The organism is Streptomyces sp. NPDC020875 (assembly GCF_040641415.1).
Lineage (GTDB): Bacteria > Actinomycetota > Actinomycetes > Streptomycetales > Streptomycetaceae > Streptomyces.
Genome location: NZ_JBFADP010000052.1, coordinates 1 through 56,369, shown reverse-complemented (window position 1 = coordinate 56,369; position 56,369 = coordinate 1). Strand labels below are relative to the sequence as shown.

Genomic DNA, 56,369 nt, shown 5'->3' with positions numbered 1-56,369 from the left:
GAGCCGGGCGCCCCGGCCGCGTGGTCGGCCGACGGAGGGAGGGGTGTTGCGCCGTCCGCTCGTGCTGTCGGTGTGCCCGCCCGGGCCCGTACGGCGGGCCGTGGCCGGAAACCGCCGTCACGGCGTGCCCCGGGCGGTCGCCGCGTCGCTCAGGACAGGAAATCCACCGACAGTCCGATACCCAGGTCCCGGGCTCGCTCGTACGCGGGCAGGGCCAGCGCCAGATCCTGCCAGGGCAGGCCCACGGGGGCGTAGACCGTGATGTCGTCCGCCGCCTTCCGGCCGGGCCGCACCCCTCGGACGATCTCGCCGAGAGTGCCCGCGGCCGTACCGGCGGGCAGCCCTACCGCCCCCAGTGCCCCGGCGGCGGCGGCCAGTTCCCGGTCGTCGACGACGACCCGGGCCCGGCGCAGCAGATCGGCGGCCAGTTCGCACTTGCCGGGTTCGTCGGCGCCGAGGGACGTCAGATGCTGACCCGGACGGATATCGGCGGCGGCCAGCAGCGGTGTCCGGGACCAGGTCGCCGAGACGACGACATCGGCCTCCGCCGCGACCGCGCGAGCCGACTCCACCACGCGACCGCCGCGCCTGCCGCCGTGCCGGGCGGCGAAGTCGGCGGCCCGCCCCCGGTCCGTGTCGTGGACGACGAGTCCGCTCCGGCCGCGTACGGCGTCCAGACCGCGCAGGACCAACTCCGCCTGGGCGCCCGCGCCCACCACCCCCACCACACCGAACCCCCCGGCTGCCCCGTCGGGCGCCGCCAGCAGATGGGTGCCCAGGGCCGCCGCCAGCCCGGTCCGCCAGGCCGTGAGGGTCGCCGAATCGAGCACGGCGAGCAGTTCGCCGTCCCGCCCGGAGTGCAGACAGACCACGCCGCGCAGGGCCGGTGCCGCGCCGGGGAACTTGGCGTTCACCTTGACGGTGTACGCCGCCGCCCCGGGCAGCACCCCCGGCAGCAGCGCCGTCGCGGTGCCGGGAAACGGCAGCTCCGTACGGACCCGGAGCCCGGCCGCCGACGAGCCGGTGTCCGCCGTCCGGAACCCCTCCTCCAGCGCGGCCAGACACTCGGCGGGATCCAGTACGGACAGCAGATGACGGCGGGTCAACAGGCGGGTCATCCCGCCATCATCCCGGTCGGGCCCGTGGCCGTGGCGCGCTCGATCCGCCGATACGCGACCGACAGGGGCCCGGCGCCCGACCTCGCACCGTCCGGGAAAGCGGTCGGCCGACGGCTCACACAATCGCCACACGCCTGTAACAGGACCACCCGACCCCTCCGTCGCACCCGCCCCGGCCTGCGGTGATCCATATTCTCCGGGAGTCGGGCGACCCCGTGGCGGAGGCCGCGTCAACCGCTCGCGACCAAGCCCCTCTTGTGCAATGCCGATCCTGCCGTCAGGGTGTGATCCTGACGGACGGAGTTGACATGCTCCTGACGTTTCGGGTGTGTGAACATCCGTGGAGCCGCACCACGATCCACCACACGCACCACCCCCCACCAGCGCACCACCGATGAGGAGGATCCCTCTGATGGCTGTGACGCAGAACGACGGACGGCGTGACGCCGCCCGTCCCCGGCGCAAGCTCTCGCCCATCGGCGCCACCCTGGCCGCCGCCCTCACCCTCGGACTGATGACGGCGCTGCCCGCCACGGCCGCGCCCGAGGCCGCGGAAGGCCGGATAGTCGACGCCGGTGCCTCCGGCGCGATCCAGAACAGCTATATCGTCACACTCCGGGACGGCCAGGCGCGTTCGTCCACCGCCGAAGGGCGCGAGGTGGCCCGCAAGTACGGCGCCACCATCAAGCGCACCTACACCAAGGCCCTCAACGGCTACGCGGTCACCCTCTCCGAGGGCCAGGCGAAGAGACTCGCCGCCGACCCCAAGGTGGCGACCGTCGCCCAGGATCGTACGGTTAGCATCCAGGCCACCCAGGTCAATCCGCCCTCCTGGGGCCTCGACCGGATCGACCAGCCCAGGCTGCCGCTGAACCAGCGCTACAACTACCCGGACTCGGCGGGCGCGGGCGTCAGCGCGTACATCATCGACACCGGAGTCCGGATCTCCCACTCCGACTTCGGCGGCCGGGCGGTCAACGGCTACGACGCCGTCGACAACGACAACGTCGCCCAGGACGGCAACGGCCACGGCACCCATGTCGCGGGCACCGTCGCCGGAACCCAGTACGGCGTCGCCAAGAGGGCCCGCGTCGTCGGCGTACGCGTCCTCAACAACGCAGGCTCGGGCACCATCGCCGGGGTCGTCGCCGGGGTCGACTGGGTCGCCCGTAACGCCGTGAAGCCCGCCGTGGCCAACCTGAGCCTCGGCGGCGGCGCCAACAGCACCATCGACGCCGCCGTGCGCCGGCTCATCGCCTCCGGCGTGACCACCGCGGTCGCCGCGGGTAACAGCAACCAGAACGCGGCCAACTTCTCCCCGGCCCGTGTCACCGAGGCGCTCACCGTCGGCTCGACCACCATCACCGACGCCCGCTCCAGCTTCTCCAACTACGGGGCCGTACTGGACCTCTTCGCCCCCGGCCAGAACATCACCTCCGCGTGGCACACCAGCGACACGGCCACCAACACCATCTCCGGTACGTCGATGGCCGCACCGCACGTCGCCGGTGCCGCCGCCCTCCACCTGGGCGGCAACCCGACCGGTACGCCCGCCGCCGTCGGCTCCGCCCTGGTGGCGGCGGCCACGCCCGGTGTGGTGACCAACCCCGGCCCGGGATCGCCCAACCGGCTGCTGCGGGTGAACTGACCCCGGCGGCGGACCCGGCCGGTACGGCGCCCACGGAGCGCCCGGCCGACGGACCGTGAGGCCGACCGTACGCGCCCGCACCCTGGCCGGGCGGTGGCGGCGGGGCCGATCGGTCCGGCGGCCGCCCGGCCGGACGCGGGCCGAACGGCGGTGGCGGCGAGCCCACACCTCCCCGCCGCCGCCGACCCTCCGGCCCCCGGGGGTACGGGACCACGAGTCCCGTACCCCCGGGGGCCGTTCGCGTCGGGCAGCTGAGCGGTGTCCGGCGCGACCGGGTGCGGCAACGGCCGCGCCCGCGGCTTCGGCTTCGCGGGCGGCATCCGTTCCGGACGGGCCGGGATCCGGGGGCGGCTCGGGGTCGTTCCCAGGGTCGGGCCCGGGGGAACCCCGATGGCCCGGCCACCCGCGACGGCGAGGCTGACGGCATGACACGACCTCCTTCGCGACGGCTCGTCCTCGGCGCCGCCACCCTGCCCGCCGCTCTCGGTGTCCTCGGCGCGACCGCGGGCCCGGCGGCCGCGCGGACTCTCCGCCGCCCCGTCACCCGGGCTCCCGGCTCCGACCGCGACCGGGCCTTACGCGCCGCGATCTCCGATCTGACCACCCCGCACGCCACCTGCGCCCAGCTCACCGTGGACGACGGCGCGGGCGGTGACTCCTGGTACGGCTCCGCCGGATACGCCCACCCCGCCGCCGGGCGCCCCCCACACCCCGGGGACGCGGTCCGGGTCGGCAGTGTGACCAAGGTGTTCATCGCCGCCCTCGTACTCCAGCAGTGGGCCGCTGGGCGGATCGACCTGGACGGCCCCATCGGCCGCCATCTGCCGACCGGACTGCTGCCGCACTCCTTCGGCCGGATCACCGCGGGCCAACTGCTCGACCACACCAGCGGTATCCCGCACCATGTGGGGCTCCCCGACGAAAGCACCCCGGAAGCCGTCTGGCGGCACCGGATGGACCGCTGGACCCCGGAGGAACTGCTCGCCACCGTCACCCACCGCCCGCCGTCCGGCACCGGCCAGGTCCAGGAGTACCGGGGCGTCAACTATCTGCTGCTGAGCCTGCTGATCGAGGAACTGACCGGGCAGACGTACGCCGAAGCCGTCGCGACCCGGATCGCCCGCCCCCTCGGACTCCGCCGGACCTATGTACCAGGTGCCGACCCCCACCTGCGCGGACCGCGTATCCGGGGCTACCTGCGGATGACCGACGGCTCCCTGCGCGATATCACCGTCCAGCGGGTGGAGTCGTCCCGGGGCGACGGCGACATCGTCTCCAGCCATACCGACCTGCTCCGCTTCCACACCGCCCTGTTCTCCGGCGAACTGCTGCCGCCGCGCGCGGCCGACCAGCTCTTCCAGGTCCCGTCCGTCCCGATGACCGACGGCCGCCCCGCCCGCTACGGCCGAGGGTTCCAGCGGGTCCCGGTGAACGGGGTGGACATCTGGGGCAAGACCGGGGAGCAGTACGGCTACCGGACCCGGATCTTCACCACCCGGGATCTGCGGACCCGGATGGTCCTCACCTACCACCCGACCCGGCGGTCGGACTCCGCCCAGATGGCCGAGCGGGTCGCCGCCGTACTGCTGGGGCGGCCCGGTTCCACGCGCTGACCCTGTCCCGGGCACCGCCCGAGGCCCACCGGGCGCGCTCATGGAACGGGCCCCGCCGACCGCCCACGGGGGAGTGGTCGGCGGGGCCCGTCCTGCCGGAGCGTCAGTCGAAGACGACCGACCGCACCTTCAGCCGCTCCGAGGCCCCACCGGTGTGCGGGCGGAGCCGGAACCAGTCCCCGGTACAGCCGGAACCGGCGAAGACCGTCGCCCAGGCGTCCGTACGGTTCTTCGGCGAATCGCCGGGCCGGGGGTTCTCCGGCCCCACACCGGGCAGATCCAGGCACTCCCCGCTCGGCGGGTCGTTGAGGAAGCCGGTCGCCTCATAGCCCTCCACGGTCACGTAGTCGTAGCGGAACTGGCCGGTGGCGGCCGAGGCGGAGCCGGGGACGGCGGCGAGCAGCAGGGCCGCGCCGAGGACGGCGCAGGTGGAGCGAAGGCGCATCAAAGGACTTTCTGCCGGTGGGAAGGTTGCCGTGGCCATCTCTGCCCGACGGACGCACCCGCATCCGGCCATCACCCGCACGGCGCATGCGGAATCGATTCGCCCTCACCCGTACGGCGCCCCGCCCCGGTCACCCCGCCCCGTCACGCCCCGGTCACCCCGCCCACCGCCGAGAAGGACCCGTCGATCATCACCCAGCGCGCCACCACCACCCGCTGACCCCCGCGAGAGCACCGGCGCCCTCCGGGCCCGGCGGCGCAGCCCCGCAACGCCGGACGCGGTACGGCCCCCGGTCACACCTCCACCCCCGCCTCCACCAGCGCCTGTTCCGGCGTCAGCCCACCGCCCCGGGCGAACGCGCCCCCGAAAACGGCCTCCCCGAGCGCCTCCGCCGCCGCCGCGCCGATCCGCTCCACATCACCCCGCTCCGCCGCCGCCAAGGGCGCGCCCGCCGCCACCCGGGCCGCCTCCGCACAGCCCAGCAACAGCGCCGCCCCCTCCACCCGGCCCACCGGGACCAGGGCATCCGCCAGACCCTCCAGCGCCAGCGCCACCGCCCGGGGATCACGGGTCGTCACCGCCGCCGCGTACCCCTCCGACTGGAGCCGCAACGCCTCCGCCGCGTCCCCGCGCATCGCCGCCGCGAACCCCAGCTCGGCCAGGATCAGGGCGTTCCCACCCTCCAGGCCGACCTCCCGGTGCCAGTCCAGCACCTCCCGCATATGGCGCTCGGCGGCCTTTGGATCCCCCTCGCGCCGGGCTCCGAGCCCCAGCCCGATCAGCGCGTTGATCTCACCCGAGCGGAAGTCCAGCGCCGCCGACTCCCGCAGCGCCTCCTCATGGCGCTCCCGCGCGAGCCCGAAGTCCCCGGTGAGCAGGGCGACCCGGCCCAGCCCCGACAACAGCTCGGGCACCTGCGTCGAGAGACCGAACCGCCGCGCCGTCACCAGCGCCTCCTCCCGCAGCCGCCGCGCCGTGGCGTAATCCCCGTGGATCTCGGCCACCGCCGTCAGCGGGAAGACGGGCCACAGCCTGCCGCAGGCATCGCCCTCGGCGGCGAACAGCCGGTCGCTCCGTGTCGCGTCGTCCCGCGCGCCCGCCAGATCGCCCCGCAGCAGCCGCTGCGTCGCCCGGTCCGCCAGCGCCGCCGCCTCCCCCCACCGGTCGCCCAGCGACCGGAACCCGTCGAGGGCGGGCTCGGTCAGCGCCTCACCGGCGGAGATATCGCCCGTACCGTGCAGCGCGTGCCCCAGGAACCAGCGCGCCCGGGCCATCGCCGTACCCGGCGGATCGTCCCCCGCCTCCCCGGCCGCCTCGGTCTCCGCCAGCGCCTCCGAGAACAGCGCCGCCCGGTTGCCGCCGTCCCCGGCCAGAACGGTGACCGCCGCCCGCGCCACCAGCACCCGGGCCCGCATCGCCGGGGCGCCGCCGGGGAGTTCCCCAACCGCCGTCAGTGTCCGCCGCGCCTCGGCGAGCCGCCCCCGCAGGACCCAGTACCAGGTCAGGGCATCGACCAACCGCAGGGCCACGTCGATGTCCCCGGTGGCTCCCGCCGCGTCCACCGCCCACCGCAGATTGCCGTTCTCCGCGTCCAGCCGGGCCAGCAGCCCGAACTGCTCCGGCCCCCGCAGACCGGCCGCGGCCCGCTCCACCAGCCGGACGTCGTGGCCGAGATGACGGGCCCGTACGGCATCGGCCTCACCGGCCTCCCGCAGCCGCTCCAGACCATAGGCGGCCACCGACTCCAGCAGCCGGTACCGGTCACCGTCCCCGACCACCCGCACCAGCGACCGGTCCACCAGCCGGGCCAGCAGATCGAGGACATCGTCCCCGTCGACACCGTCACCCGCGCAGACCGCCTCCGCCGCCTCCAGCGTGTAGCCGTCCGGATGCGGGGCCAGCCGCCGCAGCACCGCCCGCTCCCGCTCGCCCAGCAATTCCCAGCTCCAGTCGATCACCGCCCGCAGGGTCCGCTGGCGCGCCGGGGCGTCCCGCCGCCCGGCGCGCAGCACCCGGAACCGGTCGTCGAGCAGATCCGGCAGCCGGTGCACCCCCAGCGCCCGGACCCGGGTCGCCGCCAGCTCCAGCGCCAGCGGCAGCCCGTCCAGCCGGCGCGCCACCGCCTCCACGGCCGCCCGGTTGCCGTCGTCCAGCCGGAAGCCGGGCGCACCGGCGGCGGCCCGGACGGCGAACAGCTCCACGGCGGCGGCGGGGGAGAGCGGTGGCACCGGCCAGAGCGTCTCCGGGGCAAGCGCCAACGGCTCCTGACTTGTGGTCAGGACCACCAGGCCGGGGGCCTGCCGCAGCAACAGTTCCACCAGCGCGGCGGCCCGCTCCACCAGATGCTCGCAGTTGTCCAGGACCAGCAGCATCCGCCGCCCGCGCAACGCGGCGGCCAGCCGCTCATCGGGCGAACCCGGCCGCCGTGACCCCCACACCCCGTCGTCCCGGAGCCCGATGGCCGCCGCCACCACCTCCGCCGGATCGCGGCCCGACCCCGCCAGTTCCACCAGCCGGACCCCGTCCGGGAAGTCACCCGCCACCCGGTCGGCGACCGCCAGGGCGAGCCGCGTCTTGCCGACCCCGCCGGGGCCGGTGAGCGTCACCAGCCGCCGCGCCGCCAGCAGCGTCGCGACCTCGGCCACCGCTGTGTCCCGGCCCACCAGCTCACCGTGCGCGGCGGGCGGCCCGGCCGCTACGACCGCCGCCGCATCAGCCGAAACAGTCGACCCCACCGACATCGCTGAGATCACGGGCGTCACCGATACCTCCGATGCCGCCCGCAAAGTAGTGCTCGACCGATTGACCGGCCGCGGAGGATCGAGCGACGGATCCTGCCGCAGCATCGCCGCGTGCAGAGCCGTCAGCTCCGGTCCCGGATCGAGCCCCAGCTCATCGGCGAGACCCCGGCGGAACGACTCGTACCCGGCCAGGGCCTCCCCCTGCCGTCCGCTCGCGTACAACGCCCGCAACTGGGCGGCCCGCAGCCGCTCCCGCAGCGGATGGGCCGCGACCGGCTCGGCCAGCTCGGCCGCCAGCGCCGCATGGTCCCCGAGCGCCAGCCGGGCCTCCGACCGGTCCTCGACCGCGGTCAGCCGCTCCTCCTCCCAGCGGGCCGCCGCCGCCCGGACGAAGGACCGGTCGGCGAAGTCCGCGAAGGCGGGCCCGCGCCAGATCGCCAGGGCCTCCGCCAGCAGCCCGGACCGGACCGCCGGGTCGGGCACCCGACGGGCCCGGGTCGCGAGGGTGCGGAAGTGAGCCGCGTCCAGCGCGCCCTCGCCCGGGACCAGTTGATAACCGGGCGCCCGGGACACCAGCAGCTCCCGGCCGTCGGGCGCGGACCCGGCCAGCACCCGGCGCAGCTGCGACACCTTCGCCTGAAGCGCCCGTACCGGCCGCCCCGGAGTGTCGTCGCCCCACAGATCGTCGATCAGCCGGTGCGCGGCGACCGGCCGCCCCGGATCGACCAGCAAGGAAGCCAACAGCGTACGGACCTTCAACTCCGGAACCCGTACCGGGCTGCCGTCCCCGGCCCAGACCGTCACCTCGCCGAGAATCCCGAACCCGAACCCACCCGGCCCGACCCCGCCCGTATCGCGCATGCCCGCTCCTTCCCCCGTACCCCGGCCCTCGCCCGGGTCACGACACCGCCGTTCCTCGCCGCACCCTGTCACACGCCCGCGATCACGCCGCGGTTATCCACAGGCCCCCGGCTCCGACCGGTCGCAGCCGGGTCCGAACCCGCCCCGAACCGGCCCGAACATCTTCCGAGCCGGACCCGAACACCGGGGGCGCAGTCTCGTCGTCACAAGCCGACCGCAACAGGCGGACGGCACACCGGAAGGACCCCACCATGGACCGCTTGCACGCGAAGACCGCCCTCGTCACCGGAGCCGGCCGGGGCATCGGCCGTGCGATCGCCCTGCGCCTCGCGTCGGAGGGAGCCCGCGTCGGCATCCACTACGCCGCGAACGACGCCGCCGCGAAGAACACCCTCGCGGCCGTGGATGCCGCGGGCGGCAGCGGCTTCCTGCTCCGTACCGAACTCGGCGTACCCGGCGACGCCGACGCCCTGTGGGCCGCCTTCGACCAGCACGCCGACGGGGCCGACATCCTCGTCAACAACGCGGGCGTGGTCGGCAACGGCACCATCGACCAGGTCACCGAAGAGGACTACGACCGGGTCTTCGCCGTCAACGCCAAGGCCCCCTTCTTCATAGTCCAGCGCGGCCTCAGCCGACTGCGCGACGGCGGCCGGATCATCAACATCTCCTCCGGCGTCACCAAGGTCGCCTTCCCCGGGATGACCTCGTACGCCGCCGCGAAGGGCGCCGTCGAAGTGCTCACGCTCACCCTGGCGCAGACCCTCGGCCCCCGCGGCATCACGGTCAACGCGGTCTCCCCGGGCACCATCGAGACCGATATCCACCCCTGGATGGCCGATGCGGACGCCAAGGCCGCCGCCGCGGCGTACTCCGTCTTCAACCGGGTGGGACAGCCCGAGGACGTCGCCGACGCGGTCGCCTTCCTGGCCTCTTCCGACGGCCGCTGGGTCACCGGCCAGAACATCGATGTGAGCGGAGGGTCCGGCCTTGGCATCTGACCTCGAATCCGCGACCGCCCGCACCCCGGGACGGCACACCCTGCTGGTCCTGGCCCACCCCAGGACCGACTCCCTGACCGCCCGTGTCGCCGGGCGGCTGCGGGACCGGCTCACCGAGAACGGCGGCAGCGTCGACGTCCTCGATCTGTACGCGGAGGGCTTCGACCCCCGGCTCACCCCCGCCGACGAACCCGACTGGGAGAACCGGGAGAAGGAGTACTCGCCCGAGGTCCGCGCCCAGATGGCCCGGATCGTGAGCGCCCGGGACATCGTCGTCGTCTTCCCCGTCTGGTGGTACTCGGTCCCCGCCGTCCTCAAGGGCTGGATCGACCGGGTCTGGAACTACGGCTTCGCATACGGCCGCAGCACACCGCGGCTCGCCGGGAAGCGCATGATCTGGCTCGGGCTCGCCGGGGCATCCGCCGACGACTACGCCCGCCGTGGCCTCGGCGACGCCCTCGACCTCCAGCTCCGGATCGGAGTCTCCGGCTTCTGCGGCATAGCCGACGCCCGGGTCCGGCTCCTCCATGACACGGAACTCTCCGGAATCGCCCCGCACCGACGCCCCGCGCGCGTCCAGGAACTCCTCACCGAAGCGGAGGCGGCCGTACTCCCCGGCCGCCCCGCCGCCGCCCCGCCCGTCCCCGACCACTATGGAACGAAGGTCTCCGTATGACCACCGCACCCCCGGCGGGCGGCGTCCGCCGCCCCTGGCTGGGACTCGCCGTCCTACTGCTGCCCGTCACCCTGATGACCGCCGACCTCGGAGTCCTCTGGCTCGCCACCCCCTTCCTCGCCGGCGATCTCGAACCCACCGGCAGCGAACTCCTCTGGATCACCGATATCTACGGCTTCCTCACCGCTGGAACCCTGGTCGTGATGGGAACCCTCGGTGACCGTATCGGCCGCCGAAGGCTGCTGCTGTACGGCTCGGCGGGCTTCGTCGCCGCGTCCCTGCTCGCCGCCTACGCCACCGACCCCCTGACACTGATCGCCGCCCGCGCCCTGCTCGGGGTCGCCGGAGCCGCCGTCCTCCCCTCCACCCTCGCCCTCATCAGCCTTATGTTCACCGACGCCCGGCAGCGCGCCACCGCCGTCGCCATGTGGGTGACCGCCCTCTCCGTCGGACTCGCCGCCGGGCCCGTCATCGGCGGCGTACTGCTCGACCGCTGGTGGTGGGGGTCCGTCTTTCTGATCGGTGTCCCGGTGATGCTGCCCGTGCTGCTGCTCGCCCGCGCGCTGCTGCCCGAGTACCGCGATCCGGCCGCCGGCCGACTCGACCTGGCGAGCGTCGCCCTCTTCCTGCTCGCCGTCCTGCCGCTGATCTACGCCGTCAAGACCGTGGCGGCCCACGGGCCGGACGCCGGAACGGCCCTCGCCCTGGCCGCCGGAGCGGCCTTCGCGACGGCGTTCGTCCGCCGCCAGCACCGCCTCGAACACCCCCTGCTCGACCTGCGGCTCTTCCGGAACCGGGCCTTCACCGGCGCCCTGCTCGCCCTGCTGCTGGGCATGACGGCCCTCAACGGTGTGGAGTACCTGGTTCCGCAGTACCTCCAGGGCGTCGCCGGGAAGTCCCCGCTGGAGGCCGGTCTGTGGCTGCTGCCGGGCGCCGCGGGCCTGGTCCTGGGCTCCCAGCTGACACCCCTTCTGGTACGACGGCTCCGCCCTGCCGCGGTCGTCGTCGCCGGACTCGCGGTCGCCCTCGGCGGCTACGCCACTCTCGCCGTCGCCGAGGGCGTGGTGCCGGTCTCCCTGGCCCTCGCCGTGATCATGTTCGGCATCGCGCCGATCAGCGTCCTGGGGACGACCCTCGCCGTGGGCTCGGCACCCCCGGAGAAGGCGGGCGCCGCCGCGGCCACCGGCCAGACGGCCTACGACCTCGGCCTCGCCCTGGGCATCGCCGTCACCGGCAGCGCGGCGGCCGCCGTCTACTGGTCCGGGATGCCCGACGGCGCCCCCGCCGAGGCCCGTGACACCCTCGGCGCCGCCCTCGCGCTCGCCGACCGGATACCGGGCGGCGGGGACACCCTGATCGCCTCGGCCCGGGAGTCCTTCACCCACGGCCTCCAGTGGGCGGCCCTGCTCAGCGCCGGGTTCGCCCTCGTCACGGCCGTACTCGTCGGAGTCCTGCTCCGGCACATACCGCCGGTCAGTGCCGCGCCCCGCCCCGTGGCACCGGTTGAACCCGCGGACCGAGCACGGCCCTCGGTGCCTTCCGGATCCCCGGACCGGCGGCGGAGGCCGGAGTCACCGGACCGAACGGATTCACCCCGCCCGTCCAGCGGCGCAGCACCACGCGTCCCTTCTGAAGTGTGACGCCGTCCGAAGCCACGGTCCCCGTCTCGGCGACGTAGTGGGTACCGTCGCCGACGGGGACGAGGCCGTACTGACCGCCCCCGAGATAGCCGGAGATCCCGGTCACCGGATCTACCAGCGCACCCTGTCGCAGCGTCAGATGCCGCCCCAGCTGCGGCACCGGCTGACCCCGGACCGGTGCGATCCGGACCGGCGCCGAGCCGTCGATCACATAGAACGTGTAGTTGGGGAAGTCCGGCTTCTTCCCTCGGTAGACAGCCATCAGCCAGTCGCCGGTCGCCGGATCCCAGGCCAGGTTCTGCACCCCGAAGGCGGTATTGCCGGTATGGACGAAGTACCGGCCGTCATAGGACGCGGGACCGCTGCGATGCGGATCCGCCGTCGACAGGGGCCGCTCGTAACGGCCCCAGTCGCGGATGTCGTACTGGAGGAGCACCTGATGGTCGTTGTCCTGCCGGGCCGTGTTGCCGTAGACGCCGTAGGTCACGGTCAGCCGACTGCCCCCGCCGCCGAACGCCGGGCCGAAGGAGAGACCGTCGATACCGCTGGTGCCGTACCGGTGGTCGGGGGTGTCACCGGTATCGCCGTCGAAGACGCCGTCCCCGTTCATGTCCGCGGTGTAGTCCTCGGCGATCTGCCTCAGATGAACCGTGGTCATCACGCCCGACGTCAGCGCGTCCAGACCTGTCCGGGTGATCCGGTCCGGATCGAAGACGGCGATATAGAAGGCGTCGGCCGCCTTGTACTCCAGCGAGCCGTACAACCAGCCGGTGACCGGATCGACGTCCAGATCACCCAGATGGCCCGGGATATCCGTCACCGAACCGAGTGGCCGTCCCGACAGATCCGTCATCACCAGCAGATCGGTGAAGGAGAAGTACATGACCCCACGGGTCCGGTCGAGAGCCGTCCCCTGGAGGTGTCCGGACCGCCAGACCCCGCCGTCGATCACGGCGGGGAGCGGCGGCGGCGTGTCGGCGGCCGGGACCGACTCGGCGGTTGGACGGGCGAGGGCCGTACCGTGCCCCGTCGACAGGGCGATGACGGTCGCGGCGGACAGGAGGGCCGTCAACGCCGGCCGTGAGGGGAGTCGCGGTCGCATGGGGTCCTTCCGGGAGCGGGTGGCGGACGCGCCGGACCGGATCCGGCCCGCCCACGGGGCCCCGGGAACACCGGACCACGGCATCCGGGACCACCGCCGGAAGCCGTACCCCTCCGACGACCGCGAACCGGTCTGCGGAGCCGAGATTCAGCAGAGCGAGTCCACCGGCGATCGACTGAATGGAGTGACCCCGCCGCCGGGGAGGCGACCGAGGCGGCCCCGCCCGGGACCGAGCCGCCGAGACGCCGATCCCCGGACCCGGACCCGGACCCGGACCCGGACCCGGACCCGGACCCGGACCTGGACCTGGATAAGGAGCATTCGGTCAGCTGCGGTGCGCGCTGAGGTCCGGCCCGCCCCAGCGCGCCCGGACGACCGCCAGCTCGTCGCGGTACCGCGCGTACCCCGCCTCGTACCGTGCCCCGGCACCGGGCCGGGGATCCACGGTCCGGTGCCCCGGCAGCGCCCCGGGCCCCGGATCCGTACCGAGCGACATCCGCGCCACGGCCGCCACCCCGGCCGCCCCGACCTGCTCGGCCTCGGGAATCCGGACCGGGACACCGAGGACATCGGCGATCAGCTGGGCCCAGAGCACCGAGCGGGTACCGCCGCCGCAGAGCGCCAGCGTCCCGGTGAGCCCCGCGGTCTCCAGACAGTGCCGGGCGGCATAGGCCACGGCCTCACAGACGGCTCGCACCACATCCGCCGGGCCGGTCGCCAGACTCAGACCGTCGAGCCGCCCGTGCGCGGCGGGCTCCACGAACGGGGCCCGCTCGCCCGCCTCCGAGAGGAACGGCAGGGCCGTCACGCCCCGCGCCCCCGGCGGGCTCGCCGCCAGCAGCCCGTCCACATCGTCCGTACCGGCGCCGACCAGTCCGAGCACCCACTCCAGGGCCGCCGTGCCGACCATCGCGGGCATGGCCCGCAGCCAGCGCCCCGGCACGGGCGTACAGAGCCACATCCCGGCGGGCTCCGCCGCCGGATCCAGCTCCACCCGGTCCGTCAGGACCTGACTGGCCAGGGTCGTCCCGAGAATCAGCAGCCCGTCGCCCGGCTCCCGTACCCCGCTCCCGATCGCACAGGCCGGAAGGTCGTACGGCCCCGCCACCACCGGCAGCCCCTCGGCGAGCCCCAGCAGCCCGGCCCCGGTGGCGTCGAGGCCGAGGACCGTACCCGGCGCCGCGGGCTCCGGCAGCAGCCGGGCCTGATCCGCGATCCCGCAGGCGGCCAGCGCCCCCGGCGCGTAGCTCCGGGTCCGCGGATCGAGGAACGGCAGCGTCGCGTCGGAAGCGTCCAGACAGACCCGCCCGGTCAGCCGCTGGGCCACCGCGTCCACGCAGTACCCGGCGACGGCCGCCCGGTCCAGCGCCGAAGGCTCGTACTCCTGGAGCCAGTTGAGCAGCGGTCCGTGGCAGCCCGGGAACATTCCCGAGCCGGTGAATCCGTACGCCCGCCGGATCGTGCCGTCCGCCAGCCAGCGGGTGACCAGGTCCGAAGCCCGTGCGTCCATCCAGGAGATCGCCGGACGGACCGCCCGGCCGTCCTCGTCCCGGAGCCACAGCCCGTCGCCCTGGCCGGTGAGCGCCAGGGCGTCCGGCGCCCGCCCGGCCGAGGCCACCACCTCGCGGACCACCGCACCCACACTCGCCACGACATCGTCCGGATCCTGCTCCACCCGGCCGCCGGGCAGCCGCTCCAGCCGGGAACGCCGCGCGGCCGAAGCGACCTCGGCGCCCGACTCGTCGAAAAGGACCGCCTTGGTGACCGAGGTACCGACGTCCACCCCGAGGACCGCCGTCATGACCGGACCCCCGCCGCCGTCCGGCCCGCCCCGATCTCCGTCCGGGCGCCGCCGCGCCCCCGGGCGGGGGTCACGGCCGGTCCGCCGCGAACACCTCGGGGTTGGCCGGATGGGCGAGCGGCTCGCCGCGGGTGAACCGGCCCACCTCGGCCGCGGTGATCGTCGCGGCCCGGTGCGCCGTCTGCCGGGTGGCGCCCGCCAGATGGGGGGTGGTGATCACATTGGGGGCGGCGCGCAGCGGCCAGTCGTCCGGCACCGGTTCGATGTCGTACACATCGAGGGCGAGCGCGCCCAGCCGGCCGGTCCGCAGCATGTCGGGCAGCGGCCCGTGGTCCAGCAGCCCGCCGCGCGCCGAGTTCACCAGCACCGCGCCGGGCGGCAGCAGGGCCAGCCGCCGGGCGTCGATCAGCTGCCGGGTCTCCTCGGTGAGCCGGGCGTGCAGGCTCACCACCGAACTGCGCCGCAGCAGGGTGTCCAATTCGACGGGCTCCACCCCTTCGGCCGCCGCCTTCGCCGGGTCCGTGTACGGATCGGCGACCAGCACCCGGGCACCGAACGCCAGCAGGACCCGGGCGACGATCCGCCCGATGGCGCCGTAGCCGACCAGTCCCACGGTGGCCCCGTCGAGTTCGATGCCGCCCTTGTCGTACGCGTAGAGGTCACCGCGCCAGACACCCCGCTGGAGGGCGGCGTCCGATGTGCTGATCCGGCGCATCGCGGCCAGCATCAGCCCGATCGCGAATTCGGCCGCGGCCGGGGCGTTACGGCCGGGGGCGAAGCTGACCGCCACCCCGTGCCGGGTGGCCGCGGCGAGATCCACATTGACCGGGCCGCCCCGGGAGACCGCGACCAGCCGCAGCCCGGACGAGGCGGCGAACACCCGCTCCGTGAACGGCGCCATCTGGGTGACACAGACCGAGACCCCGGCCAGCGCCCCGATCAGCTCCTCCTCCGTGCCGCTGGCCTCGCGCACCCCGCCGACCGGGCCGAACGGTTCATAGGGCCAGGGCAGGGTCAGCTCGACCAGTTCGGGGGCGTCCCCGCCGGACCCGGGCAGCTCCTGGGCGAGGGCGGTCCGGATCAGTTCGGGACGGACGAAGTGGTCACCGGCGGCGAGGATACGCATGAGGACCGTTCCTTCTGCGGGACCCCAGGGGGAGGGCCCCACGGGGGGGAGACCTGCGGAAGCGGACGGCGCGGCGGTCGGTGGCGCCGGAGGGGCGACGGTCGTCGGGGTGGCCGACCCGGCAAGGGCCGGGAACCGGGCGAGAAGTGTCTGTTAAATTTAACAGCGGTGATGTGAAGCAGCAATGACGACCCGTCCCCTTTACGGTCTTTCATCCCGACTCCTCCGGCGAGCCCCGCGACCCGAGCCGCCTCCGGCCCCCGCCGCCCCCGGCGCCGCGGCGGTCCGGCCACCGCGCCCGATCCCGTCCGTCTCCGGAAAGGACTGCCCCGATGACCTCGCGCACCGCGCGCCTTCTGCTCGTCCGGCACGGCGAGACCGAATGGCACGCCGAGAACCGCTATGCCGGGATCTCCGATATCGCCCTCACCGCCGAAGGCCGGGAGCAGGGGGCCGCCCTGGCGCGCTGGGCCGCCGAGGCCGGGGTGAGCGCCGTCGTGGCCTCCCCGCTGGGCCGCGCCCGGCATACCGCCGAGCCCGCCGCCAACGCCCTCGGCCTCCCGCTGGAAGTCGTCCCGGGGCTCCGGGAGATGGACTTCGGCTGGGGCGAGGGCCGGACCATCGCGGAGATGGCCGCCGAGGACCCGGAGGCGGTACGGCGCTTCCGCGAGGACGCCGACTCCGGTCTCTTCCCGGGCGCCGAGCCTCTCGCGGCGGTCGCGGCCCGGGCCACCACCGCCCTGCGCGAGCTGGCGGTACGTCACCCCGGCGGCACGGTCCTGGTCGTCGCCCACAGCACCCTGCTGAGGATCGCCCTCTGCGCGCTGCTGGGGCTGCCCCTGGGGCGCTACCGGCTGCTCTTCCCCCGGCTCGACAATACGGCCGTGACCGAGATCCGGTTCACGGCGGACGAGACGGGCCGGGCCGCGCTCTACAGCCTGAACATCCCCACCGCCGCCACCGCTTTCGGTGCCGACGGCGGTGGGGCGCGGGCCCGGACGGCCGCCCCGGAGTCCGCGGACCGTACGCGAGACTGACCTTCATGACCAAGAACTCCGGCGACCAGCGCAGACGGCTCATCGCCGATCATGTCGTCCAGCACGGCACCGCCACCGGCGCTGATCTCGCCCGGCTCACCGGAGTGAGCCTGATGACCGTCCACCGCGACCTGGACGACCTCGAACGCCGGGGCGTGCTGCGGCGGTTCCGGGGCGGTGCCTCGGCCCTGCCGTCCACGGTCTTCGAATCCAGCCTCGACTACCGGCTCGGGGTGAACACGGCCGAGAAGGAGGCCGTCGCACGGGCCGCCGCCGCCCTGGTGGAGCCGGGGATGTCGGTGATGCTGGACGATTCGACCACGGTCCTCGCCCTGGCCCGAATACTGGCCGGGCTGGCACCCCTCACCGTGGTCACCAACGCCCGCCGGGTGGTGGACGTCTTCGCCGAACGTGACGACGTCCGGCTGATCGCCCTGGGCGGCGAGTACTCCCGTACCCATGACTCGTACCTCGGAGTGCCCTGCGTCGAGGCCGTGGAGGCGCTCTCGGTCGATCTGGTCGTGGTCTCGACCTCCGCGCTCGACGCCCGGCTCGCTTACCACCAGGAACAGGACGTGGTGCTGGTCAAGCGGGCGATGCTGCGCTCCGGCGCCCGGACCGCGATGCTGATGGACCACACCAAACTCGCCCGTACGGCACTGCACCGGGTCGGACCGGTGGGCGATCTCGACGAACTCGTCGTCGACGACGGGGTCGCCCCCGACGTCCTGGCCCGGCTCCGGGAGAGCACCTCTGTCACCGTGGCGCCCGTCGCGCGCTGACCGCCCGAGCCGGTTCGCCGCCGCGCCTCCGCCCCCCGGTCCGGCACCTCTGTGGAAAGCGTGTTGAATTCACGGGACCCGTGTTAATTTCACCCGGGCGAGAGCCATCACCGGCGGGCCCCTGCCCGGCCCGCCGCCCGTGAGAGGACCGGTTCCGGATGAGCAGCCGTCCCGTGGTCGTCGGGATCGATATCGCCACCGCGTCCGTCCGCGCCCTCGCGGTGGACGCCCGGGGCGAGGCCCGGGCCGAGGCGCGTGAGCGTCTGCCCGATCCGGTCCGGGGCCCCGGCGGCACCAGCGAGCAGGACGCGGAGAGTTGGTGGCCCGCCGTCCGGTCGGCGCTGCGCCGGGTCACCGGCGCGCTGCCCGGCGGCGGCCGGGAGACCGTCGCCGTCGCCGTCTGCGCCACCTCCGGCACCATCGTCCCCACGGGCCCCGGCGGCCGGTTCATCGGCCCGGCCCTGATGTACGACGACCGGCGCGCCGCCGCACTGAACGCGGCGGCCCAGCGTGCCGGTGCGGCCCGCTGGGACGCCCTCGGCCTCACCGTCGGCCCCACCGCCGCCCTCGGCCGGGCCGTCTGGTGCCTGCGAGCCCACGGCCCCCGGCTGCGGGGGATCCTGCACACCCCCGACGTGGTGGGCCGCGCGCTCACCGGGGAGGCGGTACGGGCCGACTGGAGCCACGCCCTGAAGACGGGGTACGACCCCCGGGCGGGCGAGTGGGCCGCCGACGTCCTCGACGCGCTCGGATTCCCCGCCGGACTGCTGCCCGCCGTGGCGGCGCCCACCACGGAGGCCGGGACCGTGTCGCCCGAGGCGGCCGGGGCCACCGGGCTGCCCGCGGGCTGTTCCGTACGGCTCGGGATGACCGACGGCTGCGCCGGACAGCTCGCCACCGGTGCGGTGGCGCCCGGCCAGTTCGTCGGTGTGCTGGGTACCACCTATGTGCTCAAGGGGGTCTGCGCGGAGCTGGTCCGCGATCCGGCGGGCGCCCTGTACAGCCACCGCCATCCGGACGGCTGGTGGCTGCCCGGAGGTGCGTCCAGTACCGGCGGCGAGGCGCTGGCGGGGCTCTCCCCGGCGCGGCTCGGCGCGCTCGACCTGGCCGCAGCCGAGCGGGGGCCCGCCTCGTACGTCCGCTATCCGCTGCGCCGCGAGGGGGAGCGGTTCCCGTTCGTCGCGGCCGGTGCCCGGGGGTTCGAACTGGGCGCGCCCGAGGACGAGACGGACGCCCACCGGGCCGCGCTGGAGGGCGTCGCCTTTCTCGAACGGCTGGCCGTGGAGCGGTTGGCGGGCCTGGGCGTGCCCGTTTCGGGGCCGCTGTACGCGGCGGGCGGGGGCAGCCGCAGCCGGGTGTGGACCCGGATCCGGGCCACCGTGCTCGACCGGCCGGTCCGGGTGGCCGGACGGGCCGAGACGGCCTTCGGCGCGGCCCTGCTCGCGGCCTCCGGCACGCTCCACGAGGATCTGACGGGGAGCGCCGCCGCCATGGCGGGCCCGGGCGCCGACGGCGAGGTGGAGCCGGTACGGGACGAGCGCGCGGCGCTGGAGGACGCGTACGGCCGGTTCGTGGTGGAACTCCGGGCCCGGGGCTGGCTGGACGGCGGCTGAACCGCCGCGCGCGTATGCCCGCCACCCGCCGGACGCGTCCGACCGCACACGCCTGTACGCCACCGGCGTGACGGTGCCCTGTCCGGCCGGACGCGCCACCGCACACGGCGACGGCGGGCGGGCGGTGCGGCGGTCCGGGCCCATGTTCCCGGACCGCCGCGGTCCGTACGACCCCGGCCGGGGCCGGGGCCGTCGGGTTCCGCGCGACGGTCGCCCCGATCACCGTCGTGACGCGGTACCGCCGATCAGAACTTCACGTCGGAGCAGTTGTAGAAGGCGCCGTCGGTGTCCGCGATGGTCCAGACGCCGAGGATGATGTGACGGCCGGACTTCTGCGGCAGCACACCGGTGTGGGTCACCGTCGACGGCGGCCTGACCCCGCCGAACGGCACGGTCAGGAAGGGCTGCGGCTCCAGGTCGGCCCGGGTGAGGGGCTTGGCGGGGTCGTAGCCGTCCTTGGTGATGTAGTAACGGAAGTCGCTCGTCGCGTGCCGGACCTTGATGCGCCACAGGAAGGTGTGCTCCTGGCCCGCCGTCAGCTGGGTCGCCGGCCAGTTGCCGCCGCGCGGGTCGTCCAGCTCGGAGAACCGGCCGATGCCTCCGGCGCAGATCTTGCCGTCGGGCGCGCCGCCCTGCGGGAAGCCCTTGATGCCTTCGACGCTCTCCGGCTCCCATTCGATCTGGCCGCAGTTCTGCACGGCGCCGGTCTGGCAGAGCTTCTGCCGGCTGACCGGGGAGTCGGCATAGCCGTGGCTCTGGGCGCTGCCGGTTACGGCGAAGGTCAGCAGGCCCGCCATGCCCATGCCGAGCAGGGACGGGAGGATTCTTCTTCGCATGCTGTGCTCCATGAGTGGGGGGATGGAGTGGGCAGTGGGTGCCGCATGCGGCCCGGTGGCGCTCCGGCGCACTGCCGGGTGCCCCGGTCCCGCCGGGAGCAGTGCGTGCGGGGCTGACCATCGGCCCATTAGGTCTAGACCAAGTCGGAGGTTAGTGCTCCGAGTTGGGCCTGTCCACCGCTCGCGGAACCCGCCCGGATAGCGGACGGCGCTCCGGACGGCCGACGAGGCGCCGTTGACGGCACCCGGACCGGCTGCCAGCGTGCTTCGCGCATCCGATCACCCGGAGCAGACACAGAGCAAACACGGAGGCCCGCCGATCCGGCGGGCGACAGGAGGGGTCCGTCGATGAATACCCGTACCCGCAGACCGGCGATCGTCTCGGCGGTCGCGCTCGCCGTCTCCGGCGCGCTGCTCGTCGCCGGGGGCACCGGCACGGCACAGGCCGCACCCGCCCCGGCGCCCGCCTCCCAGGCGGCCCCGGTCGCGATCCAGAGCCAGCCCACCCCGGAGGAGCAGGAGAAGCTGCGGGAGATCGCCGGGTCGATCTGGACCCCCGAACTGGCCGCGGGCTGGAACATGAACGCCGACGTCGCCGATGTGCTGTCGCAGGCGACCGACCGCATCATCCAGTGCTCCGCCGCCTACGCCCTGGTGCCCAAGCCGCCCGGCTTCCGCCCGGGCCTGGGCTATCTGGTCTCGTACTGGAAGAACATCAGGGACTACTTCCTCGCCGTCCGGGGGGACCGCCAGTACAAGGCGTGCGTGGTCTCGACCGCCGCCTACTACCGCTCGATCATCGAAATGGCGTCGGCGGGCATCTGACCCCGCCCGGGTGTACGGCGCCGTCGGCGCGCCGTACACCCCGGCCCGCCGCGACTCCCGACCCTCGGCGGGGCCTAATCCCCGACCAGGTCGTCGGGGGCGGAGCGGGCCAGCTGGGCCAGGATGGTCAGGGCCCGTTCCAGCACCGGTTCCGGGGGAGACGCCAGCCCGATCCGGACCGCGTCGATCTCCCGGTGGCGGGCCACCGCGAAGGCCGCGGCCGGGACGACCCCGATGCCCCGGCGGGCCGCGGCGGCGACGAAGGTATCGGAGCGCCAGCCGCCCGGCAGCTCCCACCAGCAGTGGTACGAGGTCGGTTCGGTCCGGATGGTGAAGTCCGCCAGCAGCCGCCGGGCGGTGAGCTGACGGGCGGCGGCCTGCCGCTGCTTGGCCCGGACGAGGGTCCGTACGGTGCCGTCCCGCTGCCAGCGCGACGCCGCCTCCAGTACGAAGCCCATGGGCTGGCTGCCGCCGGAGCGCACCGCGACCGCGACCGAGGCGTGCAGGGCGGGCGGGACCACCACATATCCCAGATTGAGCCCCGGGGCGATCCGCTTGGAGAGGCTGTCCACCAGGACGGTCCGTTCGGGCGCCAGGGCGGCCAGTGGCGGTACGTCGTCCCGGAGGAACGCCCAGACGGTGTCCTCGACAGCGGTGATTCCCAGCCGTAGCAGCACCTCCGCGAGGGCCGCCCGGCGCGCCGGGGACATCGTCACGGAGAGCGGATTGTGCAGCGTCGGCTGGACGTAGACCGCGTCCAGCGGGCCGCCGAGCCGGGCCCGTTCCAGCGCCTCGGGCACCAGCCCGTCCTCGTCGACCGCGAGCGGAACGACCGTCGCCCCCAGCCGGGTCACCAGTGACTTGACCGCCGGGTAGGTGACTTCCTCGACCCCCACCCGGCCGCCGGGGGGAACCAGCGCGGCCAGGGTCGCGGCGACCGCCTGCCGGCCGTTCCCGGTGAACAGCACCCGGTCGGGGGCGGGCCGCCAGCCGCCGCGGGCCAGCAGATCGGCGGCGGCCTCCCGGGCCGCCGGGGTACCGGCCGGGCCGGTCGGCGCGAGGGCCGGATCCAGGGTTCCGGGCCGTAGCAGCGGGCCCATCGCCCGGGCCAGCAGCTCCGACTGCTCCGGTACCACCGGGTAGTTGAGCCCCATATCGACCGGGCTGCGCCCGCCGCCGGTGAGCGCGGGGGAGGGGGTGAGCGGATCGGGGGCGGCCCGGACGAAGGTGCCCCGGCCGACCTCGCCCGAGGTCAGCCCCCGGCGGGCGAGTTCCCGGTAGACCCGGCCGGCGGTGGAGGGCGCGATGCCCCGCAGCCGGGCGAACTCCCGCAGCGGCGGCAGCCGGTCACCCGGCCGCAGTCCGCCGGAACGGATCTCCTCGGTCACCGTGTCCGCGACGCTCTGATAGTCCGTCAACGCCCCTCCTCCCCGGAGGAACCCCCGGCCCGCATGTGCGCGCATCCAATCACGGGATTGCACCGAGTGCAATATCCAGGATTGCATCGAACCAATACGGGTTCTACACTCGGATGCTGTCCGATGTCCCGTACACCCAGTGGTGGTGACACCGGGACGGGCGACCGCCGCGGACGGCATCTCCGGCGACCGGCGCGGACGGTGACCATGAGGAAGGAACCCGTGGTTCGATGAGCGCGACACCGCTGACGCGGCCCGTCCCGGTCTCTCCGTCCCTCCCGCTTCCGCACTGCCGCCGCTGCGACTTCGGTGACCGGCCCTTCGACCGCGCCACCGCCCCCGACGTACTGCGCGACTACGCGCTCCGCTGGCGGCGCGTCCTCGCCGACCCCGGCACTCCCACCGGGCGGGTGGGGGTCCTCGCCTGGTCGCCCCTCGAACACGGCTGCCACGTCCGCGATATGTGCCTGCTCTTCCGGCGGCGGCTGGCGGCGACACTCGGTACGGCGCCCGGGCCGGAGCCGGAGGACCAGGACGATCCGGCCCGGCTGACCGGGCTCTACCGCGACGAGGATCCGCGCCGGGTCGCCGGGGAGCTGGCCGCCGCCGCCGAGGCCCTGGCGCGGGGGCTCGCCGTACTCGGCCCCGCCGACTGGGACCGCGAGGACCCGCGGCTGCCCGGCGAGCGGCTGACGGTCGAGTTCTTCACCCGCCATCTCCTCCACGACATCGCCCACGATCTCGGCGAGGTGCTGCGGGCCGCGGACTGAACCGCGCCCCGAGGGGCGGGCCCTGACGCGCTCACCTCCGGTCGCGGCCCGTTCATGAGTGTCAGATGAGCTTCCTCATGAGAGCCGTCTCATATTCTTGTGAACGAATTCTCATACCCTCTTTGGTGGAAACGGAAATGCCCTTTCCCGTTTCTTTGCGTGGTGTTCGTCTACGATTTCCGGAATCTTGGCCCTACTTCACGTTTCCGTTCCGGAGGTAGCTCATGGAGTCCCTGAGACAACTCGCCGCCCACTTAGCCCTGGATCTAACGGCGGTCGGCATACTCACCTTCGCGGTCTACTATCCGCGGCACCGGCGCCGCGATCTGCTCCCCGCCTATCTCGCCCTCAACGCCGCCCTGTTCACCGTGGTCGCTGCGCTCGCCCAGATCGGCAGCGGCGGCGGTGCGGCGCTGGGATTCGGCCTGTTCGGGGTACTGTCGATAATCCGGCTGCGGTCGGATTCCATCCAGCACGAAGAGGTCGCCTATTACTTCACCACCTTGGTGATCGGACTTGTCTGCGGCCTGCCGCAACTCGAACTCCGGGAAGCCGGGGCGCTTACCCTGCTGTTGCTGGTCGTGGTGTACGCGGCCGACCATCCGCGACTCTTCGCCCGGTCCCGCCGGGCCGTCGTGACCCTCGACGCGGTCTACGGAAATCCGGAGGATCTGCGGAATGATCTCTATCTGCGGCTCGGCGAACCCCTCAACTGGACCGTGCTGGAAGTCGACTACGTCCGCGATCTGACCGTGGTCGACGTCCGCTACCGGACACCGAAGGCGCCCGCGGGACGCGTCCGGTCCTCCGACTCCGCCGCCGAAGCGGACCGGAGCGGGGACCGGCCCGAACTGGAGTCGGTGTGAGCCCTGCCGCAGGCGCCCCGGCGCCCGCCGTCCCCGGTCAGCTGGTACTTCCCCAGCTGGACGCCGTCGCCGAGTCGGTCCTCCCGGCCGCACCCGTCTCCCTGGCCCAAGTCCAGGCCCGGGCGGAGCTGATGGCCCGGTTCGACCACGCCTATCTCGTCCCCGACACCGTCTTCACCGACCTGGTCGCCCATCTCACCGACCCGGCCAGACCCGGCGGCCCCTTCCGGATCCTCACCATCGACGGGCTCCGCTGGTTCCGCTACCACTCCGTCTACTACGACACCCCGGACTGGCGCTGCTTCCACGAGCACCGGCAGGGCCGCCGCCGACGGTTCAAGATTCGTGAACGGGTCTATCAGGACTCCGGACTGCGGCAGTTCGAGATCAAGCTCAAGAGCGGCCGGGGCGAGACCGTGAAGCACCGCCGCCCCCTCACCGGCGCCGACACCCCACTGGACGCCCCGTATCTGGCCTTCCTCGCCGACCGGCTGCGCAGCGCCTACCGGATGGCTGCCCCCGAGACCCTGTCGCCGTCGATCGTCACGGACTACCGGCGGGCCACCCTGGTCTCCGACGGCGAACGGATCACCTGCGACACCGGCCTGCGCTGCCACGACGTGCGCGCGGACCAGGCGGTGCGGTGCGATCCGGGACTCGTACTGGTGGAGACGAAGACCACCGGCGGACTGACCGACGCGGACCGCTTCCTGCACGCCCGCGGCGTACGGCCCGCGGTCTTCACCAAATACTGCGCCGCGATCGCGGCCCTGCACCCACGGCAGCCGGCCAATCGCTGGCGCCGCGCAGCCCGGCTGGCCTTCACCGAGGCCCCGGACCACTGACTTCCGACTCCGTCGACGCGCTGTCTCCCGTCGGCGGTCCGCCGCCGGGGCGTGGGCCCGCCCCGGCGGCACCCCCTGGCCCACCGTTCGTGGCCCGGGACCGAGGGTTGCCGCGACCCGGCACCCGTCCGGCCCCGGGCCGTCCGCCGGGCACCGGGACCGGACCATGCGAAACCCCGGAATCACGGGACCCCGGTTGACCCGGGGCGCTTCCGGGACGGCCTTTAAGGTCGGAGCATGACCGACTTCGAGATCCGCCCGGCTTCCGCCGGGGACCTGGGCGCCATTGTGGCCATGCTCGCCGATGACCCGCTGGGTGCCACCCGGGAGTCCCCGGGTGATCTGACGCCCTATCGGGCCGCGTTCGAGCGGCTGGCGGCCGACCCCAACCAGTTCCTGGTCGTGGCGGAGCGGGACGGGACGGTGGTGGGCACCCTCCAGCTCACCGTGGTGCCGGGGCTGTCGCGGCGCGGGGCCACGCGATCGATCATCGAGGGAGTGCGGGTACACGGCGCGGAACGCGGCAGCGGTCTCGGGACTCTGCTGATCGAGTGGGCCGTCGAGGAGTCCCGCCGGCAGGGATGCGGTCTGGTGCAGCTGACGTCGGACAGCACCCGCGCCGACGCCCACCGCTTCTACGAGAGGCTGGGTTTCGTCGCGTCCCATGTGGGCTTCAAGCGTCAGCTCTGACGACGACCGCACTGCACCGGACGGGCCGGGGCCCGGCGGCGGCCGAGGAGGCCGTCCCACCGGGCCCGGTCGTACGACGTCCGTACGGAGGTCCGGTGACGGACTACGGCTTGCGGCCCACCCCGCCGAGGGCGATGACCTCGCCGTCCGTCCGGGCGCCCGGGACCGGGCGCCACTGGGCCAGCGGGACGACACCCGGCTCCAGCAGTTCCAAGTCCTCGAAGAATCCGGCGATCTCCTCGGGGGAGCGCAGGAAGTAGGGCGCGGCACCGCTGTCGTTGTACGCGCGGGTGGCCTCCGAGTTGCCCCGGTGGGTGTTCACACTGTCGTTGAAGACCAGATAGCTCCCCGACGGCAGGGCGTCCATCACCCGGCCCACGATCGAACGGGCCTCCTCGTAGGTGGAGACATGGCCGATCACCTGCATCAGCGTCAAAGCCACCGGGCGGCTCAGATCGAGGATGTCCCGGGCCTTGCCGATGATGGCCGCCGGATCGTGGAGGTCCGCGTCGATGTAGTCGGTGGCGCCCTCGGGGGTGCTCACCAGCAGCGCCCTGGCGTGCGCCAGGACCAGCGGATCGTTGTCGACGTAGACGATCCGGGACGAGGGCGCGGCCCGCTGGGCGATCTGATGGGTGTTGTCGGCGGTCGGCAGACCGGTCCCGATGTCCAGGAACTGGCGGATCCCCACCTCGGTCGCGAGATGGGTGACCGTACGGGCCAGGAAGGCGCGGGAGTCCCGGGCCAGCTCGACGATCCCGGGGAAGGACTGCCGGAACTCCTCGCCGACCGCCTGGTCGACGGGGTAGTTGTCCTTGCCGCCCAGCCAGTAGTTCCAGACCCGGGCGGAGTGCGGCGATCCGGTGTCGAACTCCGGATGCCGCGACTGGCCCGTTTCGCTGCCCGGCTTGTCGGCTGTCATGGCGTGAACCTCCCGGCTGTCCTGCGGTATTCAAGTGATCTCTCCGGGCACAACCTAACGCCGGTACGCCGGTCGGCCGACAGTGGGTGGCTGATACAGGCTGATTGGCGGGGGGAGACGGGGCGGTTGGTGCTCCGGGGTCAGTGGAGGTGCTCCGAGGGCGCGTCGACGGAGCGGTGACGGGCCGCTGCCGCCGCCTCGAACGCCGTACACCCCTGTGCCCAGGCGGTATCGAGGTCGGCGCCCGGCGGGAACCGGCCGTCGAGTTCGAGCATCACCATGCCGTGGGCGAAGGCCCAGGTGGCGCGGGCGATATCGGGGTCCCCGCCGACGGCCCGGTGGAGCGGGGCGGCCGTACGCTCCTCCAGCCCCTCGGGCAGCGCGTGCCGGGGCAGCGGCCGGGCGGCCGTCAGCCGGTACATATGCGGATGGGCCAGGGCGTGTTCGCGGTACGCGCGGGCCAGCGGCAGCAGCCCCGGCTCGGTGGCCCCGACCGCGGCCAGCCGGTCGGCGGTCTCCGCCATCCCCAGGGCGACCAGCGCGTTCTCGACGGTGGCCTTGTCGGGGAAGTGTTTGTAGAGCGACGGGGCGCGGATCCCGACCCGCTCGGCGATCGCCCGCATGGACATCGCCGCCACCCCGTCCTTCTCCAGGATCTCCCGGGCCGCCGTGACGATCTGACCAGCCCGCCCGGCCGGGCGGAGATCAGCCATGACGCACCGGCCGGTGCGGCACGGTCCGGAGCTGCCGGGCGAGCCCGGCGGCGGACCGGGGCCGCCGGGCGGTGACCGCCGGGGGTCCGTCCGGAAGGGGAAGGGGGAGGTCGGGCGGGGCTGTCGTGCCGGGTGTGCGGAGGTTCATCAGCTGCTCCCCGTACCGTGGCTAACGGCGTTAGCCCGAGAGTCGCACCATACGGTTAACGGCGTTAGCCGTCCAGGGGTGCGGAGTATCCGGTACGAGAACGGGCCCCGGGTCGCCTGTTCGGCCGAGCCGCCGCGCGCCCGCCCCGGGGCCGGGCTCCAATGAACAGATGACCGCGAGCGGCACCCCACCGGACGACTGCCTCGCCCGCAATGAATGGATCTGCGGCGCCTATCTCTCCTCCCGCCGGGAGATCCTGCTCGACGCCGTCCTCCAGCACCTTCAGCTCACCGCGGTCGCCGTCGCCCTCGCCCTGCTCCTCGCCGTCCCCCTCGCGGTCGCCGCCCGCCGTTGGCGCTGGGCCGCCGGACCGGTCCTGGCCGTGACCACCGTCCTCTACACCATCCCGTCGCTGGCGATGTTCTCCCTGCTGCTCCCCGTCTACGGACTCTCCGCCTCCCTCGTGATCGCCGGACTCGTCCTCTACTCCCTCACCCTGCTGGTCCGCAATCTCCTCGCCGGACTGCGCGCCGTCCCCGAGGAGACCCGGCAGGCCGCCCGGGGCATGGGCTACGGACCGGTCCGGCTGCTGCTCACGGTCGAACTGCCGCTCGCCCTGCCCGCCGCCGCGGCCGGGCTGCGGATCGCCACCGTCTCCGCGATCTCCCTGGTCACCATCGGCGCCATCGTCGGCTACGGGGGCCTCGGCAACCTCATCTACGCCGGGATGAACACTTACTTCAAGGCCCAGGTCCTGACCGCCTCCGTGCTCTGTGTGGTGATCGCCGTCGCCGCCGACCTCCTGCTCCTCCTGCTCCAGCGGCTGGCCACCCCCTGGGACCGGGAGCGGAAGGGGGCCGCCGGATGAACACCCTCTCCCAGGCGTGGAGCTGGCTGACCGACCCCGCCCACTGGTCGGGCGAGGGCGGCATCGCCCAGCGGCTGACCGAACATCTCCTGCTCACCGTCGTCTGTCTCGTCCTCAGCTGTCTGATCGCCCTGCCCGTCGCCCTCGTCCTCGGTCACCTCGGCCGCGGCGGCGCGCTCGCCGTCAACATCTCCAACATCGGCCGGGCCGTGCCCACCTTCGCCGTCCTCGTCCTGCTGCTGCTCAGCCCGATCGGCGGCTACGGCGAATGGCCCACGATCATCGCCCTCGTCCTCTTCGCCGTACCCCCGCTGCTCACCAACGCGTACGTCGGCATGCGCGGCGTCGACCGGGACGTCGTCCGGGCCGCCCGGGGCATGGGCATGACGGGCCGCCAGCTGCTGCGCGGGGTCGAAGTGCCCCTCGCGCTGCCGCTGATCCTCACCGGCGTCCGGATCGCCGCCGTCCAGCTGGTGGCCACCGCGACCATCGCCGCGCTGGCGGGCGGCGGCGGACTCGGCCGGATCATCACCGCCGGATTCAATCTGGCGTCCACCCCCCAGGTCGTCGCGGGCGCAGTCCTGGTCGCCGTACTCGCCCTGCTGGTCGAAGGCGTCTGCGTACTCGCCGAACGCCTCGTCCCCGCGGGCGTCCGCGGGACGGCCGGCTGATGCGCCGCCGCGTCCGCGTCCGGGCCCGGGCGGCGCTGGCCGCCGTCGCGCTGCTCCTCGCCGCCGGATCGGCCTGCTCCACCGGCCCGTCGCTGGAACACCGGGGCGATGTCACCGCCCCGCCCGGCGACAGCCGCGATCTGACCATCGGCTCCGCGGGCTTCACCGAGAGCGATCTCCTCGCACAGATGTACGCCCTGCTGCTGCGGCGGGCCGGATACCGTACGGAGATCCTCTCCGTCACCAACCGGGAGATCTACGAACCGGCGCTGGAGACCGGCCGGATCGACGTGGTCCCCGAATACGCGGCCACCTTCGCCGACTGGCTGAACGCCAAGGCCAACGGGCCCGGGGCGGCACCCGTCGGCTCGCCCGACCTCGCGACGACGATGAGCGCGCTCCGCCGGCTCGCGAAACCCCGCGGCCTCACCGTGCTCGACCCCGGCCGGGCCGTCGACCAGAACGCCTTCGCCGTGACCCGGGAGTACGCCGCCGAACACGGGCTGAAGACCCTGAGCGACCTCGGCCGGGCGAAGCTCCCGGTCCGGCTGGCGGCGGGCGACGAATGCGTGGAGCGCCCCTACTGCGAACCCGGGCTGCGGAAGACGTACGGCATCGACGTCGTCGCGGTCGACCCCAAGGGCGTGGGCACCACCCAGGCGAAGCAGGCCGTCCAGAGCGGCCGGGACCAGATGGTCCTCACCACCACCACCGACGCCACCCTCGACCAGTTCGGCCTGGTCCTGCTCGCCGACGACCGGCACCTCCAGAACGCCGACTACATCGTGCCCGTGGTCAACCGGGCCCGTGCGGGCGGCCCCGGCGCCGTCCGCGCCCTCTCGGCGCTCAACACCGTACTGACCACGGAGGACCTGGCGTCGATGAACGAACAGGTCGACAGCTGGCGCCGGCTGCCCGAGGACGTGGCCCGGGCCTACCTGGAGCGGAAGGGGCTGCTGTGAACCGGAGCCGGACCGCTCAGCCCGTCCCCGGGCCCCCGGCTACCGGCGGACGGGTATGGAGCTGTTCGAGCCGCCGCTGGAGGACCCGCAGCGCGCCCCGCTGACGACCCGGCACCCGCCGCCGCAGGGCCACCAGCCGGGGCGCCGCGCCCCGGGCCCGGTCCGCGTCCCGGATCTGCTCCCACTGGTGGTGCGCCCGGTCGACCGCGCCCTCCACATCGGGGTCGTCGGCGGTCTGCCGGGCCGTCAGCCGGGCGTCCGCCGCCGACATCCACAGCTCACAGCTGAGCGCCGGGTCTCCGGCGAGCCGGGCCAGATCCGCCCGGACCTCCAGCCAGTGGATCGCCTGCCGCGAACCGGGGCCGTACAGCTGGAGTTCGCGGCGCTCCCACGCGGCGGCGACGGCCGCCGCCTCGGCGTGCCGTCCGGACTGCGCGGCGGCGAGGATCGCGGGATGCGGATCCTGGACCGTACCCGCCGCCGGGTCGGCCGCCGGAGCCCCGGCCCCGCCCGTCACCCGCGAATCCGGAGCGGCTCCCGCTACCGGTACCGGGGCCGTGCTCCCGGGGGCCGCCGGAGCCGGGTCGGCCGCCGCCCGGGCCCGGGGCGGTACGGCCCCGGCATGCGGCACGGGACCCGCGCCGGGCAGCGGGCCGAAGTCCGGCGGGGGCGTCAGCAACAGGGCCCCGGCCGACTCGGACTGCTGGGCCGCCTGTTCGTGCAGCGCCGCGAGACCGGGCCGGGCGCCACTGCGCCAGATCGCGGCGCATGCCCCGAGATACCCCGGTACGGCCGCCTCCCGGCGGCCCGGCGGCGGCGCCACCTTCCCGTAGAGCCGGATCGCGGAACCGAGCGCGAGCAGCCGGGGGCCCTCCTCGGAGAGCCGCTGCCAGACGTCGGGCGCGGTGACGAGATCGACGACGACGGTCGTCGTCCCCGGCCTGCGGATGGTCAGCTCGGAGGCCAGCCAGTGCCAGGGCAGGGCCGTATAGCGCAGGGTCGTCGGGGTGGTCCTGGCGAGCGCCAGATGCGGCAGCCGCTGCCGCCGGTCGAGCTGGAGTTGACCGGTGACGTACAGGAACAGCGGGCCCTCGGTGGTCGCGGCGGCCCGGACCCGGGTCAGTACGGTCTGCGGGTCCAGCGGGTCCGCCAGCTCCACCACCGTGGCCGCGTCGGTTCCCGTCAACGCGCTCGGCGGCACCGCGGCAAGCGCGGGCAGTACCGACCCGGCGTCGATCAGCCGCCCCTTCCCGACCGGCGCCGCCGCGATGAGCAGCGCGGTCCCCGCCGCGGTCGTGTCCCCACCCTTGATCAGCACAGCAGCACCGTAGCCCAATCCGATGACCGGATCGCCCGAACACCCTCCGAAACCACCGCGACGGGAGCGGCGGCACCCTCCCGTGCCCGCGCCCGCCCCGACCCCGGTGACGCGGGTCCTACGCCGTTCGGTACGCCCGGAGGAAGGTCCGTACGCCCTCGACCACCAGCGGCCGGACCCGGGGGTCCTCCGCGGCGTTGGCGGAGCCGTACCGGTGCAGCGCCGTTCCGAAGGTGAGGGCGATGAACTGGTCGGCCGCGAGCCGGGGGTCGGGGACGTCGAGCAGCCCGGCCGCGCCGAAGGCGGCGAACCGCTCGGCGAGTGCCTCGTCGGGGGTGTCGGCCATGGCGTTCTCGCCGCCCTGCGGCGGCCGTCCGGACTCGGCCCGCACCAGCCGTTGGAGCGTGGCGTACTCCGCCGAACCCAGCATGTCGGTGGCGATCCGCATGGAGAACGTGACCAGGACGTCCTCCAGTTCGGCGGCCTCGGTGCGGTCGGTCAGGGTGTCGTCGAGGATCCGCCGGATCGTGGCGATCAGCGACTGTCCGACGGTGTCGACCACCGCCCGGAGCAGGGTCCGCTTGTCGCCGAAGTAGTCGTAGACCGTCCGCTTGGACACCTCGGCCCTGGCGGCGACCGCGTCGACGCTGGTCCGGTCGAATCCATCGGCGAGAAAGAGGTCCCGGGCCGCGGCGAGGATGGCGGCCCGTTTGCGCGCGGATCCCTCACGCAGGGTCTTCGTGGTCGGCATGGCCGTATCCTAACCTTTCTACACTGCACGGTGTAGTTTACTTTTGGGGCGGGGAGGCGAGTCCGCCCCGCCGACCGGCGACAGCCGTCGGGTACTTGAGGAAAGGACGCCCATGACCACGATCCCGCGCGCCCCGGTCCGGGTCGGGAAGCCCGCGGTCGCGGCCCTCGGCCTGCTGGCCGCCGCCACCGGAACCCTGGAGTCGGTGGTGACACCGACGCTCCCGCTGCTCCAGCGGGAGTTATCGATGACCCCCGCCCAGGGCGCCCTGCTCGGCATCACCATGCTCGTCACCGGCGCCCTGGTGACCCCGATCGCGGGCAACCTCGGCGACCGCCACGGCGGCAGGCGGGTGATGCTCCGGCTGATGGCGGTCGTGGTGGCCGGTGGCCTGGTCTCGGCGGCGGCGCCCAATCTGCCGGTACTGCTCATCGGCCAGATCCTCCAGGGCGCGATGGTCGGGGCCATGCCGCTCTCCTTCATCCTGGTGCGTACCTACCTCCCGGCGGGGGAGTCCCAGGTGGCCATCGGGGTGGTCAGCGGGCTCTTCGTCGGCGGCGGCATGCTGGGCACCCTGATCGCCGGGCCCCTCGCGGAACAGCTCTCCCGGCACTGGATGTTCGCCGTGCCGACGATCGCTATCGCCGTGGCGACCCTGCTGGTCCGGCTGCTGCTGCCGGACGATCCACCGGCCCGCTCGGACGGCGCCGGGATCGACTGGCCCGGCCTGGTCCTGCTCAGCGGCGTACTGCTGACCTTCATGGCCGGGCTCGCGATCGCGCCGGAGGCCGCCGCACTGCCGCTGCCGCTCGTCGCCGTCGTGTTGCTGCTGGTGGTCCTCGTCGCCGCGTGGATCCGGGTCGAACGCCGCTCACCGGCGCCGATGGTCGACCTGGCACTGCTGGCGAAGCCCGCGATCCGGAGCGCCTACGCGATCACCTTCGCCGTCTGTGCGGGGACCGCGGTCGCCACCCATCTCGTACCGCAACTGCTCGCGGCGTCCGCCGAGGGCCCCGGCTTCGGGGCCGACTCCACCGACATCGGACGGTATCTGCTGCCAGGCGCCGTCGCGGCGGCGGTCAGCGGCCCGCTCGGCGGTGCCGCGGCCCGGCGGTTCGGCGGTACCGCGGTGGTCGCCGCCGGAGTCGCCGTGATGACGGCCGCTCTGACCGCGCTGGCCCTCTTCCACTCCGAGATCTGGCATCTCGTCGTCGCCAAGACGCTGATCGCCCTGGCCAGTGGTGTCTGTGTGACGGCGATGGTCGTCCGGACGGCCACCGCCGTCGACCGGGACGCCACCGGTACCGCCACCGGACTCGTCCTGGTGACCCGGGTGATCGGCTTCGCCGCGGGCGTCCAGCTCAGCGGTGCCCTGCTCACCGCCGGGACCCCGGCCGGAACGGACGACGCCGCCGGATCGGCCTACGTCACCGGCTTCCTCGTCGCCGGGGCCGTCACGGCGCTCTCCCTGTTCGCCCTCCGCAAGACGACCGAAGGAGCCGGGAAATGACCCCCGCCGAAGCCCCCCGAACCGCGACCGGGACGACGGCCGGGAGCCGTCCCGCGCCCCGGCGGAAGGTCCTGATCTCGGGGGCCGGGATCACGGGCCCCGCCCTCGCCTACTGGCTGACCCGGTACGGCCATACGGTCACCGTCGTGGAGAAGGCTGGCGCGCCCCGCGGCGGCGGCTACCCCGTCGACGTACGCGGCACCGCCTTGGAGGTCGTCCGGCGAATGGGGCTCCTGCCACGGCTGCGCGACGCGCGGATCGACTCGCGCCGGTTCACCTTCCTCGACGGGGACGGCGGGATCGTCGCCGCGGTCGATCCGTACGCCCTCGGCGGCGGGGCCGCGGGCCGCGATCTGGAGATCCGGCGCGGGGATCTGGCCGAAGCCCTGTACGCGGCCGTCCGCGACGAGGTGGAATTCCGGTTCGACGACACGATCGACACCCTCGACCAGTCCGGCCACGGCGTGGACATCACCTTCCGCCGGGGCGGCGAACACACCTTCGCCCTGGTCGTCGGCGCCGACGGCACGCATTCCAGGACCCGGGAGCTGGTGTTCGGCCCCGAGGAGCGGTTCCACCGGTATCTCGGTTACTGCTTCGCCGGATTCACCCTGCCCAACACCTTCGGTCTCTCCCGCGAGATCGTGATGTGGAACACCCCGGGCCGGGCCGCCGCCCTCTACGCCGTGGCCGACGACGGCGATGTACACGCCCTGCTCAACTTCGCCCGCCCCAGGCCGCCGTTCGACGCCTTCCGCGACCCGGCGGACTGGCTCGACCCGGTGGCCGAGGTCTTCGCCGGTGCCGGATGGGAAGTCCCGCGCCTGATCGGCGCCATGGGCGAAGCCGGTGACCTCTTCGCCGATGTGGTCGCCCAGATCCGGCTGCCGCGCTGGTCCACCGGCCGGGTCGCCCTGGTGGGCGATGCCGCCTACGCGCCCTCGTTCCTCACCGGACAGGGCACCAGCCTCGCCCTCGTCGGCGCCTATATGCTCGCGGGCTGCCTGGCCGTGGAGACGGACCCCGCCGAAGCCCTCGCCGCCTACGAACGCCGCACCCGCCCCTTCGTCACCGCCAACCAGGATCTGATCGGGGACGGCGACGCCCTGCTCTTCCCCACCACCGCCGGGGGCCTCCGGCGCCGCAACGAGATGCTGCGCGCACTCCGAACCGCGCCCGCCACCGCCGGACGGCCCGCCCATTCGGCCCTCACCCTGCCCGTCTTCACACCCGGGCGGTGACCCCGCGGGCCCGCGCGCCGGTGGCGACGGCCGTCACCGGCGCGGGGTCCCGGACTTCGGGCCCGGTACGGCGGCCGGTCCGCCGTCAGGACGCCGACACCGCTTTACGCATCACCTTCTGCCGGGTCACCCCGTCCGGCAGCGGCGGACCCGGCTCGGGGGAGGTGGTGAAACCGTTCCGCAGATAGAGCGCGATCGCCGCCGGATTCCCGGGCACGACCAGCAACCGCAGCGACCGCGCGCCGAGCCGCCCGGCCCGCTCCTCGCAGGCCGCGAGCAGCCGGTCGCCGACACCCAGGCCCCGGGCGGCGGGAGCCACCCAGACCGACCGGATCTCGTAGCAGCCGGTCTCGTCACCCGGCACGATCCGGGCCATCCCCAACGGTTCACCGGCCCGTTCGGCGATCAGATTGCACGAACCCGGCGCCGCCGACATCGTCCGCCAGCGGTCCTCCTCGCCCCGGTGCCAGTCGGCGGCCCGTGGAGTGAAGGCGTACGGGGCCTCGGCGAGCGCCGAACGCCGCAGCGCGCTCCACAGCGGCCAGTCCTCGTCCCCGGCGTTCCGTATGGTCACCATGCGGGCGAGTGTGCCGCGAATCCGGGCCCGGCGGCCCGGCCCGTCCGTCCCGTGGACCGCGTCCGGTGCGCCCGCGCGGGCACGGCCCTCACGCGTCGGAGACCGAATCGAACTCCACGTCCTCGCGGGCCACGCCCTGCGCGTCCGCGTCCACCGAGCGGCGCAGCGCCTCATGGAGCTTGGCCGGGGTCAGTACCCCGGCGAACCGGTCGCCGTCGAGGACGGCGATCCAGCCCGCGTCGTGCTGGAGCATCTCACCGAACGCCTTCTTCAGCGGCGCGCCCAGCGGAACCCAGGCTTCCATCCGGCGGGCCAGCTCGCCGACCGTGCCCTCCCGGCCCGCGATGGCCAGGGCGTCGGCGGCGACCCAGCCGTGGAGTTCGCCACCGGTACCGAGGACGACGGCCCAGCGGGCGCCCTCGGCCCGCAGCCGGGCGGCGGCGCCACCGGCGGTCTCGTCGACCCGGGCGACCGGCGGCTGTTCCAGGTCGGCGGCCTCGATCCGGGTGACCGAGAGCCGTTTGAGACCCCGGTCCGCGCCGACGAACCGGGCCACGTAGTCGGTCGCCGGGGTGCCGAGGACGGCGGCCGGGGTGTCGTACTGCTCGATCCGCCCCTGGCCGTATACGGCGATCCGGTCGCCCATCCGGACCGCCTCCTCGATGTCATGGGTGACCAGGAGAACCGTTTTGCGGACCGACGACTGAAGGGCCAGGAACTCGTTCTGGAGCCGCTCGCGGACGACCGGGTCGACCGCGCCGAAGGGTTCGTCCATCAGCAGGACCGGCGGATCGGCGGCCAGCGCCCTCGCCACCCCCACCCGCTGCCGCTGCCCGCCGGAGAGCTGGGCCGGATAGCGGGAGCCGTGCGTCTTCGGATCGAGGCCGACCAGTTCGAGCAGTTCGGCAGCCCGGGCGCGGGCCCTGGCCTTCCGCCAGCCGAGCAGGGCGGGAACGGTGGCCGTGTTGTCGAGGACCGTACGGTGCGGGAACAGCCCGGCGCCCTGGATGACATAGCCGATCCGGCGGCGCAGCTGCACCGGGTCGACGGCCGAGACGTCCTCGCCGCCGACGCTGATCCGGCCCGACGTCGGCTCGATCAGCCGGTTCACCATCATCATCGTGGTCGTCTTGCCGCACCCCGAAGGGCCGACCAGGGTCACCAGCTCGCCCTCGGCGACCTCGAACGACAGACCCTCGACGGCGGTCGTCCCGTCCGGGTAGACCTTGCCGACCTGCTCGAACCGGATCATGCCCCCACGCTAGGAGCGGGCCGCGCGCCGCGCACACGGTCGGCCACCGGACGGGGAGCCTTTGTCATGAGCCTTGCGGAATGAGGGGGTGGCTGCTTCCATCCGGTTAGGAAACTTTCCTAACCATCCCGGGACCCCCCACGAACACCGTCCAGGGGAGACACCATGACACCCTCACACCCCACCCACCCCCTGCGCCTCTTACACCTCTTACGGCGCCGGTTCGCCGGGCTCGGGGCGGCCGTCGCCGCGCTGCTCCTCGCCGTCACGGCCGCCGCCCCCGTCACCTCGGCCGCCGTACCGGCCCCGTCCCGTACCGCCGCACCCGCGCCGGAGGAGACCGCCGTCACCGAAACCGCCGCTCCGGCCGGCAGCCCCGTCGACGCCAACGGCCGGCTGAGGGTCTGCGGCACCAGGCTCTGCAATGAGCACGGCAGGCCCGTCCAGCTCCGCGGCATGTCCACCCACGGCCTCCAGTGGTACGCCGGGTGCGTCACCCCCGGCTCCCTCGACGCCCTGGCCCGCGACTGGAAGGCCGACGTCCTGCGGATCTCCATGTACATCCAGGAAGGCGGCTACGAGACCGACCCGCGCCGCTTCACCGACCTCGTCAGCTCCGCGATCGACGAGGCCACCGAACGCGGGATGTACGCCGTCGTCGACTGGCACATGCTCATCCCCGGCGACCCGCACCACAACCTCGCCCGCGCCAAGACCTTCTTCACCGAGATCGCCCGGCGCCACGCCGGGAACGAGAACCTGCTCTACGAGATCGCCAACGAGCCCAGCGGCGTCTCCTGGCCCCGGATCAAGAGCTACGCCGAGCAGCTGATCCCCGTCATCCGCCGACAGGACCCGCACACCCCGGTCCTCATCGGCACCCGCGCCTGGTCGTCCCTCGGCGTCTCCGAGAGCGCCGACGAGTCCGAGATCACCGCGAACCCGGTGGACGCGGAGAACATCATGTACACCTTCCACTTCTACGCGGCGTCCCACGGCGACCCGTACTACGCCGCGCTCTCCCGGGCCGCCGGCCGGATCCCCCTCTTCGTCACCGAGTTCGGCACCCAGAACTACGCCGGGGAGGGCGCCGACGACTTCGCGGCGGCCCGCCGCTACCTCGATCTGCTGGACCGGAAGAAGATCGGCTGGATCAACTGGAACTACTCCGACGACCACCGCTCCGGAGCCGTCTTCAAGCCCGGTACCTGTGCCTCCGGCGGCCCCTGGACCGGGACGTCCCGGCTGAAGGAGGCCGGGAAGTGGATCCGCGACCGGATCAGGACCCCGGACGACTTCCGCGCCGCCGGACCCGGCCACCGGCCGTAGACCACGGATGCCGTGAACCTGGTCGCCCGCGAGGGCGACCAGGTTCACGGCATCGGGGGTACGTCGATCACGCGGCGGTTCCGCGAACCGGCGACGGGAGCCCGGCGGCGGCCCCGGCGGGCGGGATCAGTGGGCGTTGTCGGCGGGCCGGATACCGCGGGGGACGTAGGCCCAGACGGTCGCCGCGGCGACCAGCGCCAGGGCGGCCCCGGCGGCGAACGCGGGCGTCATGGCGTCGGTGAAGGCCCGGGTCACCTGGTCGAGGAGGGACGCCCCCGCCGTGCCCCCGAGTTCCTGCGCGGCGTAGGCGCCCTCACCGACCGAACCGCGGGCGGCGCCGGTGACGTACCCGGGCAGATTGCTCGTGTACAGCGCGCCGGCGAGGGAGCCGAGGGACGCCACACCGAGGGCGGCGCCCAGCTCGTAGCAGGTCTCCTCGATCGCGGCGGCCCCGCTGACGTGCTCGGCGGGGGTGGCCGCCATCAAGGTGACCGAGGCCACCGTCATGGCAAGTCCGGCGCCGAAGCCGATCAGGGCGAGCGCGATCGCCATCGTCGGGTACCCGAGGTGCCCGTCGGAGCCCTGGGCGAACCAGGGCAGGGCGAGACCCGCGGCCATCAGGACCAGACCCGAACCCATCAGATGCCGGACGGGCAGAGCCCGCATCAGCGGCGGGGCGAGCAGGGACGTCACGATCAGGGCGAGCGGCGCCGGAAGCACCCGCAGGCCCGCCTGGAGCGGCGAGTAGCCCAGGGCGTACTGGAACCACTGGGTCAGCAGGAACAGGACGGCGCCGAGCGCGACCATGCCGAGCAGCAGGGCCGTGGCCGAGACACTGAAGGCGCGGCTGGTGAAGAGACGTATCTGCAACAGCGGATGGGCGAGCCGCAGCTGACGGCGGACGAAGAGCGTCAGTACGACGGCCGCGAGGGCCAGCATCAGCCAGGGCAGGGCGTCGTCCGCCCCGTGCTTGCCGAGCTGCTTGATACCGGCGGCCAGCGCGACCATACCCACGACCGACTGCGCGACGCCCGTCCAGTCCCAGCGCCCGGCGCGCGGCTCGTACGACTCCGGCAGCAGCCAGGAGCCGAAGGCGATGACGGCCAGCGCGATCGGGATGTTGAGCAGGAACGCCGACTGCCAGCCGTGGTCCTCCACCAGGAGTCCGCCCACCACCGGACCGAGCGCCATACCGCCACCCATCACGGCCGCCCACACGGCATAGGCGAAGGCCCGCTCCCGGGCGTCGGTGAAGACATGGCGAAGGATCGACAGGGTCGCGGGCATGATCGCCGCGCCGCCGACGCCGAGCAGCGCGCGGGCGGCGATCACCTGCCACGCCTCGGTGGCGAACACGGCGCCGAGCGAGGCCAGGGCGAACAGGGCGAAGCCGCCCAGCAGCAGCCGCTTGCGGCCCCACCGGTCACCCAGCGCGCCGGCGGTCACCAGCAGTCCGGAGAGAGCGAGTGCGTAGGCATCGATGATCCACAACTGCTCCACCGAGCCCGGCCGCAGATCGGCGACGAGGGAGGGGAAGGCGACGTTGAGGATGGTGGTGTCCATGGCGATCAGCAGCAGGCTGCCGGAGAGGATCGCGAGGACGATCCAGCGGCGGCTGTGGACACCGTCCGCGACCGGGGTCGCGGCGAGGCGGGACATGACGAGCTCCAAGCAACAGAAACGAGACGTTCACATTCAGAATGAGACATCACTGTATCATTCGAGGGGTGTGATTCGGCCATCGCGCCCACCCTGGTCCCACGACCCGCGGATGATCGGGCGCCGACCACGGCAGCGCGCTCCCGAGCCCGGAAGGATCTCCGCGGACGCCGGTCGCTCCCACCCCGCTCGCCCAGGGTCCGCCGTGTGGTCCTATGGGCGGGCATGTTCATGTACGGAGCAATCACCCGGCAGGAGAATCAGTGACCAGCTACCACCAGCCCGGCGTCGTCGTCACCGACCACCGCTTCACCGTCCCCCTCGACCGCGACGACCCCGACGGCGGACAGCTGGAACTCTTCGGCCGGGAGATCGTCGCCGTCGGCCGGGCCGGCGACGATCTGCCGTGGCTGGTCTATCTGGAGGGCGGACCCGGCTTCGGTGCCCGGCGGCTGGTCGGCCGGCAGGCATGGCTGGACCGGGCCCTGCGGGAGTACCGGGTCCTCCTGCTCGACCAGCGGGGCACCGGTGCCTCCAGCCCGCTGAACCGGCAGTCGCTGGCCGCCTTCGCCGACCCCGCCGCCCAGGCCGATCACCTCGCGAAGTTCCGCGCCGACAACATCGTCCGGGACTGCGAGGCCGTCCGGCCCCGGCTCACCGGCGGTGCGCCCTGGACCGTACTCGGCCAGAGCTTCGGCGGATTCTGCGCCACCCACTATCTGGGCACCGCGCCCGAAGGACTCCGGGAAGTCCTGATCACCGGCGGACTGCCGAGCCTGGGGCGGCACGTGGACGACGTCTACCGGGCCGCCTACCCCCGGATCGCGCGGAAGGCGGAGGCCCACTACGACCGCTATCCGCAGGACGTGGCGCGGGTCCGCCGGATCGCCGCCCATCTCGCCGAGCACCGCACCGTGCTGCCGGGCGGCTACCACCTCACCCCCGAGGCGTTCCAGTCCCTCGGGCTGATGCTCGGTACCGCCGACGGCAGCCACCGGCTGCACTATCTGCTGGCCGACGCCTTCATCCGGGCCGGGGACCGCCAAGAACTCTCCGACGCCTTCCTGGAGTCGGCCCTCGCCGCCCTCTCCTTCGCCGGGCATCCCCTCTACGCCCTGCTCCACGAGGCGTGCTACGGCGGCGCGGGCGACCGGCCCACCGGCTGGGCCGCCGAGCGGGTCCGGGCGGAATTCCCCCGCTTCGACGCCCTCGCCGCCCTCGAAGGCGACGACCCCGTCCTCTTCACCGGCGAGACCATCCACCCCTGGCACTTCGAGACCGACCCCGCTTTGCGGCCCCTGCGGGACGCCGCCGAGCTGCTCGCCCACCGGGCCGACTGGCCCGCCCTCTACGACCCGGCCCGGCTCGCCGCCAACGAGGTGCCCGTCGCCGCGGTCGTCTACCACGACGACATGTACGTGGACACCGCCCACTCCCTGGAGACCGCGCGGACCGTCCGGGGGCTCCGTACCTGGGTGACCGACGAGTACGAGCACGACGGGCTGCGCACGGGCCCCCGGGTACTCGACCGGCTCATCGGCCTGGTCCGCGGCGAGATCTGACTCCGCCGCAGGTCCGTCGCGGGCCCGCCGCGGGTTCGTCATGGGTCCACCGCCCGTCCGCCGGGTACCGGCCGTGGACCCGTCGTGATCCGGGTCCGCGACGTATCCTGCGATCATGACCGACGCCACGGACCGGACGGACCAGCTCGCCCCGATGCCCGACGACTGGCGGCGCGCCCTGGCCGTCGTCGCCCACCCCGACGACCTGGAGTACGGCTGCTCCGCCGCGATCGCCGGATGGACCGACGAGGGCAAGGAGATCGCCTATCTGCTCGCCAGCCGGGGCGAGGCGGGCATCGACACCATCGCGCCCGCGGAATGCGGCCCCCTGCGGGAGCGCGAGCAGCGGGCGAGCGCGGCGGTGGTCGGGGTGACCACGGTGGAGTTCCTCGACCACCGCGACGGCGTGATCGAGTACGGTACGGCGCTCCGCCGCGACATCGCCGCCGCCATCCGCCGCCACCGCCCCGAACTGGTCATCACCCTCAACCACCGTGACACCTGGGGTGGTACGACCTGGAACACCCCCGACCACCGGGCCGTCGGCCGGGCCGCTCTGGACGCCGCGGCCGACGCGGGCAACCGCTGGATCTTCCCCGAACTCGTCGAGGAACAGGGCCTCGAACCGTGGGACGGGGTCCGCTGGGTCGCCGTCGCCGGATCGACGAGCCCCACCCACGCGGCCGACGCCACCGCCGGACTCGAACGCTCCGTGGCGTCCCTGCTGGAGCACCGTACCTATATCGAGGTCCTCACCGACCAGGACCCCGAGGCGTACTGCCGGGGCTTTCTGACGGAGAACGCCGAGGCCACCGGCCGCCGGTTCGGCGGACGCCCCGCGGTCGCCTTCGAACTCTTCCCGCGCTGACCGGCCGCCCGGGGCCCGCGTCCGCGCCCCGGCGGCGGGAGGCCGCCCCCCTCCGTACGAGGGGGCGGCCTGGCGCGGCCGCTACCAGCGCGCGGCCTTCGCGTGGAACGTCAGCCCCGGCCATGCCTGGACCGGCTCCTTCGAGTAGACGATCCGGCCCGCGCACATCTTCCGCTCGGCCAGCCCCGCCACGATCTTCGGGATGGCGTCGAGCGTCGTCCGCAGCCCGTCGTGGAGCAGGATGATGCCACCGGGACGGACCGTGAGCGCGTTCGCCGCGATCGTGTCGGCGGAGATCCCGCTCCAGTCGACCGTATCGACCGTCCAGATCACCTCCGTCATCCCCAGCCGGGCCGCGTCCTGCCTGGTCCGGGCGTCCGTGCTCCCGAACGGGGGTCTGAACAGTCTCGGCGCCCGGTCGGTCTGCCGCCGTACGACCCGGCTGGTGTCCCGCAGTTCGGCGAAGGCCGCGGCGGGGTCGAGGGCGACGAGATTCGGATGGGTGTAGGTGTGATTGCCGATCCGGTGCCCGTCCTCGGCGATCAGCCGGGTCAGCTCCGGCCGTTCGGCGGCCCGCGATCCCAGGACGAAGAAGGTCGCGCGGACGTCACCGGCGTCCCGCAGCGCCTCCAGATAGGCGGGGGTGTCGGCCGTCGGCCCGTCGTCGAAGGTGATGGCGGCGTACCCGCCGGAGCAGCGGCCCCCACCCCCCGAGTCGCCGTGCGCCGCGCTCGGCGCCGTCACCAGCGACATCACGGTCGCCAGGGCGGCGCCGAGCCATATCCGGGTCATGCCTCGCCTCTTCATGCCGATTCCTCTCGGTACGGTCGATCGACGGATCGCCGTGGCCGGGGAGGACCGGAGCGGCCGTCACTCCGGCCGGCGCGTCGTGCGCCGTCCGGAGTGATGTCCCGACCCTGTGTACCGTTCCCGCCTGCCCGTCCACGCGAGGCCGGTTTGTCTCGCACATCAGTGCGTGGGTCGGCCGGGGACCATTGAACGCGAAGCCGGGGGCGCTACGGACGGGTAATCACCGTTTTCCCGGCGGAAGTTCAGGGCCCGGCGGTAAACCCCGGCAAGATCGGGAGGGAGGCCCTAAGATTCCTCCCATGGGTATCGCAGTCACCGACTAGTCCGGGCGTATCGCGCCACGGCCACAGCCGAGCCGTACCGGTGTCACCGGTGGGGCCGGTTCGCCGTACCGGTACAGAAGCGTCCCGACGACCTCTGGTCGTGACCTTCCTCCGCCTGGAGTACCCACCTCATGCACGTTCTTCCCGGAAACGGGGGAGCGCCCCGTGCCGTCGACCGACGGATGGCGACGCTCGCCCTGCTCTCCCTCCTCCAGTTCCTCATCGCCCTCGACGTCACCGTGGTGAATGTGGCGCTGCCGACCATCGGCGCCCGGTTCGACGCCCCCGCCGACTCCCTCACCTGGGTCGTCACCGGCTACACCCTCGTCGGCGGCGGACTGCTGCTGCTCGGCGGCCGGATCACCGATCTGCTGGGCCGCCGCCGGATGTTCCTCCTCGGCGCCGGTCTGTTCGCCGTCGCCTCCCTCCTCGCCGGGGCGGCACCCGATCTGCCGACCCTGATCGGGGCCCGGTTCGCCCAGGGCGCCGGTGAGGCGCTGGCGTCGCCCGCCGCGATGTCGCTGATCGCCCTGGCCTTCCCCGAGCCCGCCGAACGGGCCAGGGCCCTCGGTATCTGGGGCGCCATCTCGGTCGGCGGTCTCGTCGCCGGTGTACTGCTCTCCGGAGTGATCACCGAACTCCTCCACTGGCGCTGGATCTTCGGCATCAACGTCCCGGTCACGGTCGTCGTACTGCTGCTCGCGCCGAGGCTGATCCCGGCCGACGCGCCCCGGGGCCGGAGCGCGCCGCTCGATCTGCCGGGCGCCGCGCTGCTGACGGCCGGGCCGCTCTGTCTCGTCTTCGGCATCGTGGAATCGGCGCCCCCGGCGATCGCGGCGGGTATCGCGCTCCTCGCCGCCTTCGTCGTAGTGGAGGCCCGGACCCGGCATCCGCTGGTTCCGCTCGGCTTTCTCACCCATCGGGTCCGCGCCGTCGCCAACGGCGTCACGGTGCTGCTCAGCGCGGCGCTGTCGACCGCGTTCTTTCTGCTGACGCTCTATCTGCAGCAGGTGATCGGATTCGGTCCGCTGGCGGCTGGGCTGGCCTTTCTGCCGTTCTGCGGCGCCCTGTTCCTCGCGATCTCACAGGTGTCACGGCTGATCGGCGCGGTCGGCCCGAACCGGACGGCACTGCTGGGCCTGGGGCTCACGGCGGCCGGTCTCGGCTGGCTGGCCCGGCTGCCGGACCAGGGTTCGTACGCCGTCGACGTACTGCCGGGCATGGCCGGTGTCGCCGCCGGGATGGGGATCGGACTGATCGCCCTCCAGCACGCGGCCCTGCACGGGGTCACCGAGGACGACGCCGGGACCGCGTCCGGCGTCCAGCGCTCGGTCGACCAGCTCGGCGGCTCCCTCGGGCTCGCCGTCCTGGTGGGGGTCGCCACGGACATCGGCGGTGTCGGGGGATTCCGCCGGGCGTTTCTGTACGCCCTGACGGGTGTGGTCGCCGCGGCGGTGGTCCTGCTCGTCGCGGGCCCGCGCGACCGGAAGCCCGCCGCCGGTGCCGACCCGGCGTCCGTGAACCCCGGGGGTGCCGTCCCGGGGCCTGCGGCCGACCGGCCGGACGACGCGGCAGTGGCCCGGGAGGGGGAGGCGTAGCGCCGGAGCGGCGGCGGGCCGGATCGCGTACGTTCGCGTCCTCCGGCCCGCCGGTCAGCGCGCGGTCCAGTTCGCCACGGGCCAGTCGGACTTGTCGAAGCCCTCCGGGAGGACTCCGCACGGCGCGTGCAGCGTCACCGCGAGGATCCGGGTCGGCCGGTACCAGTTGACGTCGATCTTGTCCTTGCCGTTCGGGGCGGTATAGCGGAAGCCCTGCTCGGAGGCGATGTTCTCACTGACCAGCCGCCAGCCCTGCCGCTCCAGCCGGGCCCGGACCCGGTCCTGGCCCGCGCGGGCCGTCGCCGGATCCATGTCGTCGAACTTCCAGTGCAGCCAGAACCCGGCGACATCGGGCCGGGTCCCGGTGTGGAACATGCCCCGCAGCCCCCGGTAGGGGCAGGTGCTGGTGGCGACGGTGGCGCTGACCGCCGGGCGGCCCGGCAGCGCCAGATCGTCGTAGACCACCTGCGCCTGCGCCTTGAGGCCCTCGGCGACCCGGTCCGGGTCCGTACTGGGATAGGCCGTCCCGTTCCACCAGATCCCGCCGACGGCGAGCAGACCCGTGACGGCCAGGACGCCCGCGGTCCACAGGGCCGGGCCGCGGCGACGGCGGCGGTTCCCGGGGCCGGGCGGTCCGGCGGCGTAGGGCGGTGGCTGATTCTGCATGCCCGGAGCGTAGAACGCGCCCGTGCGGCGCGATATGGGTCCGGATACTCAGACCCCGGGATGAGTACGGCCCGTACGGGAGCCGGTCAGACCGGGGCGCCGCCGAAGGAGACCTCATTGCCGTCGGGGTCGCGGTAGACCGCCTTGCGTACCCCGTTGGCGTACGTCTCCCGCTGATCGGGCTCCAGGCCCCGGGCGGCGATCGCCGCCACCCGCTCGTCGAAGTCCCCGACGAAGACGGTGTGCAGGGCGCCACCGGCCCGGCCCGGCCGGAGCTCGATGAAGAGATACCGGTGCTCGGCCAGTTCCCAGACGGCTTCCGTGTCGTTCGGGAGGAACGCGGGCGGCGTACCGAGCAACCGCTCGTACCACTCCAGGGCCCGGGGATAGACACTGACGGGAATTCCCGCGAAGAGATCGACTGCCATCGCCGCATCCTAGGCGTGTCGTCTCAAGGGCGCCCTCCCGGCGGGCGGTGCTGTTCTCCGGACACGCCCCGCGGCGAGGGTCCGACTACCGGGTATCGGGCGCGTACCCGGACCGTCGGCCGCCGGGGCGCGAATCCGCCCGGGGTGTCAGCCGGCGGCCGCCGGGGGCAGCTCCAGGGGTGTCGGGTACGACGACTGCGCGCCCGGCGCGGTGACGGCTGCCGCGCCCGCCCGGGAGGCGTAGACCGCCGCGGTCTCCAGGGATTCGCCCAGGCCCAGCCGCCACGCCAGGGCCGCCGTGAAGGCGTCGCCCGCGCCCGTCGTGTCGACGGCCGTGACCCGGGGGCTCCGGATCCGTACGCAGATGGTGGGCCCCGCCACCACCGCGCCCAGGGCGCCGAGGGTGACGACCACCGAACGGGGGCCCAGCGACAGCAGCCCCAGTGCCCGGTCGCGGGGATCGCCGCCCGGGGCGCCGCCGAGCAGCGCACGGGCCTCGTGCTCGTTGACGACCAGCGGATCGCAGGCCGCGAGGACCTCCGAGGGGAGCGCCCCGGCGGCGGGCGGCGACGGATTGAGGACGAACCGGCCGCCCGGGCCGAGGACACGGACCGTCTCCACCACCGTCTCCAGCGGGATCTCCAGCTGGGCCGAGACGACCCGCGCCGCGCGGACCGCCCCGGCCGCCGCCCGGACGTCGGCGGGGGAGAGCAGGGCGTTCGCGCCCGGCGAGACCACGATGCCGTTGTCGCCCGACGGGTCGACGGTGATCAGGGCGACCCCCGTCGCCGCGCCGCCGACGAGAACGGCCGAGGTGTCGACGCCGGCGGCCCGCTGCGTGGCCAGCAGCAGCCGTCCGTGGTCGTCGTCGCCGACCCGGGCCAGCAGCGCCGTCCGCGCTCCCAGCCGGGCCGCGGCGACCGCCTGGTTGGCGCCCTTGCCGCCCGGGTGGACGGTGATCGGGGAGCCGAGGACCGTCTCACCCGGGCCCGGCCGCCGCTCGACACCGATCACCAGATCGGCGTTGGCCGACCCGACCACCAGCAGATCGCATCCGTCCATCCGTCCGCCCATTCCGCTTCTCGTCTCCGTCCGGCCGCCGCCCGTGCGTACCGGTGGCGCCGCGAGCCCGACGCACACGTCAAGCCTGCCCGCCCGTACGGCGCCGGATACGGGCGGGTCCGCCGCAACCGGCCGCCCCCGTACGGCGGCAGGCGCCCCGGCCCCGGCCCGCGAAGGGTGCGGTTTGACAAAATGGCTTGCCGGTTCTGCAATGGATTCATGAGTGGGGAGCAGCGGAGGAAGGCCCGGAGCGCGCCGGTGGACGAGGGCGCCGGGGACCCGGCGGAAGCCGGGCGGATCGGTGCCGTGCTGGACGGGGTCGGGCCCCGGCTGCGCCGGATCCGGCGGGAGCGGGGCGCCACGCTGGAGGCCCTGTCCGAGGTCACCGGGATCTCCGTCTCCACCCTCTCCCGGCTGGAGTCGGGGCAGCGCCGCCCCAGTCTCGAACTGCTGCTGCCGCTGGCCCGCGCCCACCGGATGCCGCTGGACGATCTGGTCGGCGCCCCCGCCGTGGAGGATCCCCGGGTCCGTACCAAGCCGATCGTGCGGGAGGGGCGGACGATGCTGCCGCTCACCCGCAGACCGGGCGGACTCCAGGCGTACAAGGTGGTGCTGGAACCGGCGTCCGCCGAGCCCGACCCACGCGCCCACGAGGGGTACGAGTGGCTGTACGTGCTCTCCGGGCGGCTGCGGCTGGTCCTCGGCGAGCACGATCTGGTGCTCGGCCCGGGTGAGGCGGCCGAGTTCGACACCCGTGTTCCGCACTGGTTCGGCGCGTCCGGCGACGCGCCGGTGGAGGTGCTGAGCCTCTTCGGCCCCCAGGGCGAGCGCATGCACGTCCGGGCCCGCCCCCGCGCGGCGCGCCGGGATACCGAATAGCACCGATCGACCGCCCGACACCGCCGACCGGCCCGCCGCCGTGCGGCAGCGCGTACCCGGCACCGCACCGGCGCCCGCGTACTCCCGGCGGCGGGACATGGCCCGGCGCGCGCCGGTCGCGGCCTTCCCCCTGGGCAAGCGACCGCTTAGCATGCGGCTCATTCGTTTGATTCGCCTGATGCGCCGAGGCGCCACCACCGCCGACGGCAGGGGAGGCCCGGATGCGGAGCCGACGAGCGGACCGGCCGGACGAGCAGGGCGGGGCGACCGGTCCCCGGGCGGCGGGAGGCACCCCGTGATGACCCCGGACACCTCCGGCGGGGCGACCGCGCCACCCGGCGCCGACGCGCTGCGCGCCAGGGCCCGCGACCTGCTCGCCGCCGTACCGCCTGCCACCACGCCGGCCGCGGACTTCCTGCGCGCCCGGTTCGACGCCGGACTCGCCTGGGTGCACTACCCCGAAGGGCTCGGCGGCCTGGGCGCCGCCCGCGCCCTCCAGTCCGTCGTGGACGCCGAACTCGATACCGCCGGGGCACCCTCCAACGACCCCCTCCGCATTCTGATCGGCCTCGGCATGGCCGCCCCCACGCTGCTCGCCCACGGCACCGAGAGCCAGCGGCGCCGGTTTCTGCGCCCGCTGTGGACCGGTGAGGAGGTGTGGTGCCAGCTGTTCAGCGAGCCGGGCGCGGGATCCGATCTTGCCGGACTCGCCACCCGCGCCGTCCCGGACGGCGACGGCTGGACCGTCGACGGCCGCAAGGTCTGGACCTCCGGCGCCCATCTCGCCCGCTGGGGGATCCTGCTGGCCCGGACCGATCCGGCCGTCCCCAAACACCGGGGCCTCACCTACTTCGTCTGCGATCTGACCGCCCCCGGGGTCGAGGTCCGCCCCCTGCGCCAGCTCACCGGCGAGGCCGAGTTCAACGAAGTCCTCCTCGACGGCGTACGGATCCCGGACGCCCATCGCGTCGGCGCCGTCGGGGACGGCCGGCCGGTCGCCCGTACGACCCTGATGAACGAGCGGGTCTCCATCGGCGGCGCCCGGCTGCCCCGCGAGGGCGGCATGATCGCGAAGGCCGCCGCCGTCTGGCGCGACCGCCCCGAACTGCGCACCCATGAACTGCACCAGCGGCTTCTCGGGCTCTGGGTGGCGGCCGAGATCGCCCGGCTCACCGCCGAACGGGTCCGCCAGAGCCTCGCCGCCGGACACCCCGGCCCCGAGGGGAGCGCCGTCAAACTCGCCTTCGCCCGGCTCAACCAGCGCATCAGTGGATTCGAGGTCGAACTGCTGGGCGGCGAGGGGCTGCTCTACGACGACTGGACGCTCCGCCGCCCCGACCGGGTCGACTTCACCGGCCGCGACTGCGGCTACCGCTATCTGCGCGCCCGCGGCAACTCCATCGAGGGCGGCACCGACGAGGTCCTGCTCAACATCGTCGCCGAACGCGTCCTCGGCCTGCCCGCCGAACCCCGCGACGACAAGGACGTCCCCTGGAAGGACCTCTCCCGGTGAACCCCGAGACCGCCGAGACCGCCCGGCCTCCGGCCCCCGGCACCGCCCCCGGCCCCGGCCCCGGCCCGGACCTTCTCTACTCCGACACCGAGACCGCCCTGCGGGCTTCCGTCCGCGCCCTGCTCGACGACCGGGCCGACCCCGCCGGGCTGCCCGCCCGCGCCGAGACCGGCGATCCGTACGACGCCGGGGTGTGGCGGGCGCTCGCCACCGATATCGGGGTCGCCGGGCTGCTCGTCCCCGAAGCCCTCGGCGGACAGGGCGCGAGCCATCGCGAGGCCGCCGTCGTCCTGGAGGAACTGGGCCGGGCCGTCACCCCCGCCCCCGTACTCACCTCCTCCGTCATCGCCACCGAGACCCTGCTCGCCCTCGACACCCGCCGGGCCGAGGTCGCCGGACTGCTGGCCGCCGTCGCCACCGGGCGGACCGTCGCCGCCGTCGCCGTACCACTGGTCGCCGACCCCTACACCCCGCCGCCCCCGCCCGCCGACGGCCGGATCACCGGTGTCGCCGACGCGCTCGCCGCCGACGTCCTGCTCGTGCCCCGGCCCGACGGGCTGTACGCGGTCGGTGCCGCCGACGCCCTGATCGAGCCGCTGACTGCCCTCGACCTCACCCGGCCGCTTGCCACCGTGAGCCGCGCCACCGGCGGGACCCGGCTCGCCGGGCCCGCCGAGACCGGCCGGGCCGTCCGGCGCGGACTGCTGGCCGGGGCCGGGCTGCTCGCCTCCGAACAACTCGGGGTCGCCGAATGGTGTCTGGAGCGGACCGTCCGCCACACCCGGGAGCGCCGCCAGTTCAACCGGCCCGTCGGCTCCTTCCAGGCGCTCAAGCACCGGATGGCCCGGCTCTGGCTGGATCTCGTCTCGGCCCGCGCCGCCGCCAGGAACGCCGCCGACGCCCTCGCCGGCGGCGCCCCCGACACCGCCGTCGCGATCGCCGTGGCCGGGGCGTACGTCTCCGACGTCGCCGTCCGGGCCGCCGAGGCGTGTGTCCAACTCCACGGCGGGATCGCCATGACCTGGGAATATCCCGCGCACCTCTACCTCAAGCGCGCGAAGTCCGGGCAGATCGCCCTGGGTTCCCCCGGGCGCCATCGGGCGGAACTTGCCGCACTCGTCTCGCTCCCCATGCCCTGACCTGCGTAAAAAGCCGAACGGAAGGCAAGGGTCCGCTGCCCACGCGAAGAGCCGTACGGTTTAATTGCATGGCATTCGCAAGAACCAAGGATCTTCATGAGGGGTGTGGGTAGCGTGTCCGCTGCATCGGGCCGCCGGGGCCGCTTCGGCCGTCGCATACGGAAGACGGCGGCGGTCACCCTGACCGCCGCGCTCACCGCGGGCGCCGCGGCCTGCTCCAACCCGGACAGCGGCGGTTCCGGCGGCGGTGAATCGGCCGTCGTCGGCATCTCCACCGAACCCGAGAGCCTCAGCCCCCTCCTCGGCTTCGGCAAGGACGGCAACTCCAAGATCTTCGACGGGCTGCTCGCCATGGGCCCCGACATGCGGCTGAAGCCCGCCCTGGCCACCGCCCTCCCGAAGGTCGGCGCCGACGGCCTGACGTACACCTACACCCTGCGCAAGGGCGTCACCTTCAGCGACGGCAAGCCCTTCACCGCCGAGGACGTCGTCTACACCTACCGGACGATCCTCGACCCGAAGACCAACAACGCCTCCAAGTCCGAACTGGACGCGATCAAGGACGTCAGGGCCGAAGGCGACGACACCGTCGTCTTCACCCTGAAGTACCCCTACGCGCCGTTCGCGCACCGCACCGTCCACCCGATCGTGCCCCGGCACGCCCTCCAGGGCCAGGACGTCAACACCGGGCCCTTCACCACCCGGCCCGTCGGCACCGGACCGTACGTCCTCAGTGCCTGGTCCAAGGGCGAGAAGCTCAGCTTCAAGGCCAACCCCTCCTACTGGGGCGGCGCGCCCGAGGTGAAGAAGTTCACCATGGCCGTCATCAAGGACGACGACGTCCGCGCCACCCGGCTGCGCGCCGGTGACCTCGACGGCGCCATCCTGCCGCCCAACCTGGCCGCGGGCTTCAAGAACGACAAGTCGAAGAAGACCCACACCGCCACCACCTACGACTACCGGACGGTGACCCTGCCCACCGGCAACCGGGTCACCGGCGACCTCGCCGTCCGCCGCTCCCTCGACGTCGCCGTCGACCGGCAGACCATGGTCGACAAGATCCTCGAAGGCGCGGGCAAGCCCGCCTACGGGCCCGTACCGACCGACAGCGAGTGGTTCGCGAAGGGCACCGAGCGCGCCCACGACCTCGACCGGGCCCGGCAGATCCTCGACGACGGCGGCTGGCGCGCGGGCGGCGACGGGATCCGGACGAAGGACGGCGTCCGCGCCGAATTCACCCTCTGGTACCCCGCCGGTGACAAGCTCCGCCAGGACCACGCCCTCGCCTACGCCTCCGACGCCAAGAAGGCCGGAATCTCCGTCAAGACCCAGTCCGGGCCGTGGGAGGTCATCGAGCCGCGGATGAAGCAGGACGCGGTCCTCGCGGGCGGCGGCGCCCCCGGCGACCCCGACTTCGACCAGTACCTCCTGCTCACCTCCACCGTCGCCGGTGACGGCTTCAACAACATGGGCTGGTACGACAACCCGGCCGTCGACCAGGCCCTCGTCAAGGGCCGCCAGAGCGGCGACAAGGCCGAGCGGAAGGCCGCCTACGAGACCGTCCAGCGCGAGCTGGTGAAGAACCCCGGCTACACCTTCCTCACCCACATCGACCACCTCTACGTCGTCAACGACTCCTGGGACGGCCCGAACACCCAGGTCGAGGGCCATGAGCACGGACTGGCCTCCGGCCCCTGGTGGAACGTCGAGGACTGGACCCCGAAGAAGTGACCGGAGCCCTGACCGGGGCCCCCGGGCCGAAGGCGGCGCCCCACCCGGGGCGCCGCCGGACGCCGTGGGGTCCGATGCTCCGGATGGCGGGCCGCCGGGCCCTCTTCGCGGTCCCCGTCCTTCTCCTCGTCACCTTCGGCGTCTTCGCGGCCGCCGCGGCCTCCCCGTTCGACCCGGTCAAGGCGTACACCGGCACCGCGGGCCTCACTGCCACCCAGGAGAACCTCGACCGGATCAGGGCCAACCTCGGCGTGGACGAACCCCTGGTCAGCCGCTGGTGGAACTGGCTCACCGGAGCCCTCGGCGGCGACCTCGGCGAATCCGCCGTACTGCGCCAGCCGGTCGCCGACGCCATCGGGGAACGCGTCGGCTGGTCCGTACTGCTCGCCGTCACCGCCTTCGCCCTCGCCGTCGTCCTCGGCACCGTCCTCGGCGTACTCGCCGCCCGGGTCCGCGGCGGCTGGCTCGACCGCACGGTCAGCTCCGTCGCCTACACCCTCGAAGCGGCCCCCGCGTTCTGGCTCGGACTCCTCGCCATCTGGGTCTTCGCCCTCCAGCTCGGCGTCCTGCCCGCCGGCGGACTCACCGACACCGGCAGCGACACCGTCACCTTCGACCAGGTCGCCACCCACCTCGTCCTGCCCGCCACCGTCCTCGGCCTCTCCCAGATGCCGTGGTTCTTCCTCTACGTCCGCGAGGGCGTCGGCGACGCCCTCGACGAGGACCCGGTGCGCGGCGCCCGCGCCCGCGGCATCGGCGAACGGACCGTACTCCTCCAGCACGCCCTGCGCTCCGGCATGCTGCCGATGCTCACCCTGATCGGCTCCCGGGTACCCGAACTGATCACCGGCGCCCTGCTGGTCGAGACCGTCTTCAGCTGGCCCGGGATCGCCGCCGCCACCGTCGAGGCCGCCACCGCCGTCGACTTCCCGCTCCTGGCCGCGCTCACCGTGCTGGCCACCGCCGCGGTCCTGCTCGGCAACCTCCTCTCCGATCTGCTGTACGGACTCGCCGACCCGAGAGTGGGCTTCGATGGCTGACCTGGTCTGGCGGTCCGGGGGACACGCCCGCCGCACCACCCGCACCGTCCGGGTCACCGTATCGGCGGTGATCGTCGCCGCCGTCGTACTGGCCGTACTGATCGTGCCGCCCGTCGTCCAGCTCGACGAACAGGCCGTCGACCTCTCCCAGAAGCTTCAGCCGCCGTCCCTCGCCCACCCCTTCGGCACCGACGACGTCGGCCGCGATCTGCTCCTGCGCTGTATCTACGGCCTGCGGATCTCCCTCCTCGTCGGGGTGGTCGCGGCCCTGGTCGCCACCGTCGTCGGCACCCTGGTCGGCGCCGCCGCCGCGGCCTTCGGCGGCTGGGTCGACCGGCTGGTGATGCGGCTCGTCGACACCTTCTCGTCCGTACCGCATCTGCTGCTCGGCATCTTCGTCGTCGCCATGTTCCGGCCCGGCGTCTGGCCGGTGATCGTCTCCGTCGCGATCACCCACTGGCTCTCCACCGCCCGGATCGTCCGCTCCGAAGTGCTGTCGCTCCGCTCCCGCCCCTTCGTCGACGCCGCCATCTCCGGCGGCGCCTCCCGATGGCGGGTCACCAGCCGCCATCTGATCCCCGCGGTCCTGCCCCAGGCCGGGCTCGCGGCCGTCCTGATGGTGCCGCACGCCATGTGGCACGAATCGGCGCTCTCCTTCCTCGGCCTGGGACTCCCCAGCCACCAGGCGAGCCTGGGCAATCTGATCCAGACGGCCCGCGGCTCCCTGCTGGCCGGTGACTGGTGGCCGACCCTCTTCCCGGGCCTCTTCCTGATCGTCCCCACCCTCGCGGTGGCCGGACTCGCGGGCGCCTGGCGCGAGCGGATCAACCCCCGCCGCCGATCGGAGCTGACGCTGTGACCGAGCAGTCCGTGACCACCGGGATACCCCGGGCCCGCCCCGGGACCGGGCAGCCGGTCCTGGCCGTACGCGACCTCTCCGTACGGTTCCGGATGCGCGGCGGCCGCCATGTCGCCGCCGTCACCGGCGCGGACTTCGACCTGGCGGCGGGGGAGTGCCTGGCCCTCGTCGGCGAGAGCGGCTGCGGCAAGTCCGTCCTCGCCTCCGCCCTGCTCGGACTGCTGCCCGGCAACGCCGAGACCGCCGGAACCGCGACCGTCGCCGGAACCGAACTCCTCGGCGCCGACGAACGCACCCTGGCCCGAACCGTACGCGGCCGGCTCGTCGGCCTCGTACCCCAGTCACCGGCCGCCCATCTGACCCCCGTCAGAACCGTCGGCGCCCAGCTGGAGGAGACCCTGCGGGAACTCACCGGCGCCACCCGCAAGGCCGCCCGCGCCGAGGCCGTCACCGCCGCCGCGCGCGCCGCCTTCCCCGCCGACCACCTCGACCGCTACCCGCACGAACTCTCCGGCGGCCTCGCCCAGCGCGCCGCCACCGCCCTCGCCCTGATCGGCGACGCCCCGCTGCTGCTCGCCGACGAACCCACCACCGGACTCGACCGCGACCTGGTCAACCGGACCGCCGACGAACTGCGCCGCCACACCGACGAAGGCCGCGCCCTGCTGATGATCACCCACGATCTCGCGGCCGCCGAACGGATCGCGGACCGGATCGCCGTGATGTACGCGGGCCGGATCGTCGAACTCACCGAGGCCCGGACCTTCTTCGGCGAACCCGGCCCCCGGCACCCGTATGCCCGGGGCCTGCTGAACGCCCTGCCCGAACGGGCCTTCACCGCCGTCCCCGGACTCCCGCCCGAACTGGGCGACCTCCCCGCGGGCTGCGCCTTCGCCCCACGCTGCGACCGGGCCGACGACGCCTGCGCCACCCGGCCCGCCTTCACCGACGGGCTCGCCTGCCACCATCCGGCCGTCCCGGCCGCCGAGGAGGCCCGCCGTGCTTGAGATCCGTTCGGTCACCGCCGGATACGAACGGGGCGCGCCGGTCGTCCGGGACGCGTCCCTCACCCTGGCCCCCGGCGAGTCCGTCGGACTGCTCGGCCCCAGCGGCTGCGGCAAGTCCACCCTCGCCCGCGTCGCGGCCCTGCTGCACCGCCCCTGGTCCGGCGGGGTCGTGGTGGACGGCACCCCCGTCCCCGGCTGGCGGCACGGCGCGCCGCGCGCCCTGCGGACCGCGATCGGCGTCGTCTTCCAGCAACCCCGGCTCTCCGCCGACCCCCGGCTCACCCTGCGCGAGCTGATCGCCGAACCGCTGCGGGCCACCGGCCGCCGGGCCGAGGCCGCGCAGCGCACCGAGGAACTCTCCGCCGCCGTCGGCCTCACCGGCGATCTGCTGGGCCGCCGTCCGCACGAGGTCAGCGACGGCCAGCTCCAGCGAGCCTGCGTGGCCCGCGCGCTGGCGCTCCGGCCCCGCTGGCTGGTCTGCGACGAGATGACGGCGATGCTGGACGCGTCGACCACGGCCGCACTGGTCGCCGTCGTCGAGGAGTACCGCCGGGAGACCGGCGCCGGACTCCTCGCCGTAGGGCACGACAAGGTACTGCTGGACCGGTGGTGCGACCGGACCGTCCACTGGGACGAGGTGGCACCGGGCGCGACCGCCGGGAAGCGTGCCCCGGCTGACGGCTGACGGCTGACGGCTGACGGCTGACGGCTGACGGCTGACGGTAGTACGGGGGCGGGGTGCGGCGGCTCCGGAGCCGTAGGCCGGTCGCCCGCCCCGCCCGGCACCGCGTACGGTCCGCCCCTCGCGGGGCAACCGGCCGGGCGGCGAACTCCCGGTCGCCGCACCACACCGGGCACCGGCACCGGATCGCCGGACATCCTTCCCGGCGGCCGAACACGCCCGGCTCCGTGCCCTGGTGGACACCGCCCACCGGGAAGGCCGCCGGATCCGCTTCTGGGCCACCCCCGACGCACCCGGCCCGGCCCGCGACGCCCTGTGGACTGTTCTGGCCGACACAGGCGTCGACCATCTCAACACCGACGACCTGCCCGGCCTCGAACGGTTTCCGCGCACCCGGGAGAATGGCCGGGACAACGGGCCGGGCGAGGTGCCGACCGGCGGCTGAACCGGCCCCGGACACCAACCACCCGTCCGGCGGACACGCCGGAGAGCCGAACGGATCCCCCGCTACGCCAGACTGACCGGCGAAAGCCGCAATTTGCGCAAAAGTTGGCAAGGTGGAGGAGTCGGCGATGGTGGTCTCGATGTCGGTACTGCTGCTTCTGATCGTTCTGGCGGTGGTGTTCCTGCGGAGCGGCGGACTGAAGTTCTCCCACGCACTCGTCTGCGCCCTGCTCGGCTTCTTCGTCGCGGGCACCAGCATGGCCCCGACCATCCACGAGGGCGTCGCGGCCACCGCCGAGGTCGTCGGCAGTCTCCACCCCTGACAGCGCGCGGGCCGGGGCCCCGGAGCGGCGGGGGGGCCGCCCCGCGGCCCCCCCCCCCCC

At 73.8% G+C, this 56,369-nt stretch carries 49 protein-coding genes and 2 pseudogenes; 32 read left to right on the top strand and 19 right to left on the bottom strand.

The genetic code is table 11. The features are described from left to right. Positions 1-149 precede the first annotated feature (149 nt). Positions 150-1,118, bottom strand: coding sequence for an ornithine cyclodeaminase family protein (locus AB0G74_RS26665; RefSeq protein WP_361150931.1), 969 nt, complete (start codon positions 1,116-1,118; stop codon positions 150-152). A 412-nt stretch (positions 1,119-1,530) separates the two neighbouring features. Here AB0G74_RS26665 and AB0G74_RS26660 point away from each other — a divergent pair, with 412 nt between their 5' ends. Beyond that, entirely contained in the window at positions 1,531-2,766 is a 1,236-nt protein-coding gene (locus AB0G74_RS26660; RefSeq protein WP_361150928.1) for a S8 family peptidase, read from the top strand. 425 nt (positions 2,767-3,191) lie between these two features. Then, positions 3,192-4,379 (top strand): serine hydrolase domain-containing protein, encoded by a 1,188-nt coding sequence (locus tag AB0G74_RS26655; protein WP_361150925.1) that lies wholly within the window; start codon positions 3,192-3,194, stop codon positions 4,377-4,379. 103 nt (positions 4,380-4,482) lie between these two features. On the opposite strand, the gene AB0G74_RS26650 is transcribed toward AB0G74_RS26655, so the two are convergent. Further along, complete coding sequence (locus AB0G74_RS26650) at positions 4,483-4,824, bottom strand: hypothetical protein (RefSeq protein WP_361150922.1); 342 nt, start codon at positions 4,822-4,824, stop codon at positions 4,483-4,485. A gap of 293 nt (positions 4,825-5,117) precedes the next feature. Further along, the gene (locus tag AB0G74_RS26645; RefSeq protein WP_361150920.1) at positions 5,118-8,426 is read right to left on the bottom strand and encodes a BTAD domain-containing putative transcriptional regulator; all 3,309 of its coding nucleotides are present in this window, start codon (positions 8,424-8,426) and stop codon (positions 5,118-5,120) included. A gap of 251 nt (positions 8,427-8,677) precedes the next feature. On the opposite strand from AB0G74_RS26645, the gene AB0G74_RS26640 reads away from it, so the two are divergent. Genes AB0G74_RS26640 through AB0G74_RS26630 form a run of 3 tightly spaced genes read left to right on the top strand, consistent with a single transcriptional unit; the run spans position 8,678 to position 11,743 of the window. Then, entirely contained in the window at positions 8,678-9,427 is a 750-nt protein-coding gene (locus AB0G74_RS26640; RefSeq protein WP_361150917.1) for an SDR family oxidoreductase, read from the top strand. Next, positions 9,417-10,103 carry an NAD(P)H oxidoreductase gene (locus tag AB0G74_RS26635; RefSeq protein WP_361150914.1) on the top strand — a complete coding sequence of 229 codons (687 nt, stop codon included), beginning with the start codon at positions 9,417-9,419 and terminating at the stop codon, positions 10,101-10,103. Before AB0G74_RS26640 ends, AB0G74_RS26635 begins: the two co-directional genes overlap by 11 nt. Then, entirely contained in the window at positions 10,100-11,743 is a 1,644-nt protein-coding gene (locus AB0G74_RS26630; protein WP_361150911.1) for an MFS transporter, read from the top strand. The genes AB0G74_RS26635 and AB0G74_RS26630 overlap by 4 nt, the downstream gene beginning before the upstream one ends. Here the strand turns inward: AB0G74_RS26630 and AB0G74_RS26625 are convergent. The 3 genes and pseudogenes from AB0G74_RS26625 to AB0G74_RS26615 all read right to left on the bottom strand — a co-directional run. After that, positions 11,685-12,845 (bottom strand): annotated as a pseudogene (locus AB0G74_RS26625) (hypothetical protein); the annotation flags it as partial. The gene AB0G74_RS26630 and the pseudogene AB0G74_RS26625 sit on opposite strands and share 59 nt — an antisense overlap. A 325-nt stretch (positions 12,846-13,170) precedes the next feature. After that, positions 13,171-14,646 carry an FGGY-family carbohydrate kinase gene (locus AB0G74_RS26620; RefSeq protein ID WP_361150908.1) on the bottom strand — a complete coding sequence of 492 codons (1,476 nt, stop codon included), beginning with the start codon at positions 14,644-14,646 and terminating at the stop codon, positions 13,171-13,173. A 70-nt stretch (positions 14,647-14,716) separates the two neighbouring features. After that, positions 14,717-15,772, bottom strand: a complete 1,056-nt coding sequence (locus AB0G74_RS26615) for a 2-hydroxyacid dehydrogenase (RefSeq protein WP_361150905.1) — start codon at positions 15,770-15,772, stop codon at positions 14,717-14,719. A 332-nt stretch (positions 15,773-16,104) separates the two neighbouring features. Between AB0G74_RS26615 and AB0G74_RS26610 the strand changes: the two genes are divergently transcribed. The 3 genes from AB0G74_RS26610 (at position 16,105) to AB0G74_RS26600 (ending at position 19,204) form a co-directional block, all read left to right on the top strand. Continuing rightward, positions 16,105-16,809 carry a histidine phosphatase family protein gene (locus AB0G74_RS26610; protein WP_361150902.1) on the top strand — a complete coding sequence of 235 codons (705 nt, stop codon included), beginning with the start codon at positions 16,105-16,107 and terminating at the stop codon, positions 16,807-16,809. A 5-nt stretch (positions 16,810-16,814) separates the two neighbouring features. After that, positions 16,815-17,591, top strand: coding sequence for a DeoR/GlpR family DNA-binding transcription regulator (locus AB0G74_RS26605; protein WP_361150899.1), 777 nt, complete (start codon positions 16,815-16,817; stop codon positions 17,589-17,591). Positions 17,592-17,749: 158 nt separating this feature from the next. After that, entirely contained in the window at positions 17,750-19,204 is a 1,455-nt protein-coding gene (locus AB0G74_RS26600) for an FGGY-family carbohydrate kinase (protein ID WP_361150897.1), read from the top strand. A gap of 245 nt (positions 19,205-19,449) precedes the next feature. Here AB0G74_RS26600 and AB0G74_RS26595 read toward each other — a convergent pair whose 3' ends face one another. Beyond that, positions 19,450-20,040: a lytic polysaccharide monooxygenase auxiliary activity family 9 protein gene (locus AB0G74_RS26595; protein ID WP_361150894.1), complete on the bottom strand. Its 591-nt coding sequence runs from the start codon at positions 20,038-20,040 to the stop codon at positions 19,450-19,452. A 348-nt stretch (positions 20,041-20,388) separates the two neighbouring features. Here AB0G74_RS26595 and AB0G74_RS26590 point away from each other — a divergent pair, with 348 nt between their 5' ends. Continuing rightward, positions 20,389-20,865, top strand: a complete 477-nt coding sequence (locus AB0G74_RS26590) for a hypothetical protein (RefSeq protein WP_361150892.1) — start codon at positions 20,389-20,391, stop codon at positions 20,863-20,865. Positions 20,866-20,939: 74 nt separating this feature from the next. Here AB0G74_RS26590 and AB0G74_RS26585 read toward each other — a convergent pair whose 3' ends face one another. Beyond that, positions 20,940-22,283, bottom strand: coding sequence for a PLP-dependent aminotransferase family protein (locus tag AB0G74_RS26585; RefSeq protein WP_361150890.1), 1,344 nt, complete (start codon positions 22,281-22,283; stop codon positions 20,940-20,942). A gap of 230 nt (positions 22,284-22,513) precedes the next feature. On the opposite strand from AB0G74_RS26585, the gene AB0G74_RS26580 reads away from it, so the two are divergent. The 4 genes from AB0G74_RS26580 (at position 22,514) to AB0G74_RS26565 (ending at position 25,454) form a co-directional block, all read left to right on the top strand. Continuing rightward, entirely contained in the window at positions 22,514-23,053 is a 540-nt protein-coding gene (locus tag AB0G74_RS26580) for a DinB family protein (RefSeq protein ID WP_361150888.1), read from the top strand. Positions 23,054-23,277: 224 nt separating this feature from the next. Beyond that, a complete protein-coding gene (locus AB0G74_RS26575) occupies positions 23,278-23,919 on the top strand; it encodes a DUF4956 domain-containing protein (protein WP_361150885.1) in 642 nt (213 codons plus the stop codon). Then, positions 23,916-24,764 carry a polyphosphate polymerase domain-containing protein gene (locus AB0G74_RS26570; protein ID WP_361150882.1) on the top strand — a complete coding sequence of 283 codons (849 nt, stop codon included), beginning with the start codon at positions 23,916-23,918 and terminating at the stop codon, positions 24,762-24,764. The genes AB0G74_RS26575 and AB0G74_RS26570 overlap by 4 nt, the downstream gene beginning before the upstream one ends. A gap of 237 nt (positions 24,765-25,001) precedes the next feature. Next, positions 25,002-25,454: a GNAT family N-acetyltransferase gene (locus AB0G74_RS26565; protein ID WP_361150880.1), complete on the top strand. Its 453-nt coding sequence runs from the start codon at positions 25,002-25,004 to the stop codon at positions 25,452-25,454. Between the two features lie 103 nt (positions 25,455-25,557). On the opposite strand, the gene AB0G74_RS26560 is transcribed toward AB0G74_RS26565, so the two are convergent. Both AB0G74_RS26560 and AB0G74_RS26555 read right to left on the bottom strand, forming a co-directional pair. Further along, positions 25,558-26,376, bottom strand: coding sequence for an SAM-dependent methyltransferase (locus AB0G74_RS26560; protein WP_361150878.1), 819 nt, complete (start codon positions 26,374-26,376; stop codon positions 25,558-25,560). A gap of 140 nt (positions 26,377-26,516) precedes the next feature. Continuing rightward, positions 26,517-27,089: a TetR/AcrR family transcriptional regulator gene (locus tag AB0G74_RS26555; protein ID WP_361150876.1), complete on the bottom strand. Its 573-nt coding sequence runs from the start codon at positions 27,087-27,089 to the stop codon at positions 26,517-26,519. A gap of 317 nt (positions 27,090-27,406) precedes the next feature. On the opposite strand from AB0G74_RS26555, the gene AB0G74_RS26550 reads away from it, so the two are divergent. From AB0G74_RS26550 to AB0G74_RS26540, 3 genes are read left to right on the top strand one after another with little or no spacing between them, the layout of a single operon-like run. After that, positions 27,407-28,105: an ABC transporter permease gene (locus AB0G74_RS26550; protein ID WP_361150874.1), complete on the top strand. Its 699-nt coding sequence runs from the start codon at positions 27,407-27,409 to the stop codon at positions 28,103-28,105. Continuing rightward, complete coding sequence (locus AB0G74_RS26545; protein ID WP_361150871.1) at positions 28,102-28,776, top strand: ABC transporter permease subunit; 675 nt, start codon at positions 28,102-28,104, stop codon at positions 28,774-28,776. Before AB0G74_RS26550 ends, AB0G74_RS26545 begins: the two co-directional genes overlap by 4 nt. Next, positions 28,776-29,738 carry an ABC transporter substrate-binding protein gene (locus AB0G74_RS26540; RefSeq protein ID WP_361150868.1) on the top strand — a complete coding sequence of 321 codons (963 nt, stop codon included), beginning with the start codon at positions 28,776-28,778 and terminating at the stop codon, positions 29,736-29,738. The genes AB0G74_RS26545 and AB0G74_RS26540 overlap by 1 nt, the downstream gene beginning before the upstream one ends. 16 nt (positions 29,739-29,754) lie before the next feature. Here the strand turns inward: AB0G74_RS26540 and AB0G74_RS26535 are convergent, their stop codons facing one another. After that, positions 29,755-31,056, bottom strand: coding sequence for a hypothetical protein (locus tag AB0G74_RS26535; RefSeq protein ID WP_361150865.1), 1,302 nt, complete (start codon positions 31,054-31,056; stop codon positions 29,755-29,757). A gap of 118 nt (positions 31,057-31,174) precedes the next feature. Next, positions 31,175-31,807: a TetR/AcrR family transcriptional regulator gene (locus tag AB0G74_RS26530; RefSeq protein ID WP_361150863.1), complete on the bottom strand. Its 633-nt coding sequence runs from the start codon at positions 31,805-31,807 to the stop codon at positions 31,175-31,177. Between the two features lie 112 nt (positions 31,808-31,919). Here AB0G74_RS26530 and AB0G74_RS26525 point away from each other — a divergent pair, with 112 nt between their 5' ends. After that, the gene (locus AB0G74_RS26525) at positions 31,920-33,317 is read left to right on the top strand and encodes an MFS transporter (RefSeq protein WP_361150861.1); all 1,398 of its coding nucleotides are present in this window, start codon (positions 31,920-31,922) and stop codon (positions 33,315-33,317) included. Beyond that, positions 33,314-34,558 carry an FAD-dependent monooxygenase gene (locus tag AB0G74_RS26520; RefSeq protein WP_361150859.1) on the top strand — a complete coding sequence of 415 codons (1,245 nt, stop codon included), beginning with the start codon at positions 33,314-33,316 and terminating at the stop codon, positions 34,556-34,558. The genes AB0G74_RS26525 and AB0G74_RS26520 overlap by 4 nt, the downstream gene beginning before the upstream one ends. Positions 34,559-34,643: 85 nt before the next feature. On the opposite strand, the gene AB0G74_RS26515 is transcribed toward AB0G74_RS26520, so the two are convergent. Next, complete coding sequence (locus tag AB0G74_RS26515; RefSeq protein WP_361150856.1) at positions 34,644-35,135, bottom strand: GNAT family N-acetyltransferase; 492 nt, start codon at positions 35,133-35,135, stop codon at positions 34,644-34,646. 88 nt (positions 35,136-35,223) lie between these two features. Further along, positions 35,224-36,387: an ATP-binding cassette domain-containing protein gene (locus AB0G74_RS26510; RefSeq protein WP_361150853.1), complete on the bottom strand. Its 1,164-nt coding sequence runs from the start codon at positions 36,385-36,387 to the stop codon at positions 35,224-35,226. 165 nt (positions 36,388-36,552) lie between these two features. Between AB0G74_RS26510 and AB0G74_RS26505 the strand changes: the two genes are divergently transcribed. After that, the gene (locus AB0G74_RS26505; protein WP_361150850.1) at positions 36,553-37,716 is read left to right on the top strand and encodes a glycoside hydrolase family 5 protein; all 1,164 of its coding nucleotides are present in this window, start codon (positions 36,553-36,555) and stop codon (positions 37,714-37,716) included. 126 nt (positions 37,717-37,842) lie between these two features. On the opposite strand, the gene AB0G74_RS26500 is transcribed toward AB0G74_RS26505, so the two are convergent. Further along, positions 37,843-39,375, bottom strand: a complete 1,533-nt coding sequence (locus AB0G74_RS26500) for an MFS transporter (RefSeq protein WP_361150848.1) — start codon at positions 39,373-39,375, stop codon at positions 37,843-37,845. 263 nt (positions 39,376-39,638) lie between these two features. Here AB0G74_RS26500 and AB0G74_RS26495 point away from each other — a divergent pair, with 263 nt between their 5' ends. Continuing rightward, positions 39,639-40,937: an alpha/beta fold hydrolase gene (locus tag AB0G74_RS26495; RefSeq protein WP_361150846.1), complete on the top strand. Its 1,299-nt coding sequence runs from the start codon at positions 39,639-39,641 to the stop codon at positions 40,935-40,937. Positions 40,938-41,052: 115 nt separating this feature from the next. Continuing rightward, positions 41,053-41,805: a PIG-L deacetylase family protein gene (locus tag AB0G74_RS26490; RefSeq protein ID WP_361150844.1), complete on the top strand. Its 753-nt coding sequence runs from the start codon at positions 41,053-41,055 to the stop codon at positions 41,803-41,805. 81 nt (positions 41,806-41,886) lie between these two features. Here AB0G74_RS26490 and AB0G74_RS26485 read toward each other — a convergent pair whose 3' ends face one another. Continuing rightward, on the bottom strand, positions 41,887-42,612 hold the full coding sequence (locus AB0G74_RS26485) for a polysaccharide deacetylase family protein (protein ID WP_361150841.1): 726 nt from the start codon (positions 42,610-42,612) through the stop codon (positions 41,887-41,889). Positions 42,613-43,069: 457 nt separating this feature from the next. On the opposite strand from AB0G74_RS26485, the gene AB0G74_RS26480 reads away from it, so the two are divergent. Then, a complete protein-coding gene (locus AB0G74_RS26480) occupies positions 43,070-44,536 on the top strand; it encodes an MFS transporter (protein WP_361150838.1) in 1,467 nt (488 codons plus the stop codon). Positions 44,537-44,590: 54 nt separating this feature from the next. Here the strand turns inward: AB0G74_RS26480 and AB0G74_RS26475 are convergent, their stop codons facing one another. The 3 genes from AB0G74_RS26475 to AB0G74_RS26465 form a co-directional block, all read right to left on the bottom strand. Further along, the gene (locus tag AB0G74_RS26475) at positions 44,591-45,202 is read right to left on the bottom strand and encodes a hypothetical protein (protein ID WP_361150835.1); all 612 of its coding nucleotides are present in this window, start codon (positions 45,200-45,202) and stop codon (positions 44,591-44,593) included. 86 nt (positions 45,203-45,288) lie between these two features. Continuing rightward, a complete protein-coding gene (locus AB0G74_RS26470; protein WP_361150833.1) occupies positions 45,289-45,630 on the bottom strand; it encodes a VOC family protein in 342 nt (113 codons plus the stop codon). A gap of 147 nt (positions 45,631-45,777) precedes the next feature. Then, positions 45,778-46,692, bottom strand: a complete 915-nt coding sequence (locus tag AB0G74_RS26465) for a ribokinase (protein ID WP_361150830.1) — start codon at positions 46,690-46,692, stop codon at positions 45,778-45,780. 219 nt (positions 46,693-46,911) lie between these two features. On the opposite strand from AB0G74_RS26465, the gene AB0G74_RS26460 reads away from it, so the two are divergent. From AB0G74_RS26460 to AB0G74_RS26415, 10 genes and pseudogenes are all read left to right on the top strand, one after another. Beyond that, on the top strand, positions 46,912-47,571 hold the full coding sequence (locus AB0G74_RS26460) for an XRE family transcriptional regulator (protein ID WP_361150827.1): 660 nt from the start codon (positions 46,912-46,914) through the stop codon (positions 47,569-47,571). 298 nt (positions 47,572-47,869) lie between these two features. Beyond that, the gene (locus AB0G74_RS26455) at positions 47,870-49,084 is read left to right on the top strand and encodes an acyl-CoA dehydrogenase family protein (RefSeq protein ID WP_361150825.1); all 1,215 of its coding nucleotides are present in this window, start codon (positions 47,870-47,872) and stop codon (positions 49,082-49,084) included. Beyond that, positions 49,081-50,223 carry an acyl-CoA dehydrogenase family protein gene (locus tag AB0G74_RS26450; RefSeq protein WP_361150823.1) on the top strand — a complete coding sequence of 381 codons (1,143 nt, stop codon included), beginning with the start codon at positions 49,081-49,083 and terminating at the stop codon, positions 50,221-50,223. The genes AB0G74_RS26455 and AB0G74_RS26450 overlap by 4 nt, the downstream gene beginning before the upstream one ends. Positions 50,224-50,319: 96 nt before the next feature. Then, entirely contained in the window at positions 50,320-51,954 is a 1,635-nt protein-coding gene (locus AB0G74_RS26445) for an ABC transporter substrate-binding protein (protein ID WP_361150820.1), read from the top strand. Between the two features lie 74 nt (positions 51,955-52,028). Continuing rightward, positions 52,029-52,994, top strand: coding sequence for an ABC transporter permease (locus AB0G74_RS26440; RefSeq protein WP_361150937.1), 966 nt, complete (start codon positions 52,029-52,031; stop codon positions 52,992-52,994). Next, positions 52,987-53,853 (top strand): ABC transporter permease, encoded by an 867-nt coding sequence (locus tag AB0G74_RS26435; RefSeq protein WP_361150817.1) that lies wholly within the window; start codon positions 52,987-52,989, stop codon positions 53,851-53,853. Before AB0G74_RS26440 ends, AB0G74_RS26435 begins: the two co-directional genes overlap by 8 nt. A gap of 92 nt (positions 53,854-53,945) precedes the next feature. Further along, positions 53,946-54,860: an ABC transporter ATP-binding protein gene (locus tag AB0G74_RS26430; RefSeq protein ID WP_361150935.1), complete on the top strand. Its 915-nt coding sequence runs from the start codon at positions 53,946-53,948 to the stop codon at positions 54,858-54,860. Then, entirely contained in the window at positions 54,853-55,545 is a 693-nt protein-coding gene (locus AB0G74_RS26425; RefSeq protein ID WP_361150815.1) for an ATP-binding cassette domain-containing protein, read from the top strand. The genes AB0G74_RS26430 and AB0G74_RS26425 overlap by 8 nt, the downstream gene beginning before the upstream one ends. 196 nt (positions 55,546-55,741) lie before the next feature. Then, positions 55,742-55,987, top strand: a pseudogene (locus AB0G74_RS26420) (hypothetical protein); the annotation flags it as partial. A gap of 127 nt (positions 55,988-56,114) precedes the next feature. Next, positions 56,115-56,309 (top strand): hypothetical protein, encoded by a 195-nt coding sequence (locus tag AB0G74_RS26415; RefSeq protein WP_358827039.1) that lies wholly within the window; start codon positions 56,115-56,117, stop codon positions 56,307-56,309. Positions 56,310-56,369: the final 60 nt, after the last annotated feature.

Bases quoted from the DNA above. Each gene is read 5' to 3' on its own strand.
- AB0G74_RS26665 (WP_361150931.1), bottom strand. From the start codon at position 1,118: ATGACCCGCCTGTTGACCCGCCGTCATCTGCTGTCCGTACTGGATCCC.
- AB0G74_RS26660 (WP_361150928.1), top strand. From the start codon at position 1,531: ATGGCTGTGACGCAGAACGACGGACGGCGTGACGCCGCCCGTCCCCGG.
- AB0G74_RS26655 (WP_361150925.1), top strand. From the start codon at position 3,192: ATGACACGACCTCCTTCGCGACGGCTCGTCCTCGGCGCCGCCACCCTG.
- AB0G74_RS26650 (WP_361150922.1), bottom strand. From the start codon at position 4,824: ATGCGCCTTCGCTCCACCTGCGCCGTCCTCGGCGCGGCCCTGCTGCTC.
- AB0G74_RS26645 (WP_361150920.1), bottom strand. From the start codon at position 8,426: ATGCGCGATACGGGCGGGGTCGGGCCGGGTGGGTTCGGGTTCGGGATT.
- AB0G74_RS26640 (WP_361150917.1), top strand. From the start codon at position 8,678: ATGGACCGCTTGCACGCGAAGACCGCCCTCGTCACCGGAGCCGGCCGG.
- AB0G74_RS26630 (WP_361150911.1), top strand. From the start codon at position 10,100: ATGACCACCGCACCCCCGGCGGGCGGCGTCCGCCGCCCCTGGCTGGGA.
- AB0G74_RS26620 (WP_361150908.1), bottom strand. From the start codon at position 14,646: ATGACGGCGGTCCTCGGGGTGGACGTCGGTACCTCGGTCACCAAGGCG.
- AB0G74_RS26615 (WP_361150905.1), bottom strand. From the start codon at position 15,772: ATGCGTATCCTCGCCGCCGGTGACCACTTCGTCCGTCCCGAACTGATC.
- AB0G74_RS26610 (WP_361150902.1), top strand. From the start codon at position 16,105: ATGACCTCGCGCACCGCGCGCCTTCTGCTCGTCCGGCACGGCGAGACC.
- AB0G74_RS26605 (WP_361150899.1), top strand. From the start codon at position 16,815: ATGACCAAGAACTCCGGCGACCAGCGCAGACGGCTCATCGCCGATCAT.
- AB0G74_RS26600 (WP_361150897.1), top strand. From the start codon at position 17,750: ATGAGCAGCCGTCCCGTGGTCGTCGGGATCGATATCGCCACCGCGTCC.
- AB0G74_RS26595 (WP_361150894.1), bottom strand. From the start codon at position 20,040: ATGCGAAGAAGAATCCTCCCGTCCCTGCTCGGCATGGGCATGGCGGGC.
- AB0G74_RS26590 (WP_361150892.1), top strand. From the start codon at position 20,389: ATGAATACCCGTACCCGCAGACCGGCGATCGTCTCGGCGGTCGCGCTC.
- AB0G74_RS26580 (WP_361150888.1), top strand. From the start codon at position 22,514: ATGAGCGCGACACCGCTGACGCGGCCCGTCCCGGTCTCTCCGTCCCTC.
- AB0G74_RS26575 (WP_361150885.1), top strand. From the start codon at position 23,278: ATGGAGTCCCTGAGACAACTCGCCGCCCACTTAGCCCTGGATCTAACG.
- AB0G74_RS26565 (WP_361150880.1), top strand. From the start codon at position 25,002: ATGACCGACTTCGAGATCCGCCCGGCTTCCGCCGGGGACCTGGGCGCC.
- AB0G74_RS26560 (WP_361150878.1), bottom strand. From the start codon at position 26,376: ATGACAGCCGACAAGCCGGGCAGCGAAACGGGCCAGTCGCGGCATCCG.
- AB0G74_RS26555 (WP_361150876.1), bottom strand. From the start codon at position 27,089: ATGGCTGATCTCCGCCCGGCCGGGCGGGCTGGTCAGATCGTCACGGCG.
- AB0G74_RS26550 (WP_361150874.1), top strand. From the start codon at position 27,407: ATGACCGCGAGCGGCACCCCACCGGACGACTGCCTCGCCCGCAATGAA.
- AB0G74_RS26545 (WP_361150871.1), top strand. From the start codon at position 28,102: ATGAACACCCTCTCCCAGGCGTGGAGCTGGCTGACCGACCCCGCCCAC.
- AB0G74_RS26540 (WP_361150868.1), top strand. From the start codon at position 28,776: ATGCGCCGCCGCGTCCGCGTCCGGGCCCGGGCGGCGCTGGCCGCCGTC.
- AB0G74_RS26530 (WP_361150863.1), bottom strand. From the start codon at position 31,807: ATGCCGACCACGAAGACCCTGCGTGAGGGATCCGCGCGCAAACGGGCC.
- AB0G74_RS26525 (WP_361150861.1), top strand. From the start codon at position 31,920: ATGACCACGATCCCGCGCGCCCCGGTCCGGGTCGGGAAGCCCGCGGTC.
- AB0G74_RS26520 (WP_361150859.1), top strand. From the start codon at position 33,314: ATGACCCCCGCCGAAGCCCCCCGAACCGCGACCGGGACGACGGCCGGG.
- AB0G74_RS26515 (WP_361150856.1), bottom strand. From the start codon at position 35,135: ATGGTGACCATACGGAACGCCGGGGACGAGGACTGGCCGCTGTGGAGC.
- AB0G74_RS26510 (WP_361150853.1), bottom strand. From the start codon at position 36,387: ATGATCCGGTTCGAGCAGGTCGGCAAGGTCTACCCGGACGGGACGACC.
- AB0G74_RS26505 (WP_361150850.1), top strand. From the start codon at position 36,553: ATGACACCCTCACACCCCACCCACCCCCTGCGCCTCTTACACCTCTTA.
- AB0G74_RS26500 (WP_361150848.1), bottom strand. From the start codon at position 39,375: ATGTCCCGCCTCGCCGCGACCCCGGTCGCGGACGGTGTCCACAGCCGC.
- AB0G74_RS26490 (WP_361150844.1), top strand. From the start codon at position 41,053: ATGACCGACGCCACGGACCGGACGGACCAGCTCGCCCCGATGCCCGAC.
- AB0G74_RS26485 (WP_361150841.1), bottom strand. From the start codon at position 42,612: ATGAAGAGGCGAGGCATGACCCGGATATGGCTCGGCGCCGCCCTGGCG.
- AB0G74_RS26480 (WP_361150838.1), top strand. From the start codon at position 43,070: ATGCACGTTCTTCCCGGAAACGGGGGAGCGCCCCGTGCCGTCGACCGA.
- AB0G74_RS26475 (WP_361150835.1), bottom strand. From the start codon at position 45,202: ATGCAGAATCAGCCACCGCCCTACGCCGCCGGACCGCCCGGCCCCGGG.
- AB0G74_RS26470 (WP_361150833.1), bottom strand. From the start codon at position 45,630: ATGGCAGTCGATCTCTTCGCGGGAATTCCCGTCAGTGTCTATCCCCGG.
- AB0G74_RS26465 (WP_361150830.1), bottom strand. From the start codon at position 46,692: ATGGACGGATGCGATCTGCTGGTGGTCGGGTCGGCCAACGCCGATCTG.
- AB0G74_RS26460 (WP_361150827.1), top strand. From the start codon at position 46,912: ATGAGTGGGGAGCAGCGGAGGAAGGCCCGGAGCGCGCCGGTGGACGAG.
- AB0G74_RS26455 (WP_361150825.1), top strand. From the start codon at position 47,870: ATGACCCCGGACACCTCCGGCGGGGCGACCGCGCCACCCGGCGCCGAC.
- AB0G74_RS26445 (WP_361150820.1), top strand. From the start codon at position 50,320: ATGAGGGGTGTGGGTAGCGTGTCCGCTGCATCGGGCCGCCGGGGCCGC.
- AB0G74_RS26440 (WP_361150937.1), top strand. From the start codon at position 52,029: ATGCTCCGGATGGCGGGCCGCCGGGCCCTCTTCGCGGTCCCCGTCCTT.
- AB0G74_RS26435 (WP_361150817.1), top strand. From the start codon at position 52,987: ATGGCTGACCTGGTCTGGCGGTCCGGGGGACACGCCCGCCGCACCACC.
- AB0G74_RS26430 (WP_361150935.1), top strand. From the start codon at position 53,946: ATGCGCGGCGGCCGCCATGTCGCCGCCGTCACCGGCGCGGACTTCGAC.
- AB0G74_RS26415 (WP_358827039.1), top strand. From the start codon at position 56,115: ATGGTGGTCTCGATGTCGGTACTGCTGCTTCTGATCGTTCTGGCGGTG.